Source organism: Streptosporangium brasiliense (genome assembly GCF_030811595.1).
GTDB classification, from domain to species: domain Bacteria; phylum Actinomycetota; class Actinomycetes; order Streptosporangiales; family Streptosporangiaceae; genus Streptosporangium; species Streptosporangium brasiliense.
In genome coordinates this window covers 1,654,243-1,711,913 of the sequence record NZ_JAUSRB010000001.1, presented here as the reverse complement: position 1 = coordinate 1,711,913, position 57,671 = coordinate 1,654,243, and the positions used below count along the sequence as shown (strand labels likewise).

Below are 57,671 nucleotides of genomic sequence, written 5' to 3'. Positions count from 1 at the left end.
ACCCGGAGGCGTACGCCGCCTACCTCGCGAAGCATCCCATCGATGTGATCAAGATGGTGCCCAGCCATCTGGAGCTGCTGGCCGCCCACGGCGACCTGGCCCGGATGCTGCCGCGCCGGCTGCTGATCCTCGCCGGTGAGGCGACGTCGTGGGAGCTGGCCGAGCGTGTCCGGGCGGCCGACCCCGACCTGGAGGTGCAGATCCACTGCGGGCCGACGGAGACGACGGTCTCGGTGCTCGGCGGCCGGGTGCCCGATCCGCCGTCGGGGTCGGGGTCGGTCCCGCTGGGCCGCCCGCTGGCCGGCGTCGACTGCTACGTCGTCGACCCCGCGGGCCGTCCGCTGCCCGCCGGGGTGCCGGGCGAGCTGTGGGTGGCCGGCCCCAGCCTGGCCCGCGGCTACCTGAACCGCCCCGACCTGACCGCCGAGCGGTTCGTCCCCGACCCGGTGACCGGGGCCGACCGCTGCTACCGCACCGGCGACCGGGTCCGGCTCAACTCCGCCGGGCTGGTGGAGTTCCTCGGCCGGGTCGACGACCAGGTCAAGATCAGGGGCTTCCGGGTGGAGCTGGGCGAGGTGAAGGCCGCGCTGCAGGAGCAGCCCGGGGTCCGGGAGGCCGCGGTGCTGCCGGTCGGCGAGGGCCGCTCCCGGCGGCTGGCCGCCTGGGTCGCGCCCGCCTCGGTGGACCTCGCGGTGATCCGGGCGGGGCTGCGTGAGCGGCTGCCCGACTACATGGTCCCGCCCGCGATCGTCGTCCTCGACGAGCTGCCGCTCACCCCGCTGGGCAAGGTCGACCGGGCCCGCCTGCCGATCCCCGAGGCGGCGCCCGCCGCGGAGCGGGTCGCGCCGAGCACGCCGACCGAGGTGCGCATCGCCGCGGTGTGGGCGGACATCCTGGACGTCGAGGTCGGCGTCGACGACGACTTCTTCGCACTGGGCGGCGACTCCTTCCGCGCGGTCCGGGCGGTCCGGGAGATCGACCCGTCGCTGCGGGTGATCGACCTGTTCACCCGGCCCACGGTCCGCGAGCTGGCCGCCCACCTCGACGGCGGCGCCGAGGCCCCGGCCGGGCTGCTGCACCGGCTGGCCGGTCCGCGCACGGCGAGCCGTACCGTCGTCTGCCTGCCCTACGGCGGCGGCTCGGCCGCCGCCTACCAGCCGCTCGCCGCCGCGCTGACCCGTATCTCCCCCACCACGGCGGTGCTGGCCGTCGAGCTGCCCGGACACGACCCGGCCCGGCCGGACGAGGCCATGCTGCCGATGCCGGAGCTCGTCGGCCGGATCGTGGCCGAGCTGGCCGAGCTGCCCGGGGGACCCGGCCCGATCGCGCTGTACGGACACTGCGTCGGCTCGGCCGCCGCGACCGAGCTGGCGCTGCGGCTGGAGGCGTCCGGGACCCCGGTCGCCGGCGTCTTCGTCGGCGGCAGCTTCCCCGACGCCCGGCTGCCCGGACGGCTGTCGGCCTGGTGGAACCGGAGGTTCCCCGCCCATCGCTGGGCCTCCGACCGCACCCAGCGCGACTTCCTGCGCACGCTGGGCGCCCTGGACGAGGACTTCGGCGACACCGAGACCATGCTGCGCGGCCTGCGGCACGACGTCGAGGAGGCGCAGGCGTGGTTCAGCCGCCACCTCGACACCCCCGCCGGCGAGGAGCGCAGGCTCGCGGCGCCGCTGCTGTGCGTGATCGGCGAGCGGGACCGCGCGACCGAGCTCTACCAGGAGCGCTACCGGGAGTGGGGGGCGTTCGCCGACCGGGTGGGGCTGGCCACGATCCCCCGGGCCGGTCACTACTTCATCAAGCACCAGGCCGAGCCCCTGGCCCGGCACATCTCCGAGCACCTGGACCGCTGGGCCGGCGGCGACCTGCCCGAGCCGGTCGGGGAGGTCGAGGTCGCGGGCCGGAGCGCCCGCCGGGACCTGCGCCGCTTCTACACCGTCGCGGCCGGGCAGACCGTGTCGCTGCTCGGTGCCGCGCTGACCTCCTTCGCGCTGGGCGTGTGGGCCTACCAGGAGAGCGGCCGGGTGCTGGACTACGCCCTGGTCAGCATGCTCGCGCTGCTGCCGTCGCTGCTGGCGGCGCCGCTGGGCGGCGCGGTCGCCGACCGGGTGGACCGCAGGCGGGTCATGCTGGTGTGCGACGGCGTCTCCGCCGCGGCCACCGCGGCCCTGGTGATCCTGCTGTGGCTGGGGCGGCTGGAGGTCTGGCAGGTCGGGATCATCGCCGGGTTGCTGTCGCTGGTGACGGCCTTCCACCGGCCCGCCTACCTGGCGGCGGTGGCGCAGCTGGTGCCCAAGCCGTACCTCATGCAGGCCAACGCGGTGGCGAACCTCGGCACCGGTCTGGGCATGCTCATCGGCCCGCTGGGCGGCGCCGCGCTCATCGCGCTGGTCGGCCTGCACGGCGTGGTGGCCGTGGACGTGGTCACCTTCCTCGCCGGGCTCGGCACGCTGCTGCTGGTCCGCTTCCCCGACCGGCTGTTCTACCGCCTGGAGGAGACCTTCGGGCAGGCCATCGTCGGCGGCTGGCGCTTCCTCGTACGGCGCCGCCCCCTGATGATCATGATCGGGTTCTTCGTCGTGATGAACTACCTGAACATGCTCGCCCTGGCCGTGACCGTGCCCGCGGTGCTGTCGTTCGGCAACGTCGCGGGCGTGGGCGCGGTGACCGCGATGCAGGGCGTGGGCGCGGTGCTCGGCTCGCTGGTCATGGTGTTCTGGGGTGGCACCGAGCGTCGCGCGATCGGCATGGTCGGCTTCGTGATCGGTTTCGGGGCCGGGGTGCTGCTGGTCGGGCTGCGGCCCTCGCTGGCGCTGGCGGCCTTCGGCGGGCTGATGTCGTGGGTGTTCCTCACCGTGCTGAACGCGCACTGGCTGGCGCTCATCCAGCTCAAGGTCGGCCTGGAGCTGCAGGGCCGGGTGCTGGCCACCAACCAGATGCTGGCGGTGTCGATGACGCCGCTGGCGTTCCTCACCGCGCCGTCGCTGGCCGACGACGTCTTCGGCCCGCTGCTCGTCCCGGGCGGCGCCCTGGCGGACACACTCGTCGGTGACGTCATCGGGGTGGGGCCGGGGCGCGGCGTCGGGCTGCTGCTGACCGTCTGCGGTGCGCTGCTGATGCTCTGGGGCGCGCTGGGGCTGTGGTACCGGCCGCTGCGCCGGATGGAGGACGCGCTGCCCGACGCGGTGGCGGGCGCCGAGATCGCCGATGATCTGGACGCGGTCCAGGTCGAGGCGGACGCCGTCCTGCTGGAGGGCGCCGGCCGGAGCGGGTGAGGGCCCTCCGCCCCCGCCCGCCGCTCACCACTGCCCGCCGGCCCGTCCAGGCCATGACGGAGCCGGCGGTCAGGAGGCGACCAGCTTCGCCAGGCCGGGGTAGTCGGTGACGATCCCGTCGCCGTCGAAGGCGAGGTCGGCGCTGAAGCCCTCGCTCTCGTAGCGCACGGACCCCGGGCCGAGGTGGGTGTAGCGCTGGGGGTGGCGGACCACGTGCAGGTGCGGGACCCGGACCCAGGCCATGACGAAGTCGATCCGCCCCTCGCACTCGTTGAGGCCGTGCCGGAGCACCGGCATGGTGTTGGTCAGCGGGGAGAGCCCCAGGTCGCAGTCGAGCGAGTCGTTCAGGACGTTCATGTCCCCGCCGGGCGGCGGCCCGTCGAGGCGGCCCTCCCCCTTCGTCTCGCACGACCAGGTGCCGTGGGCCGAGCGGCGCAGGTCGAGCGCCCGGTACCAGCCCGTGCCGTGGGCCCGTACCGACAGCAGCTCGGTGACGTATCCGGGGAGGGTCCGCAGGGTGTATTCCAGCCGGTAGGGCATGGGGTCGGTGCCGATAGCCACGCCGACCGCCGTCAGCTCCGCCCCCAGGCCGACCTCCGCGTATTCGGCGCCCTCGTCCTTCATCCACACGAGCCCGCGCATCCTCGTCCCCCTTCACCCGCCCCGCCCCACCTCCACGTGAGGCGGCCGGTGGCACCGGCGTACCCCGGGAGAGTGACGCGAACCGCCTCCCGGGGGAACCGCCGGGAGGCACACGCGAGGCGCGGGAGGGGCCGCCGCCACGGCCCCTCTCCCCACGCCGGTCCGGGGCCGCTACCCTCTGGCTATGCCGACCCACGAGCGGGAGATCACCGCCCCCGTCGACCTGTGCCTGCCGGACGGGCGCCTCAACCCGGAGGCGGTCGGCTGGACGCGGCGCCCGCTGCACCGCGCGAACCTGCGCGGCTGGGGACGGGCCAAACGCTGGGAATACTGGGGGATCGTCACCCCCTCCCACGTGATCGGCGTCGTGGCGTCGTCGCTGGACTACGCGGGCGTGCACGGCCTCTACGTCCTGGACCGCGCCACCGGCGCGGAGATCTCCAAGGACGCCGTGGTGCCGCTGGCGCGCGGGGCCGCGATGCCCCCGCGCAGCGGTGCGGGGACGGCGTCGGTAAGGGGCGGCGGCGTGACGGTCGACATCGGCCAGCACCCCGGCGGCACGTCGCTGCGCGCCGTCGCGCCCGGTGTCGAGCTGGACCTCGACATACCGCTGCCGGCCGGGCACGAGTCGCTCGGCGTGGTGGTCCCGTGGGGCCCCCGCCGGTTCCAGTACACCCTCAAGGACGTCGGGCGTCCGGTGCGGGGGCGGCTGCGCCTGGAGTCCGGCGAGCACGCGGTGAGCGAGGCGGACTCCTTCGCGGTGCTCGACCACGGCCGCGGCAAGTGGCCCTACTCGGTCACCTGGAACTGGGCCGCGGGCAGCGGCCCCGGCCGGGCGATCCAGCTCGGCGGCAAGTGGACCGACGGCACCGGCATGACGGAGAACGCGCTGTTCGTGGACGGCCGGCTGCACAAGATCGGCGAGGAGCTGGCCTGGAGTTACGACCGGGCCGACTGGCTGCGTCCGTGGCGGATCACCGGTCCCCGGGTCGAGGTGGAGTTCACCCCCTTCCACGAGAAGGTGGCGCGCACCGAACTCGGCGTGGTGGGCAGCGAGACGCACCAGTGCTTCGGCCACTTCGCCGGGCGGGCACGGACCGACGACGGCGCGTGGGTCGACCTCGACGGCCTGGTCGGCTGGGCGGAGGAGGCGCGTAACCGCTGGTAGCCGGCCTCACTCCGGCCGCAGCCGGGCGTTGACCGAGCGCACCAGCTCCGCGGGCAGCTTGAGCACCTCGCGGTCGTAGGTGAGCAGCCCGTTCAGCTCGTCCTCGACGTCGGAGAGCTGGGTGTAGACGGTCGCGCTCAGGCCACGGCGGATGGCCGGGACGACCTGCTCGGCGTGCAGGCGGCCGAACGCCTCGCCGAGCTGCCCGGCCGAACCGTAGCGCCGGTAGCCGAAGTCCCTGTCGTTGAAGGCGTGGCCGTCCACCCGCAGGTTGTAGCCGCCGTACTCCGACAGCACGAGGACCCGCCGGTCGCCGCGGCGCCGGCGCGGCACGCGGAAGCGGCGGAAGTAGACGTGCAGGCTCTTCAGGTCGCCCCCGCCCTGGTCGTGCCAGCCGCTGGCGTGGTCGACCGTGCGGGTGGGGTCGAGCTCGGCGACCTCGGCGGCGATCCGCGCCGCGTCGAACTGCCCCCAGCCCTCGTTGAACGGCACCCAGACGGCCAGGCTCACCACGTTGCGCAGGTGCTCCACGGTGTCGCGGAGCTCGGCGCGGAACCGGGCCCGGCCCTCCGCGTCGGCCCGCCCGAACCACCGGTGGCGGCGGTCGCCGAGCCGCAGCGGGGTGAGCACGGGCGCGGTGATGACCAGCGGGTGGTAACGGCCGCCGCCGTTGACCATGTCCTGCCAGACGAGCATGCCCAGCCGGTCGCAGTGGTAGTACCAGCGCAGCGGCTCGATCTTGATGTGCTTGCGCAGCATGGTGAAGCCGAGCTGCTTCATCGTGGCGATGTCGTGGACCATCGCCTCGTCCGACGGCGCGGTGTACATGCCGTCGGACCAGTACCCCTGGTCCAGGATCCCGGCGTGGAAGTAGGGACGACCGTTGAGCAGCAGCCGGGGCACGCCGTTCTCGTCCGGCCCCACGGAGAACGAGCGCATCCCGACGTAGCTGCGCACGCGGTCGGCGCCGAGCTCCACCGTGACGTCGTACAGGAAGGGGTCCTCCGGGCTCCACGGCCGCACGTCCGGGATCGGGACGCGCACCGGCCGTCCCGCCGGCACGACGGCCCGCGCGACGGCGGTCCCGGCGGCGAGGATCTCGACCCGGGCGTCCCCGGCCGCCGTGGCGTGCACGGTCACCTCGACGCACCCCTCGTCGAGGTGCGGGGTGAGGGTCAGCCGCTCCACGTGGACGGCGGGCACGCACTCGGCCCACACGCTCTGCCAGATGCCCGACTGGGCGGTGTACCAGATGCCGCCGCGCTTCAGCTTCTGCTTGCCGCGCGCGTGGTGTCCGGTGTCGGAGGCGTCGCGCACCGCGACCACCAGCGTGTTCTCGCCGTCGCGCAGGGCGTCGGTGATGTCGCAGGTGAAAGGCAGGTAGCCGCCGGTGTGGCCGCCGACCTCGACGCCGTTGAGCAGCACCCGGCACGTCTGGTCCACCGCGCCGAAGTGCAGCAGCACCCGGACCGGCGCGCCGTCGGCGGGCAGGAACCCGCCGGGCGGGGTCAGCGCGCGCCGGTACCACAGCGTCTGGTCCGGCAGCAGCTGCCGGCCGACGCCCGACAGCGTCGACTCCGGCGAGAACGGCACGAGGATGACGCCGTCGTAGGTCTCGGGCTCCTCCTCGGTGCCGGTGATGGCGTACTCCCAGCGGCCGTTGAGGTTGAGATGGCTGTCGCGGGCGAGCTGGGGCCGGGGATACTCGGGCAGGATCGCGTCGGGGTCGAGGTCGGCGCCCCAGCGGGTGAGCAGGCTCATCGGGTCTCCCTCCGGCGCAGCGCCAGCACGGGCACCACGATGAGCAGCAGCACGGCCGCGGCGGCCAGGAAGATGGCCGGCGTGGGGACCTGTCTGAGCACGCCCAGCTCCTCGTAGTACTCGTCGGCCCCCTTGATCACGACGGCGCCGAGGGACGGTCCGACGATCATGGGGATGAGGATCGCGAAGATCATCCGCAGCCCCTGGACCTGCCCGGCCCGGCCCGGCGGCGAGTAGTCGCGGACGATCGCGCCGAGGGGCGCCAGGACGAGCATGAAGCCCGACATCATCACCAGCCCGGCCGCGATCACCGGGCCCATGCCGCGCGCGACGGCCATCAGCAGCAGCCCCGCCCCGTACACCGCGACCGCCGGCAGCAGGAAGCGGATCTTGCCGATCCGGTCGACGTACCGGCCGCAGCCGACGCTGACGGCCGAGGCGCCGGTCAGGACCACGGCCAGGACGACGGCGTACGCCTCGATGTGCAGGTATCGCTGCACGTAGATGATCAGATAGGGCAGGAAGACCTGCGTGGAGATCCCCCAGATCGACCACGCCGCCAGCGCGAGGTAGAGGCCCGGGTCGGCGCGCATCGCGGCCGGGCGCAGGCCGTGGACGACAGAGCCCAGGTAGCCGCCCTCCCGCCGCGCCGGGGCGGGCCGGTCCCGCACGAGGAACCAGGAGGCCACCCCGACCACGACGATCACCGCCCCGGTGAGCAGGAAGAACAGCCGCCAGTTCCCCGCCCGGGTGAGGGAGTCGAAGCCGCCGAAGACGGCCAGCATCGACACCAGCGGCATGATCGCCAGGACCGACTCGACCCTGCCGCGGTTGCCCGGATGCGTCACGTCGGTGACCCACGCCTGGAAGGCCGCGTCGTTGGCCCCGGCCCCGAGGAAGGACATCAGGCAGTCCAGGACGATGACGGCGGCCACCGCGACGAGGACGGCCTCGGCCGCGGGGACCAGGCCCGTGACCGCGTCCACGGTGACGAACCCGAACGCGGCGGTGACCAGCCCCCACAGCACGTAGCCCGCCGAGATGAACGCCCTGCGGCGGCCGGCGCGGTCGGAGAGGGCTCCGATCAGCATCGTCGCCAGCGTCGCCGCCAGCGCGCTGGCGGCGACCATCGCCGCGATGGCTCCGGGGTCGTCGCTGATCGTGTCGTAGACGAACACGTTGAGATACATGTTCTCGACGGTCCAGGCCACCTGGCCGACGGAGCCGAGGACGATCAGGGCGGTCCAGAGCCGCGGGCTCAGCCGGGGGACGACTGCTGCTGTCACGCGCGAGATCTTACAAGTCCCACTCCTGCCACAATAGCTCGATTTGACATCATCTATTTGGCTTTTCTGCAGCTTCTCGCTGGCAATCCTGAGTGTCCGGTCAGTAGGCGGCGGGGGTGCGGCGGCGGGCGCCGGGCGCGGCGCCACGGGACCGGGCGGGCAGGGACAGGACCGGGCGGGCCGGGTTCGGCGGGGCGTCCCTCCCGGCAGGAAATCACCCTGGCCGGCCGTATCGGCCGCACCAATTCGGGCATATCCGGATGGGAATAGTGGACCACATCGATCAGGGGCGGATCAGCCTGCCCGCCCTGGGGCGGGGAGCGGTCCCCCCGTCCGAGGGAGGACGCCATGAACGCCGTCCGGATGAACCTGGAGCGGCTGGAGATCCCGGCCGCGGACGTCGTGCTGGAGGCCGACATCACGGTGCCCCGGCCGGCGCACGGGATGGTGCTGTTCGCGCACGGCAGCGGCAGCAGCCGCCACAGCCCGCGCAACCGCTACGTGGCGGGCGAACTCCAGCGGGCCGGTCTGGCGACGGTCCTGGCCGACCTGCTCACGCCGCAGGAGGAGCGGATCGACCTGCGGACCGGCGAGCTCCGCTTCGACATCGGCAGGCTCGCCGTACGGCTGGCGGCGCTGAGCGACTGGCTGGTGGAGCACGAGCCCACCGCCGGCCTCGACGTCGGGCTCTTCGGCGCCAGCACGGGCGCGGCGGCCGCGCTCGTCGCCGCCGCGGCCCGCCCCGACTCCGTGAAGGCGGTCGTCTCCCGCGGAGGGCGGCCCGACCTCGCCGGCGAGGCGCTCGGATCGGTCCGTCGGCCCACCCTGCTGATCGTCGGGGAGCGCGACCCGGCCGTCCTCCGGCTCAACCAGGAGGCGATGCGGGAGCTGCGCGGCGAGACGCGCCTGGAGACGGTCCCGGACGCCTCCCACCTCTTCGAGGAGCCGGGGGCGCTGGAGCGGGTGGCCGAGCTGGCCCGGGAGTGGTTCCTGCGCCATCTGGCACGGGCGCCGGGCCTGGGGGACGGCGGCCCGGAGTGACCGGGAAGGCCGCTACACAGAGGCGGCCCGGAGGGGCGGGCGGTCCGGGATGATCCGGGCGGCGGCGGCCCGCGGGCTTCCCGGGACCACCGCGACCCGTCAGGATTGGCCGTGTGAACCGCACAGCCGTACGTCTGGGAGTGCTCCTGCTGGCCGGAGCGGCGGTGGCGGCCGTGCTCCTCGCGCTGCTGACGCCCTTCTCCTCCGGGTCCTCCCGCGGGCTGTCCGGCGACGACGACGGGGGCCGGGCACAGCGGTCGCCGGGCGTCGAGGTCGACCGCCTCGGCGAACGCGACCACGTGCTCACGATCGCCTCCGCCGCGCTCGGCCGCGAGGGCATGGTCCGGGTGCTGCTGCCCGAGGGCTGGCGGCCGGGCTCGGGGCCGTGGCCGGTGCTGTACCTGCTGAACGGCTGCTGCCAGCCCGACTACGACGCGTGGGCCACCCGGGGGGAGGCGGCCAGGCTCACCTCGCGCTACCCGGCGATCGTGGTCATGCCCGAGGGCGGCGAGGTCGGCTTCTACTCCGACTGGCGCGAGGGGCCCGGCTGGGAGACCTTCCACCTGGCCGAGGTCCGCCGGGTCCTGGAGCGCGACTACGGCGCCGGGGACCGCCGGGCGGTGGCGGGACTGTCCATGGGCGGGTTCGGCGCGATGTCCTACGCGGCCCGCCACCCGGGCATGTTCCAGGCCGCCGCCTCCTTCTCGGGCGTGCTGCACACCCGGGACGGCAACGGCGGCGTCGACTGGCTGCTCGGCCGCAACGGGGAGGACTCCAGGAAGCTCTGGGGCGACCCCCGGGACCCGGAGTGGGCCGCGCACAACCCGGCCGACCTCACCGGGAGGCTGCGCGGGATGCGGCTGTTCGTCTCCTGCGGGGACGGCTCCCCCGGCCCGCTGGACCCGCCCGGCACCTCCGTGGACACGGGAGAGGCGTCCCTGCTCCGCCAGGCCGCCACCTTCGCCGAGCGGGCCGGGGCGGACGGGGCCGAGGTGGCGGTCGACTTCTACGGGCCGGGCACGCACAGCTGGCCGTACTGGCAGCGCGGCCTGGAGCGCGCACTGCCCATGCTCATGGACTCCATCGGCGCCACAGTCTGACGGCCCACCACCCTCCGTCACCAAGAGGAGTCATTTCGTCACTTAAAGTTAGTTAAGTAGCGATTGATGGCCTCATTTCTGGCTATGAGAGGAAATAACCAATCGGTCCTTAACCACGGGGGAGCACGATGACGAACTTCGACCAGATCAAGGGCAAGGTCAAGGAGACCGCCGGTGAGGCGGTCGACAACGACAGCCTGGCCGCCAAGGGCCGGGCGGACCGGGCCAAGGGTAAGGCGAAGGAGGCGGCGGACAAGGCCAAGGACAGGGCCAAGAGGGCTTCCGAGGAGACACGGGGCCGCTTCGCCGAATAGGGACCGCTCCGTATGACGGGCGCCGCGGACGGCATCAGTGCCGTCCGCGGCGCCTCGCCGTGGGCGCTCCCACCCCGCGCGGAAAGTTAAGGCGGGCGACTCTGGACGTTCAGCTCAGGCACCCCTGTCCGGTCACCCTCGTGACTAGCGTTCCTAACACCCCAGTTCAGGGGCGTTTGCCGTATGTCATGAGGAGCCACCTTGCGAGTCCTGGCCGTTGTCCCCGCCCGTGGAGGTTCGGTGGGCGTCCCGCTGAAGAACCTGGCCGCGGTCGGCGGCACACCCCTGGTCGCCCGCGCGGTGAAGACCTGCGTGCGGAGCGAGCTGATCGACGAGGTCGTGGTCAGCACCGACCACGCGGAGATCGCCGCGGTGGCCCGCGAGGCGGGGGCGACCGTGATCGACCGGCCCGGCGAGCTGAGCGGCGCGGACGCCTCCAGCGAGTCGGCCGTGCTGCACGTGCTCGACCACCTGCCCGAGACCCCCGACGTGGTCGTCCTGGTCCAGTGCACCAGCGCGTTCATCGACCCCGCGGACCTGGACACCGCCATCGTCAAGGTCCTCGACGGCACCGCCGACGTGGTGTTCTCCGGGCTGGAGACGCACGAGTTCCTGTGGAACGCCGGCGGCGCGGGCCTCAACCACGACCCCTCCTTCCGGCCGCGCCGCCAGGACCGCGAGCCGCACTTCCGCGAGACCGGCGCGTTCTACGTGATGCGCGCCGAGGGCCTGCGCGAGCACGGCCACCGCTTCTTCGGGGCCGTCGCCGTGCAGCCGGTGCCCTCACGGCACGCCATCGAGGTGGACACCGCCGAGGACCTGGAGATCGTCCGGGCGCTGGCGCCGTTCGTGGACCAGCCCGAGCCGATCGACGTGGACGCCGTGATCACCGACTTCGACGGGGTGCACACCGACGACCGCGCCTACGTCGACCAGGACGGCCGCGAGATGGTCGCGGTCAGCCGCTCCGACGGCATGGGCATCGCGCTGCTGCGCCGGTCCGGCGTCAAGCTGATGATCATGTCCACCGAGCACAACCCGGTGGTCGCCGCCCGCGCCCGCAAGCTGGGCGTGCCGGTCCTGCAGGGGCTGACCGACAAGCGGACCGTGCTGCGCGACTGGCTGGCCATCGAGGGGCTGGACCCGGCCCGCGTCGCCTACATCGGCAACGACGTCAACGACCTGGGCCCGATGAGCGAGGTCGGCTGGCCCGTCACGGTCCCCGACGCCCACCCCAGGGTCCGCGCCGCCGCCCGGACCGTCCTGACCAGGCCCGGCGGGGCGGGAGCCGTACGGGAGCTGTGCGACCGGGTCCTCGCGGCCCGCCCGGAGACCGAGACCGCCGCCGCCCCCGCGCCCCGCGCCGAGCTGCGGCTCACCCCCGTCGCCAAGCCGGTCCAGATCGGCGACGCGCTGGTCGGCGCCGGGCAGCCGGTCTACGTCATCGGTGAGATCGGCATCAACCACAACGGCGACCTGGACATCGCGCGCAGGCTCATCGACGTGGCGGCCGAGGCCGGCTGCCAGGCGGTCAAGTTCCAGAAGCGCACACCGGAGATCTGCGTGCCGCTGGAGCAGCGCGACCAGATCCGGCAGACGCCGTGGGGCGAGATGACCTACATGGAGTACAAGCTCAGGACCGAGTTCGGCCTGGAGGAGTACACCGAGATCGCCAAGCACTGCCAGGAGCGGGGCCTGCACTGGTTCGCCTCGCCGTGGGACGTGCCGTCGGTGGACTTCCTGGAGTCCATGGACGTGGTCACCCACAAGATCGCCTCGGCCAGCGTGACCGACCTGGAGCTGCTGCGCGCGCTCGCCGCCACCGGCAAGCCGCTCATCCTGTCCACCGGCATGTCCACGCTGGCGGAGATCGACCGGGCGGTGGAGATCCTCGGCACCTCCAAGCTGGTGCTGATGCACGCCACCTCCACCTACCCGCTCCCTCCCGAGGAGGCCAACCTCCGCACGATCGTCACCCTCCAGGAGCGGTACGGCGTGCCGGTCGGCTACTCCGGCCACGAGCGCGGCCTGCAGATCTCCCTCGCGGCGGTGACCCTGGGCGCGGTGACCGTGGAGCGGCACATCACGCTGGACCGCACCATGTGGGGCTCCGACCACGCCGCCTCCCTGGAGCCGGCCGGCCTGGAACACCTGGTCCGCGACATCCGCATCATCGAGACCGCCCTCGGCGACGGCGTCAAGCGGGTCTTCCCCGGCGAGGAGGCCCCCAAGTCCCGCCTGCGCCGCGTGACCGTATAGAGCCGCGTGACCGTGACCGTACAGAGCCGCGTGGCCACCGGCCCTCGCTCCTCAGTCCAGCCACGGCGCACCCTCGCGGGCGCTCCGTTCCGACGGGAAAGGGAAAGTTGATCAAGTTGTCCGTCGTCGTCCCGGTGCGGGACGCCGAGCTCTACATCTCCGACGCGCTCACCTCGCTCATCAGGAACGCGCACCGGGACTTCGAGTTCATCGTGGTCGACGACGGATCGGCGGACGCGACCGGGCAGATCATCGAGGACTTCCGCGACGATCTGCCCGGGCTGGTCGTCCTGCGCAACGAGACGCCGGTCGGGCTGGCCGACGCCCGCAACCTCGGGGTGTCGCTGGCCTCGGGCCGCTACCTGACCTTCATGGACGGCGACGACTGGCTGGCGCCCGGCTATCTCGCCGATCTGGTCGGGGCGATCGAACGGCTCGGCTGCGACTTCGTCCGGGTGGACCACGTCCAGGTGGAGGGCCGCCGGCGGGTGATCCACCGGGCGCCGCTGGCCACCCGCGAGGTGGTGCTGAAGCCCCGCGACCACATCCTGCCCGCCCAGGTCAGGACCATGGTCGACTACCCCTACGCCTGGGCCGGGATCTACCGGCGTGACCTCGGTGACCTGCTGACCTTCCCCGGGCACCTGCACACCGCCGAGGACCGGCCGTGGATCTGGCGGCTGCACCGGCAGGCGAGCTCGTTCGGCGTGGTCTCGCTGGCCGGGCTCTTCTACCGGCGGATGGTCTCCGGCTCGCTGACCCAGATCGGCGACGCCAGGCAGCTGCACTTCTTCGACGCCTTCGACCTGGTCTTCGCGGACCTGGAGGAGGAGTTCGCCCCCAAGGCGGCCCGCACCTTCTGCGCGCTGCTGGCCCACCACCTGGAGCTGGCCGACCGCTTCTCCCCCGAGCTACGCACCCGCTTCGAGCAGCGCGGCGCCGACGCCCTGCGGCGGCTGCCCCCGGGCCTGCTCGCCGAGACCAGCCTGGGACCGGAGCGCGACCAGATCCTGCACAGGCTCCTGGAGGTCCGATGACACAGCTGTTCTACGCATCGACCCTGTTCGGCGCGGTGACGCTGGCGGCGGCGATCGATGACGGCCGCTTCGGGCCGCGCGGGGGCCGCCGGATCCTGCTGGTCTCCAACAACGCGGCCGTCCCGGAGGTCACCCCGTCCCTGGACCAGGCCCCCGGCTTCGCCGCGCTGCGCCCGTACTTCGACGAGGTCCGCTCCTGGAACGACATCGTGGCCCCGCTGCACCCGTCGGACTGGAAGGCGCGCGTCATCGAGGTCCCGATGCTGGGCCGCCTGCTGCTGTCCCGGCTCTCCCTGGACGACGGCCCCGACGAGCTGATCCTGGAGTCCATCGCGGTCCCGCCGTCGCGGACCCTCGCCGCCCTGGTCAGGGACTGCCCCATCACGGTCTACTCCGACGGCCTGATGAGCTACGGCCCCACCCGCGACCCGCTGCCGGCGGAGATCTCCGGCCGGATCACCCGCCTGCTCCACCTCGACCTCGTGCCGGGCCTGTCCCCGCTGCTGCTGTCGGAGTACGGCGTGCCCGCCGAGGCGCTGCCCGACAGGGCCTTCCTCGACGTGATCGAGCGGGACGGCGCGCTCGGGCAGGGGGTGCGGGACCTGCCCGCCGGCCCGCCGATGATCCTCGGCCAGTATCTGTCCGCGCTGGACATCCTCACCCCCGACGAGGAGGCCGCGCTCCACGCCGACATGCTGCGCGGCCTGGCCTCCCGGGGCTTCGACACCGTGCTGTTCAAACCCCACCCGGCGGCCGGACGGCGGCACGCCCAGCGGCTCCGCGAGACGGCCGGGGAGCTGGGCGTGCGCCTGGCGGTGGCGGGCGAGACCGTCCCCGCCGAGGCGTGCTTCGCCGCGCTGCGGCCCGCCCTCGTGACGGGGTGTTTCTCCACCGCCCTGATCACCGCCGGACGGCAGTTCGGCCTGCCGGTGGCGACGATGGGCGGGGAGCTGGTCCTGGAACGGCTCGCGCCGTACGAGAACAGCAACCGCGTCCCGGCCACCATCACCGACGCCCTGCTCCCCCGCCTGTCCGCCGACGGGTCGTTGCGGGAGCCGCCCCCGGTGGACCTTCCGGCCCTGGTCCGCGCGGTCGGCTACTGCATGCAGAGCGAGGCCCACCCCGGCCTGCGCGGGTCGGCCGTCTCCTACCTGGACGCCCACGGGCCGGCCCGCTACTTCAAGCGTCAGCGCCTGGCCGCCCTGGAGCTGGTCCCCACGGCCTCCGCCGAGCAGCCCGGCGCTCTGGACAGGCTCCGCCGCCGCCTGTCCAGAGCGCTGTCCTGACCCGGCTGGGCTGCTCCGACCATCCGCTCCGGCGGGTGGAGCGGGCCCGGCAGGTCGCCCGGGGCAACGGCTGGGCCGGGTACACCGCGCTCCAACTGCGTCATTCGTACGTCCAGCCCCGTCCCGGCGCCTCCGTCCCCGAGCAGGGGCACCGGTCCGGCTGGGTCACCGACGAGGTCGTCGACCCGGAACCAGGTGGTCCTCGCCTGGCTGTCCGGCGGCGACCCGGTGGTGACGCCGATCGCCGGCGTCAGCGGCGCCGAGCAGCTCGACGAGGCCCTGGCCGGGGTGTCGCCGGTGCTGAGCGCCGGATACCGCGACCTCCTCGGCGGCGCCGCCTGACCACCCGGTCCGCCGCCCCGCCCACCGGCGCGTACGGCTAGCCCAGCGCGTTGAGGTAGCGGCGCATCCGGCGCTTGGCCCGGTAGCCGACGCGCAGCACGTTGGGCGGGACCTCCACGCGCAGCCGGGCGCGGCGCCGGGCGGCGGCGTGCTGTGGGCCGTCGAGCAGGGACCGGGCGGGGGCCAGGCGTCCCGCCCGGACCTGGGCGACCAGCGTGACCAGCTGGGACACCCAGTCGCTCTCGCCGCGCGGATGGAAGTAATTGGCCCGGCACCAGCTCTCCTCCGGGGTGCGCAGCCGCCCCTCGGACAGCTCCTCCAGGGTGCCCAGCAGCCCGCTGCCCTCGAAGACCAGGTTGATCATCTCGGCGCTGACCCCGAAGTCCGACAGCACCAGCAGGGGCACCGACTGGGCGATCGCCTCCAGCGCGGCGGTCGAGCTGACCGTGACGAAACCGGCCGCGTGGGCCAGGTGCTCGTGCATGGGCCCCACGGCGAAGCGCACGGCGCCGGGGCGGACCCGGCCGTCGTCGGCCAGCGACTGCCACAGGCGCTGGTAGTGGTGGCGCTCGTTGTGGGTCTGCCGCTCGGTGTCCAGGGCGCGGAGCTTGACCACCACGTCGAGGTCCGGCCGCCGCTCGGCCAGCCCGGCCAGCGCGAGCAGGATCCGCTCGCGCTCCTCCCTGCGCCGGGGCACCTTGGCCTGGGTGGCGAACACCAGCCGGTCACGCGGCCCGGTGACGGGGACCTCCTGGGCGCCGTGCAGGAACGGCAGCCGGGCCAGGCCCACCGCCCCGCCCCCGCCCAGCTCCCGGCCGATCGCCGAGAACTCCTCGACCTCCCGCTCGCTGTGCAGGACGAACAGGTCGCATCCGCTGCGGAACACCCACGCCTTCTCGGTGGCCGGGACGGAGATCCCCGGCAGCCCGGAGACGAACACCGGTCTCGGGGTCAGGCCGGCGAGCACCTCGCTGACCAGCACGTCCACCACCGGCCCGGTGCAGGCGACCAGCACCACGTCGGGTCCGAGCCGCTCGGCGGCCCGGCGCAGCGCCCGGGCCGACAGCACGGGCGGGTCGGCGGCCGCGCCCGGGACGGCCGCATGGATCTGGGCCGGGGAGGGCGTGATGGGCGTGCGGATCACCGTCAGCTCCGCCGTACAGCTCGAAGGCAGGTCCGCGAGCAGGTAGGCGGCCCACTTCAGGTAGGAATCCGAGTCGGCCACGGCCAGGATCTTCACCCGGTGACTCCAGTGTCGTGATGGGCGAACATTGACAGATGGGAACGGAGTGAGGGGGCCGCCTGGGCGGTCCACCACTCGTCGGGGACCTCCACCGTCTCCACGGTCACGCCCCGGGCCGACAGCAGGACCCGCAGGGAGGTGACCGCGGTGGACGGCAGGCTCAGCACCCGCTGTTCGGCGGCCAGCCCCCGCAGGGTCATCTCGGCGGGGATCCCGCCGTCGTAGACGGTGATCCCGGGCTGCTCCCCGACCCGGGCGAGATCGTGGGGGTCCTCCCTGCGGTGCGGGAAGTAGGCCACCGGCCCGGACGAGCCGAGCCCGGCCAGCCAGGTGAAGTAGCGGTCACGGTGGATCAGGCCGTTGCGGACCAGCGAGGTGCCGAGCACGACGGTGCGCTCCTCGGGGCGCGGCCTGCGCAGGGGCTGCGACCGGAGCCAGGCGAAGTCGTGGGTGACCAGCTCGGCCCCCCTGTCCCGTACGGCCCGCGCCAGCTCGGCGGGGACGGGCAGCGCCGTGAAGATCGACAGCCGGCCGGACCGGGCCGCGGCGCGCAGCCGCAGGCCGGCCGCCGTGCCCAGCGCGCTCCTGAGCCCGGCCCTGAGCGGGCCGGCGGTGGCGCGGGCCCGCAGCAGCGGCGTCCAGATCCGCCCGGTGAGCAGCTCCAGGAGCCTGATGGTGGCCAGGCCGTCGTCGACGATCACGATGCGTCCCGGCAGGGCGGTCAGCCAGCCGGCCTGCACCCTGCCGGAGAACGCGTCGCCGACCGCCCACGTGGCGCCCCGGCGGGGCCTGGGCATCCCGGGCCCGGGGGCGGCCAGCTCCAGCCCGTCGGGAGGGCCGAGCCGGGAGAGCTCGCGGCGGGTGAGGACGAGCGGTCGCAGCCCGGCGCGGGGCACCACCCGGGCACGCGCGCCGAGCAGCCCGGCGTGGTGGGCCTCCACGGCGCAGAGCATCTGCAGCGGGGACTCCACCCAGGCAATGGCCGAACCCTGCTCCCGCGCGTGGTCTCGACCGTGCTCCACGCCGGGTGATGACCCGTTCACGACGGCCTCAACCTAACCCGGATGTCTTACATGGCCGGGAACTGCGGGTGAACACCTGAATATGCCCACTTGCGCACTCCGCGGAGAGAGATCTACCGTGGTGTACGGAACCGTTTCGTACACTCAACCGCACCCCGGAGGAGCGAACATGTGGACTCCCGACGACATCCCCGACCTGACCGGCTCCACCGCCGTGGTCACCGGGGCCGGCGGCGGCATCGGGCTGCCGACCGCGGCGCGACTGGCCAGGCACGGCGCCCGGGTCGTCATGACCGTCCGCGACCTCGCCAGAGGTGAGGCCGCGGCGGAGACGGTCCGGTCACAGGCGCCGGGCGCGCGGGTCGAGCTGAGGCGGCTGGACCTGGCCGACCTGGGCTCGGTGCGGGCGTTCGCCGCCGCCTTCGACGGGTCCCTCGACATACTGGTCAACAACGCGGGGGTCGGCATGATCCCCCGGCAGACCACCGCCGACGGCTTCGAGATGCAGTTCGGCACCAATCACCTGGGACACTTCGCCCTGACCGGGCTGCTGCTGCCGCACCTGCTGGCCCGGCCCGGCGCCCGGGTCGTCACGGTATCCAGCGACGCGCACAGCCTGGGCCGGATCGACTTCGACGACCTGGGGCTCGAACGCCACTACGGGCGCTTCACGGCCTACGGCAGGTCGAAGCTGGCCAACCTGATGTTCACGCTGGAGCTGCAGCGCCGGGCGGGGGGACGGCTGCTCAGCGTGGCCGCCCACCCCGGCGCGACGGCCACCGGCATCATGAAGCTGGGCGTGCTCACCAGGCCGGTCAACGCTCTCGTGCGGCTGGCGATCCAGTCTCCGGACAAGGGGGCGGTCCCCTCCCTTTACGCCGCCACCTCTCCCGAGGTGACCGGAGGCCTGTTCGTCGGCCCCGGCCCGCGGCCGCTGACCCCCTCGCCCAAGGCGCTGGACGAGAGCGTGGCCGGGCGGTTGTGGGAGACGTCGGAGGAGCTCACGGGCGTACGATTCAAGGCGATCACACAGCACTCGTGACCCACCGGAGGCACCTTGCGTCTCGACCCCAGGCGAGAGCGGGCGATTCTCGACGCGACCGCGGAACTGCTCTCCGAGGTCGGGTTCGACCGCATGTCCGTCGACCAGATCGCCAGACGGGCCAGCGCGAGCAAGGCCACGATCTACCGCCGCTGGCCGGGCAAGGAGGCCCTGGTGGTGGACCTGGTCTGCAACCATCTGAAGATCGACGTCGCGCCGCCGCCCGACACCGGATCGATGCGCGGTGACCTCGTGGCGGTGGTGGCCGGGTTCTGCCGGATCCTGGAGCAGCAGCACAGCCTGGTCTTCGGGCTGGTGCCCGCCCTGCTCACCACCCCCGCCCTGGCGGCCGCCCTGCGCGAGCACGTGCCGCGGCCCGACATCACCGGCACCACCCCGCTGCTCGACCGCGCCCGCGAGCGGGGCGAGCTGCCGGGACCGGTCGATCCCGGCGAGATAAGGACGGTCACCGAGGCCCTGGTCTGGCACCGGCTGCTCATCACCGGCAAGCCACTGGACGAGAACTTCGTCGAGGAGACGGTCGACCGGGTGCTGATGCCGCTGATCCATGCCTGGACTGGCCCGAAACAATGATCGAAAAGGGTGTTTTCGCAGGTAAAGCGGCCTTCTTTTAAAAGATCTACGATGATGGTGAAGCCCTGGGACGGAGCGGGGGCGGCACGGCGGCCCTCCGGCGGCGCCGCCGCCCGCGAACCCCTGCCACACAGGCGTTTCCGGCTCCGCGCCGGTCGGCGGTCGCGGGCCGGGCGATCTTGAGGGGGACCAAGTCTTCCCCCTCGAATCGGACGTATTCCCAAGTCAAGGCAATGTGCCCCACTTGTAATCGTTTGTCCGGTTCACGTAGCTTCTACTCATTCCTGGTGAACGCCTAGGTCAACCAAGGCCTACACGTTGCCATCACATTGCCCGACCGTGCTCCATCGGAACGGATCACTCCGCCGGTGAGCACGGCCGCCGAATCCGCGAGTCTCGCGGAACCGGGGAACCACGTTCTTGGGGTGAATCGGCGCCTGCGCGCCGTAGGGCACTTCCCAGCCCGAACCCGTCAGCTAACCCGGTAGGCGGCATGAGAAGCGAAGCAAGGAGTCACACCCCCGCATGGCCAAGAACCGCCTCACCCCCAAGACCCGTCACCTGGCCCGCATCGTTCTGGGCGCCTCCATCGCCCTGGGTGGCACCGTCGTAGCAGTCCCCGCCGCTCTGGCGGACACCCCCGGGCAGGCCCCCGTCGCCGCCCCTCCGGTCGAGGTCTCCAAGACCGCCAAGACTTCCAGGACCCCCCTCCAGGTCCAGGCCGAGCGCCTGCCGAAGGTCACCGCCGCGCAGGTCCTGAACATCGCCGCCAAGCAGGTCGGCGTCTCGGAGAACGCCCAGGGCGGCGGGACGAAGTTCCAGTCCTGGTACGTCTCCTCCGTCCGCGCCAAGGAGACCGTCGCCCGTGACGGCGGCAACGTGCGGGCCTACGCCAACGCCCCCTGGTGCGCGATGTTCGTCTCCTGGGTCGGCGAGCAGGCCGGCATCCGGCCCACCATGGGCTGGGACGCCTACACCGTCGCCCACGCCCAGTGGTTCAAGGACAACAAGCACTGGGGCACCGTCGCCAAGCCCGGCGCCGTCGTCTACTTCGACTGGAACGGCGGCAAGCGCATCAGCGGGATCGACCACGTCGGCTTCGTGAAGAAGGACAACGGCGACGGCACGATCAGCACGATCGAGGGCAACACCGGCAACGGCAAGGTCGAGCAGCGCGTCCGGCCCAAGTCCCAGGTCGTCGGCTACGGCTACCCGGTCTACAGCGGCTGATCGACAGACGCGCAGGCCGTTTCACGGCCACGGGTTCACAGCCACGGGAAGGGGCCCGGCTCATTCGAGCCGGGCCCCTTCCGGCGTCCCCACCCCGCCGGCGAGGCGGCCTCCTGTGCGGAATGTCCCAGTATGTCACCGTTTGATGGGAGCGCTCCCAAACAGCTATCTGGGGAGTTTGTGAGCTATGCCCCTGTACATCCGCCCTGAGCAGGCCAGATGTAACGGTTGAGTTTCGGCATATTGACGTCCCGGCCGCCTATCGTCCACTCTTCGTGGGAGCGCTCCCAAAGTACATTGAGGAAACACCCCGTCGCCGGCCGCGTTTGTCGGGGACCGGTCCGCGATGTCACCTCCCACCGATTCGGGCGACCACCTGAGAGGGGTCCGGAATGTTGAACAACAAGCGGCAGGGCAAGCTCGCCGCGGTCGCGGTCATGGCGGCCACCGCCCTGGCGATCACTTCCTGCGGTTCGAGTGAGCCCGCCAAGCCCGCGGCCGGCGGCGGCAGCTCCGCGCCGGCCGCCGAGCCGGTGACCATCACCGTGCACACCTTCGGCGGCGGCGAGAACTTCGGCTACGACAAGGCCGTGGAGACGTGGAACGCCGCGCACCCGAACATCCAGGTCAAGTACCAGAACCTGACGGACCGCTTCGAGGACGTCTACCTGCCCCAGCTGCTCCAGCGCCTGCAGGCCGGCAGCGGCGCGGCCGACATCATCGCCCTGGACGAGGGCGCCATGGGCCTCATGAAGGCCCGCCCGCAGTTCTTCACCGACCTGGCCCAGTACGGGCTGGACAGCCGCAAGGCCGACTTCCCCGCGGCGAAGTGGGACAACGGCATCAACGCCGACAACAAGCTGTTCGCCCTCGGCACCGACATCGGCGGCATGACCATGTGCTACCGCACGGATCTGTTCAAGAAGGCCGGGCTGCCCACCGACCGCGAGGAGGTCGGCAAGCTCTGGCCGGACTGGAACGCCTTCATGGAGGTCGGCAAGAAGTTCCAGGCCGCCAACCCCGGCAAGGGCGACCCCAAGTTCCTCGACGGCCCCAACACCCTCTACAACGTGATCCTGTCGCAGGAGGCGCCAAAGAACGGCAACGTCTCCTACTTCGACAAGAGCAATCAGCTCGTCATCGAGAGCAACCCGGCCATCAAGACCTCCTTCGACACGGTGAAGAGCTTCAGCGAGGCGGGCCTGACCGCCAAGCTCGCCTCCTTCACCCCGCCGTGGAACGCCGCCATCAAGAAGGGCGGGTTCGCCACGATGGGCTGCCCGTCGTGGATGCTCGGCGTGGTCTCCGGCGCGGCCGGTGACGCCGGCAAGGGCAAGTGGGACGTCGCCGCGGTGCCCGGCGGCGCCGGCAACTGGGGCGGCTCCTATCTCGCGGTGCCCAAGCAGAGCAAGCACCCCAAGGAGGCCGCCGAGGTCCTGAACTACCTCACCGGCAAGGAGGGCCACGTGATGGCCTTCCAGGAGGCCGCGGCCTTCCCGAGCTCCATCACCGCCCAGCAGGACCCGGCGGTCAGCGAGCTGAAGAACCCCTTCTTCAACGACGCGCCCACCGGCCAGATCTTCGGCGCCTCCGTCAAGGATCTGCTCCCCACCTTCCTGGGTGAGAAGCACGCCCAGGTGAAGACGTCGGTGGAGAAGGTCCTGGAGGGCATGGACCAGGGCTCGATCCCCTACGGCGAGGCCTGGACGAAGTTCACCGAGGCCGGCGTCAAGGCAGCGGGCTGATCCCCGGCCCGATCCGTACGGGCCCGGCGGCGGCGACCCCGCGGCCGGGCCCGTCGCCTGCCCTTGAGCTGAAAGGCTGATCCATGACCCTGCACGTCGACACCCCGGCCCCGGCCCCGGCCCGGCCCGGGGCCGGCCGGCCGTCCGGCCACCGGGGCCCGGGACGGGGCGGCGGGCTCGCCAGGTTCGACCTCCGGGCGACCCCCTACTTCCTCGTCTCCCCCTACTTCCTCCTCTTCGCCGTCTTCGGCGTCTTCCCCCTGGGCTACACCCTCTGGGTGTCACTGCACGACTGGGAGCTCGCCGGGGACAAGAGCTTCGCCGGACTCGACAACTACATCGACCTGATCACCGACGGGGCCTTCTGGAACGCGGTGGTCAACACGCTCGGGATGTTCGTCATCTCGACGGTCCCGCAGCTCGTCCTCGCCCTGGTCCTCGCCAACGCGCTCAACAAGCGCATCCGGGGCCGGCTCTTCTTCCGTCTCGGCGTGCTGCTGCCGCTGATCACCTCCGTCGTCGCCGTCGCCGTCGTCTTCACCCAGCTCTACGGGCGCGACTACGGCATGATCAACTGGTTCCTCGGCCTCTTCGGGGTCGACGCGATCAACTGGCAGAACGAGAAGTGGTCCTCGTGGATCGCCATCTCCACGATGATCGACTGGCGCTGGACCGGCTACAACGCGATCATCCTGCTCGCCGCCATGCAGACCATCCCCAAGGACCTCTACGAGGCCGCCGCCATCGACGGCGCCACGGCCCGGCGGCAGTTCTGGCAGATCACCATCCCGATGCTGCGCCCGACGATCGTCTTCACGGTGTTCATCTCGACCATCGGCGGCCTGACGCTGTTCACCGAACCGGTCATGTTCGACGGCAACCCGACGATGGCCGGCGGCACCGACGGCCAGTACCAGACCGTGGCGATGTTCATCGTCAAGGAGGCGTTCCGCGACTTCGACTTCGGCTACGCCGCGGCCGCCGCGTGGCTGCTGTTCGCGCTGATCCTCATCGGCACGCTCATCAACTACTCCTTCACCCGCCGTATCGGGGGTTCCAAGTGACGGCGATCCAGACCCGGCCCCCCGCCCGGCCGGAGGCCCGTAACCGCATCTGGGACGCCGGCCCGCTGACGAAGGCCGTCCTGGCCTTCGCCCTCGTGCTGTCGGCCTTCCCGATCTACTACATGTTCATCATGGCCACGCGGACCAACGAGGAGGCGATCGACGTCCCGCCGCCGATGCTGCCCGGCGGGCACCTCGGCGAGAACATCGAGCGGCTGCTGGCCACCGAGGACGCCTACTTCCTCACCGGCCTGGTCAACTCGGCCGTCGTCGCGGTCACCGTGACCCTGTCGGTGGTGCTCATCTCCACGCTGGCCGGCTTCGCCTTCGCCAAGCTGCGCTTCAGGGGCAGCAAGATCCTGCTGGGCCTGATCCTGGTGACGATGATGGTGCCGCTCCAGCAGATGGGCGTGGTGCCGCTGTACGAGCTCATGGTCAACCTCGGCTGGACCGGCCAGCTCAAGGCGGTGATCCTGCCCTTCCTGGTCAACGGGTTCGGGGTCTTCATGATGACCCAGTACGCCACCCAGGCGGTGCCGGACGAGCTGGTCGAGGCGGCCCGCGTCGACGGCGCCTCCACCATGCGGATCTACGCCAACGTCATCCTGCCCGCGCTCCGTCCCGGCATGGCCGTGCTGGCGCTGCTCGTCTTCATGCAGACCTGGAACGAGTTCATGTGGCCGTTGATCGTCCTGAACCCGGACAACCCGGTGGTGCAGACCTCGATCGCCGCGCTCAACCAGGCCCACGGCACCGACTACGTCATGCTGTTCACCGGCACGGCGGCCTCGGTCCTCCCCCTTTTCGTTGTTTTCGTCGCGTTCGGTCGCCAGATCGTCGGCGGCCTCATGGAAGGTGCGGTCAAGGCGTGACCACGCAAGAGACGCAGATTCAGACTCCGGATCTGGTATTTCCGACGGACTTCGTCTGGGGCGCGGCCACCTCCGCCTACCAGATCGAAGGCGCCGTCTCCGAGGACGGCCGCGGCCGGTCCATCTGGGACACCTTCGTCCGGCAGCCCGGCCGGGTGGTCAACGGCGAGAACGCCGACGTCGCCATCGACCACTACCACCGTTACCGTGACGACGTGCGGATGATGGCCGGTCTCGGCCTCGGCGCCTACCGCTTCTCCGTCTCCTGGCCCCGGGTCCAGCCCGACGGCAGCGGCGCGATCAACGCCAAGGGCCTCGACTTCTACAGCCGGCTGGTCGACGAGCTGCTCGCCCAGGGCGTCGACCCGTGGGTGACGCTCTACCACTGGGACCTGCCCCAGGCCCTGGAGGACGCGGGCGGCTGGCCGGCACGGGACACGTCGAAGCGCTTCGCCGACTACGCGGCGGCCGTACACGGCGCGCTCGGCGACCGGGTCCGCAACTGGAGCACGGTCAACGAGCCGTGGTGCGCGGCGTTCCTGGGGTACGCCTCCGGCGAGCACGCCCCCGGCCGGCGCGAGCCGGCACAGGCGGTGCGCGCCGCCCACCACCTCCTCCTCGCGCACGGCCTGGCCGCCTCGGCCATGCGCGCCCAGCGGTCCGGCAACAGGATCGGCGGCTGCGTCAACCTCTACGCGGTCTCCCCGCAGACCGACTCCGAGGCCGACCGGGACGCCGCCCGCCGCATCGACGGCCTGCAGAACCGCTTCTTCCTGGACGCCCTGCTGAAGGGCGAGTACCCGGCCGACGTCCTGGAGGACCTGGCCGAGGTGACCGGATTCGTCCAGGACGGGGACATGGAGCTCATCTCCGCCCCGCTGGACATGCTCCTGATCAACTACTACAGCCGCTTCACCGTCTCCGGCGCCCCGGGCGGCGCGGCGTCGGCGGCGGCGGCTCCCACCGGGAGCGGTTCCCCCTGGGTCGGCAGCGAGCACGTGTCGTTCGTCGAGGGCGGGCGGCCGGTCACCGCCATGGGCTGGGAGATCGACGACACGGGCCTGCGCGAGCTCCTGCTGCGGGTGGCCCGGGAGTACCCGCCGGTCCCGATGGTCATCTCCGAGAACGGCGCGGCCTTCGACGACGTCGTGGCGGCCGACGGAGTGGTGCACGACCGCGACCGCCTGGACTACATCGACGCCCACCTGCGCACCTGCCACGCCGCGATCGAGGCCGGGGTGCCACTGGAGGGCTACTTCGCCTGGTCGCTGATGGACAACTTCGAGTGGGCCTGGGGGTACGGCAAGCGTTTCGGGCTGGTGCGCGTCGACTACGAGACCCAGCGCAGAGTTCCGAAAGAGAGCGCTCTCTGGTATGCCGGGACAATCAGGCGTGGAGGCCTGAGCGGTCCGGCAGAATAAGACACCGACGGATCTTTTATGGGGGCGAAGAACATGAACGGCGACCGTCGTCCGACGCTCGAGGCGGTCGCGGCTCTGGCCGGCGTCGGCCGCGGCACGGTGTCGCGGGTCATCAACGGCTCGCCGAAGGTGAGCGAGAAGGCCCGCGACGCGGTGCAGCAGGCGATCCAGGAGCTGGGCTACGTCCCCAACCGGGCGGCCCGCGCGCTGGTCACCCGGCGCACCGACACGGTCGCGCTGGTGGTCTCGGAGTCGGAGTTGCGCGTCTTCGACGAACCCTATTTCGCCGGGACCATCCGTGGCATCGGCTCGGCCCTGTCCGAGACCGGCCTGCAGCTCATCCTGGCGATGGCCCAGTCGGAGCAGGACCACGAACGGCTGGAGCACTACCTGACCGGGCAGCACGTCGACGGCGTGCTGCTCATCTCGCTGCACGGCGCCGACCCGCTGCCGGGGCGGCTGGAGGCGATGGGCGTGCCGACCGTCATCGGCGGCCGCCCCGTCGGCCTGACCCCCTACAGCTACGTCGACGTGGACAACCGGGCCGGCGCCCGGCAGGCGGTCAAATACCTGCTGGGCAAGGGCCGCCGGCGGATCGCCACCATCGCGGGCCCGCAGGACATGGGGGTGGGCGTGGACCGGCTCGCTGGCTACCGCGACGCGCTGCTGGCGACCGGGATGACCGAGATCGTGGCCTACGGCGACTTCAGCGAGGAGAGCGGCATCACCGCCACGCGCAAGCTCCTGGCCGAGCACCCCGACCTCGACGCGGTGTTCACCGCCTCCGACCCGATGGCGCTGGGCGCGATGCGGGTACTGCGGGAGGAGGGCAGGACGATCCCCGAGGACGTCGCGGTGATCGGCTTCGACGACTCGCCCGCGGGGGCGCACTCCTCCCCCGCGCTCACCACCGTGCACCAGCCGACCGAGGCGATGGGCCGGCAGATGGCCCATCTCCTCATCGCCCGCATCAACGGCGAGCATCTGGAGCAGCCCGTGGTGATACTGGACACCCACCTGGTGGAGCGGGCCTCCGCCTGACGGGGGCGACCCGCCTGTGTACCTTCGAGCTGTTGACCTTGCCCCACCTCCCCGGCGAAAGGACTCCCGTGTCCCGGCAGTTCACCCTCCGCAGCGGCGCCATGCACGCCGAGATCACCGAGCGGGCCGCGGCCCTGCGCGTGCTCCGTCACGGTGAGCGCGACCTGGTGACCAGCTGGCCGGCAGAAGGGCCGATCCCCTACTACAGCGGCACCCTGCTCGCCCCCTGGCCCAACCGGGTCGGCGGCGCCTCCTACACCTTCGGCGGCCAGACCCACCGGCTCGTGGCGAACGAGGAGGACAGGGGCAACGCCCTGCACGGGCTGGTCGCCCAGGCCGGTTGGGAGGCGGTGGAATGGCTCGCGGTGGAGGACGAGCACGGCTTCGTACGGCTGGCGCAGACCATCGCCCCCTCCCCCGGCTACCCGTTCACCCTCGCCCTGCAGGTCCTCTACTCCCTCACCCCCGGCGGGCTGACCACCACGCTGACCGCCGAGAACATCGGCGACGGCCCCGCCCCCTACGGCTGCGGCCCGCACCCCTGGCTGCTGGCGGGCGACTCCGTCGAGGACTACGAGCTGCACCTGCCCGCGACCAGGGTGCTACTGGTGGACGACCGGCTGCTGCCGCGCTCCCTGGAGGACGTCTCGGGCACGCCGTACGACTTCACGGCCGCGCGCGCGGTCGGCGGCACCGCCGTGGACCACGCCTTCACCGGCCTCGTCCCGGACGCCGACGGGCTGGTCCGGGTGCGGGTGAGCGGCCCGGACGGCGGGGTCGAGATCAGCTGGGACGCCGCGGCGCTGCCCTGGGCCCAGGTGTGCACCGGGACCGGGCTCGGCCACCGCGGGCTGGCCGTCGAGCCGATGACCTGCCCGCCGGACGCCTTCAACTCCGGCACCGATCTGGTCGTGCTCCAGCCCGGAGACAAGATCGAGACTTCCTGGACGATCTCCGCCATCTGAGGTGCCGCGATGGACAGCAGAACCAAGCGCCCGCTCACTGCCGCCGAGCTCGACGCGCTGGCGCGGCGGGCCCTGGGCAGCGGGGTCACCGCCTCCGCGGAGCTGACCGACGGCTTCGCCAACGCCGTGTGGCGGCTGACGCTGGAGGACGGCCGCGAGGTGGTGCTCAAGCTGTCGCCCCCGCCGGAGCTGGAGCAGCTCCGCTACGAACGTAACCTCCTGCGCACCGAGGCGATGGTCTACGCCCTGGCCGGACCGGCCGGGGTGCCGGGTCCGGAGCTGCTGTGCGCCGGGTTCGACGATCCGGTGCTGGGCGGCGACTACCTCGTCCTGTCCGCCCTCGGCGGCGTGCCGTGGAACCGGGTCAGCCCGGCGGAGGCCGACCAGCGCGCGCTCCGCCGGGAGCTCGGCGGCCATCTGGCCCGGCTGAACGCGGTCACCGGCGACGTCTACGGCTACCCGCACGCCGGTCTGACCGGCGGCACCTGGCGGGCCGCCTTCCTGACGATGACCGGCGCGATCCTGGCCGACGCGCGCCGTTACGCGACGCCGCTGCCGAGGCCGGCCGCCGAGATCTCGGCGGTGATCGAGGCGAACGCGGGTGTGCTGGAGGAGGTGACGGCGCCGTCCCTGGTCCACTTCGACGTGTGGCCGGGCAACGTCTTCCTGACTCCCGGCGACGCCCCGCGCATCCAGGCCATCATCGACCACGAGCGGGCGTTCTGGGGCGACCCGCTGGCCGACTTCGTCACTCCGACGATCTTCGGTGAGCTGGACGAGGCCGACGAGATCGTGGCGGGATACCGGGAGGCGGGCGGCGTGGTGGAGTTCACCGACTCCGCCCGGGCCCGGCTGGCCCTCTACCGCCTCTACCTCGCGCTGATCATTCTGGTGGAGAACGGCCCCCGCCAGTATCCGGAGGCGGACTACGCCCCGCTCCGCGACCGGAGCACCGCCTCCCTGGTCAGGGCGCTGGAGCAGCTCTCCGGCTAGCCCGTGCGGACGGCGGCGCCGCGCGGACCGGGCCCCGTCCGGCCGGCGGCCGCGGGGGCGGCGCCGCCGCGGCCACGGCTCCGTCCCCGGAGGTCAGAGCTCCCGGGACAGCCGGAACATCTCCGACTCCAGGTCGAAGAAGCGCCGGGTCCGGCCGAGGGCGGTCATGCCGAGCCGGCGGCAGACGGCCATGGACGCCGCGTTGTCCGGCATCGTCAGGGCGTAGACCTCCTCCAGCCCGGAGGCGAAACCGCGCTCGACCGCGCCCCGGGCCGCCTCGGTCGCATAGCCGTTCCCCCAGGAGTCGGGGTGGAAGTGCCAGCCCACCTCGACCTCTCCCTCTCCGCCGGGGATCGGCCGGAACAGCACGGTCCCGGCGGCCACCCCGGTGTCGCGGACCTCGACCGCCCAGGAGCCGAAGCGGCGGTCCCGCTCGTGGAAGGCGCGCCAGCCGTCCACCGCCGGCGCCGCCTCGAAACTGAAGGGCGGCAGCCACCGGGTGACCTCCCGGCGGGAGTAGAGGTCGGTCATCCGGTCGAGGTCGCTCTGGTCGTGGGTCCACAGGCGGACGGTCAGCCGCTCGGTCTCGTAAACGCTCATGGGAGCAACCCTCGCCCAACCGGGTGGCGGCGCGCATCACCCGTCAGGCGGACGGAAGCCAGGAGGCCACCTGGCCCGGCCGGACGGGACCCGGCCACGTCGTCAGCGCGCGTCGGCGGCCGCGCCTCTAGCCGGTGATCACGCCGAAGGCGGCGGCGGACAGCACGGAGCACAGCACCATCGCCAGCGCACCGGCCACGCTCGTGGAGACGGAGACGGCCCTGCCGGGCAGCAGCCATGACGCGAAGATCCTGTTGACGAGCGGCATCAGCAGCCACGTGAGGAGGGCGACGCTCACCACGTTGCCGACGAACAGGGCGAGATCGCCGGGCAGGTGCGCCACCCTGAGCGCGGGGCTCAGCGTCAGGTTCAGGATCATCACGGTGGGGTGGAGCGCCAGCAGCACGGACATGGCCTGCTTCCAGTTGGGCGGGGGGTCCTGCCCGGTCTCGCCACCGAACCCGAACCAGCCGCTGAACGCCGACCTGATTGTTCGCACGTCGTAGGCGAGGAAGTAGTCGTGGCCCTCGTCCAGCAGTTTCCTGCGGGTGCCGGACTCCAGTCATCCGTCGAGGTGCTCACGGGTGTCGAAGCGGAACATGACGACCCGGCGCTCCTGGATCCCGGCCACGGGTTCGAACCCCTCGTATCCCAGGAAGCCGGGAAACCTCTCCTGGACCTTCGCGCCTTGTCCTGCCGACGCCGGTAATCCCCCTTGTGGCCCTCACGGACCTTCGAGGAAATCACCACGGTTGCGCGCCACCTCCGGACCCGCAGGCCACATTAGGCTTCACCTGGTCAAATGCAGTGCAGAGTCAGCAGGGTAAAAAGCACCGCAACAAGGTGATCTCAGCAAGATCAGCTCGGGCATTTGGTGCTTGATGCTGCCAGAACGGTGCCGGCGGACATGAATGGGGATGGATCACGATGCCCCTGAAATAGGCGTGACATCCAGGCCCTGTCCGCGCCCTGCGACCTGCCGTTATCCGAAATGCATTCTGCATTAAGTTCGCCATCCTCGTCGGCGAATATGATATTTACCCAGTATTTAAAGTACTTGGCATCTTCTTCCCTGAAGCCAAAGTAGTCAGAATATGAGCCGCACGCCGATACCCCTCGAGAATGCCAGAACGTACAGGCGCGTCCCGATCGGCGCACGGACCTCGAGGGATCCAACGCGGCATATATAACAATTCGACAACAAGGCCTACCGAGTGCTCGGTCTGATAGCCCATGCTCCTGGTCAGCGGTACCCCTCGCGAGATTCGGAGCCCCCATGAAGCCAAGCCGACGACATGCCGCTTTCCTCGCCGCCGTGGCCGTGGCCACAGCCGCCTTCCCGACCACCTCCGCCGTCGCCTCCGCCCCGCGTTCCGAGCTCGCCAGGCGGCTGACCATCCTGCTCAGCAACGACGACGGTTACCGTGCCCCGGGCATCAAGGCCGTCTTCGACAAGCTCACCGCCGCGGGACACGACGTCACCATCGTCGCCCCGGCCGCCGACCAGAGCGGCGCGAGCGCCAAGCGGACCGTCGAGGACGGCCATCGGATCACCGCCAAGAAGGTGGCCGACAAGGTCTGGGCCGTCAGCGGGACCCCGGCCGACTCGGTTCTGTTCGGCCTCGGACACGTCTTCGCGGGCGACAAGGTCGACCTGGTCGTCTCCGGAACCAACCTCGGGCAGAACATCGGCGGCATCGTCAACAACTCCGGCACCGTCGGCGCGGCGGTCACGGCGATCGACCTCGGCATGCCGGCTATCGCGGTGAGCACCGAGTTCGACTTCGAGAACATGCAGAACACGGTCGCCAACATGCCGGCCACCGCGGACTTCATCGTCAGGCTGGTGGCGCGGCTTCAGCACACGGCGCGCGGCAGACGTCTGCTGCCCAAGCACGCCGGTCTCAACGTCAACTATCCAACGCGCCCCAACCTGGCCTCGCCCACCGGGATCGCGTTCACCCGGCAGACCCGCGAGGAGCTGTTCGGCGTGGCCTACAAGGCGAGCGGCGGCGACACCTACACGATGAAGGTCTCCTTCGAGGAGACCGAGGGCGAGGCGAGGAGCGACCTCGCCGCCCTCACCCAGGGCAAGGTCAGCATCACTCCGATCGACGCCGACTGGACGGCCGACCCGGCGACCTATGCCGCGACCGCCGCCCGCCTCGCCGGTCTGCGCTGATCTCGGTCGTTCGCCGGCGTTTCTTCCGACCGGCCAGTCCCCCGGTACGGCTCCCGCACGAGGCGGGCCGCTGCGCGAAGCACGTCTCCCGTCCTCAGATCACCCCCCTTGGAGCATCATGACAGCCAGGACCCCTCGCCCAGGGACCCGTCAGGCCGGCCTCTTCGGGCTTCTGTTCTTCGCCAACACCGCGATGTTCGCCGTCTACTTCGGGGTGGCCCCGCTCCTGCAGAGCGCCATCGAAGTCGCCGACCCCGTCAACAAGGTGTCCAACGCCGGCCTGGTCGCCGGGGTCAGCGCGATCTTCGCCACCCTGTTCAACCCGATCGGCGGAGCACTCTCCGACCGCACGCACTCCCGGTTCGGCCGCCGCGACCCCTGGTTGCTCGGCGGTGCTCTGGGCGCCTTCGCCGCGCTGTGGTTCCTCGGCACGGCCGGCAGCATCATCGTGATCCTGGTCACCTGGTCCATCGCCCAGGCCATGATGAACCTCTTCCAGGCCGCGCTCACGGCCATCGTCCCCGACCGCGTGCCCAGGGAACTGCGCGGCACCGCCTCGGCCGTCGTCGGCATCGCCACCTCGGTCGCGGCCATCGTCGGCACCCAGATCGCGGCCGCGTACATCGGCTCGATCGCAAGCTACCTGCTGCTGGGCGCGGGCGTGGTCGCGTCGGCGGTACTCCTGGTGCTGTTCAGCAGGGACCCCCGTCCCGGGGAGTACGAGGCGGTGGTCAAGGAGCGCAGGTCGCCGCTCGCCGTGCTGGCGGATTTCCTGTCCGCCCTGAGGCACCGCGACTTCATGTGGGTGTTCACCGGCCGCGCGCTGATGAACCTCAGCTATTTCATGGTGCTGATGTTCGAGCTCTACATACTCCAGGACTACATCGCGCTCCCCTCGGGCGTGACCGCCGTCGAAGGCGTGGCGACCCTGACCGTCGTCAACACGGTCACCTCCGTCCTGGCCACCCTGATCGCCGGGCCGCTGGCCGACAAGCTGCAGCGGTACCGGCTGTTCGTCTTCGTCTCCAGCGCGATCACCGGGCTGGCCACGCTGATCCTGCTGCTGTCGCCCACCTGGACCGGCATGATGATCTTCATGGCTATCAACGGGGTGAGCTTCGGCGCCTACTACGCCGTCGACACCGCCCTGGTCACCCTCGTCCTGCCCAACTCGGAGAACGCCGCCAGGGACCTGGGGGTGCTCAACATCGCCAATGCCGGACCGCAGATGCTCGCGCCGCTCGCCGCGGCGTTCTTCATCGGCGTGGGCGGCTACCCGACGCTTTTCATCGTGTCCGCCGTGGTGGCGATCGTGGGAGCGCTGACCGTGCTCCCCGTCAGGTCGGTCCGCTGAGCCCGGGGGCCGAGTCGCGGGCTTTCAGGAGGGAGAGGAAGGCGCGGAACAGCCCCGACATGTCGATCTCGTCGGGGGCGAGCAGCCACTGGAGCTGGAGTCCGTCCATCACCGCGAACATCAGCGGCGCGGCCTGCTCGGGTGTGAGGCCGGCGGGCAACTCGTCGCCGAGTTCGGCGCGGATCACCTCGGCCATCCAGGCACGGGAGGTTCCGTAGCGCGTCTTGAAGAAGTCCCTGGCCGGGTGGTTCTCGATCACGCTCTCCGCGGAGAGCACGGTGAAGGACTGCACGATGCCGCGGCGCTGCGCGTTGTACTCGACCAGCGCGGCCACGGTGTCCAGCGTGATCGCTCCCCCCTCACCGGGCAGCGCGAGCACGTCGAGGTTGCGCTCGTCGCGCAGCCGCAGAACCTCGGCGAGCAGCCGATCCTTGCTCGGGAAGTAATGCAGCACCCCCTGCTGGCTGAGGCCCACCCGTTCGGCGATCGACGCGATCGACGCCCCCGTGTAGCCGCGTTCGGCGAACACGTCGAGCGCGGCCAGCAGGATCTCCTCCCGCCGGCTCTCACGCGATCCTCGGCGCCGCACCATGCGTCAACTCCTCTCGTCGCGCCGAGCCTAACGCGATCAGCAAGAGTAACGATTACATGTCATAACCTACCGACCACTCGGTAACCGCGGGCATACTCCGGAGGGGAAGCGTGGCCCGCACTCTTCCTCTTCGCCCCGATCGGCATGATCGTGGGCGCGGTTCTGGTCACTCGTATCAAGGGGGTTCGCCGACCGTGTCGGGAATCGAGCACGACGACATCGTGGAACAGGCGCTGAGCAAACTCGACCTGGACACCAAGGCACGCATTCTGGCCGGTCAGGACATGTGGAGCCTGCCCGCGGCGCCCGGCGTCAGCCTCGATTCGATCGTCATGTCGGATGGGCCGATCGGTGTCCGAGGCGCCAGATGGACGACCGACGACCCGTCCATCGCCCTGCCGAGCCCGACCGCCCTCGCAGCGACCTGGGACGTGACGCTGGCCCGCCGCGTCGGCAACCTGCTGGCCCAGGAGGCCCGCCGCACGGGTGTTCACGTGCTGCTGGCGCCGACCGTCAACCTGCACCGCTCCCCCCTCGGCGGTCGGCACTTCGAGTGCTACTCCGAGGACCCGGTGCTGAGCGGCGAGATCGCCGCCGCGTACGTCATCGGAGTCCAGGAGGGCGGGGTCGCCGCCACGGTCAAGCACTTCGTGGCCAACGACTTCGAGACCGAGCGGATGACCGCCAACGTCCTGGTCGGCGAGCGTGCCCTGCGCGAACTCTACCTGGCCCCCTTCGAGCTCGTGGTGAAGAAGGCGGGGCCGTTCTGCGTCATGGCGGCCTACAACAGCGTCAACGGGCACACCATGACAGAACATGACGAGCTGCAGAACAAGGTCCTGCGCGACGAGTGGGGTTTCGACGGCGTCATCGTCTCCGACTGGACGGCCGCCCGGGACACGATCCGCGCCGCGCTCGGCGGGCTCGACATCGCCATGCCCGGCCCCGGCACCGTGTACGGCCCGGCGCTCGCGGCGGCCGTACGCGCCGGAGAGCTGGACGAGGAGGTCGTGGACGAGCACGCACGCCGGGTGCTGACCCTGGCCCGCAGGGTGGGCGCCCTGGAGGGCGCGCCCCGCGCCGAGCCCCTTCCGGCCATCGACGGGGAGGCGCTGGCTCGTGAGATCGCGGCGTCGTCGTTCACGCTGGTGCGCAACGACGGCGTCCTGCCGTTCGGCCCGGACAGGAGCGTGGCCCTCATCGGAGGAGCGGCGAAGGAGGCCCGCGTGATGGGCGGGGGCAGCGCGCAGGTCTTTCCCTCCCATGTCGTGTCACCGTACGAGGGGCTCGCGTCCGCGGGGGTCCGCATGGCGTACGCCCGCGGGGCCGACCCCAGCGGCAGGTTCAACCCGGCGCGGTTCCCACTGCGCGTGGTCTGCCGGGCGGAGGACGGGCGGGTGCTCGGCGATTTCCCGCTGTCCGAGGGGGTGATCCAGTGGCTCGGCGAGATGCCGGAAGGCGTGGCCTTCCAAAAGCTGCACAGCGTCGAGATCACCGGCACGTTCACTCCCACGGTCGGCGGCGTGCACCGGCTCTCGATCGAGGGGGTCGGCCGCTTCCGGCTCGTCGTCGGCGGGCAGACCCGCTTCGACGGGACGATGGCCCCGGAAGGCGATGACCCGATCGCGTTGTTCATGGCGCCGCCGCACACCGTCGTCGACGTGGAGCTGCGCGCCGGGGAGCCGGTCGACGTCCGCCTCGAGCACACGGTGCCCCGGTCCGACCTGCTGTCGTTCCCCTTCGTCGGCGCCACACTCGGTCACCGCAAGCCGACGCTCGGTCCGGACAAGCTGATCGAGGAGGCCGTACAGGTCGCCTCGGCGGCGGACGTCGCCGTGGTCGTCGTGGCCACGACCAAGGAGGTGGAGAGCGAGGGCTTCGACCGCACGTCGCTGAAGCTGCCCGGCCGTCAGGACGAGCTGGTGTCCCGGGTGGCCGCCGCCAACCCGCGGACGGTCGTCGTGGTCAACGCCGGCTCCCCCGTGGAGATGCCATGGCGGGAAGAGGTCGCGGCCATCCTGCTCACCTGGTTCCCCGGCCAGGAGGGCGGCCACGCGCTGGCCGATGTGCTGCTCGGCCGCACGGAGCCGGGCGGCCGCCTGCCGACCACCTGGCCCGGCGCGCTCGAGGACTGCCCGGTCGTCGACGTCACCCCCGTCGACGGTGTGCTGCGATACGAGGAGGGCGTCTTCGTCGGCTACCGCGCCTGGGAGCGGTCGGGTACGGCTCCCGCCTACGGGTTCGGAGCCGGTCTCGGATACACGACCTGGCACTACGATTCCGCCGAGTACGCCGACGAGACGCTCACCGTCCGGGTGCGCAACACCGGCGACCGTCCCGGCCGCGAGGTGGTGCAGGTCTACCTGGCGCCCGTGGTGCCCGACTCCCGGCCCGCCCGCTGGCTGGTCGGGTTCGCCGTCGCCGAGGCCGGCCCCGGCGAGACCGCCGAGGTGTCCGTCGAGATCCCGCGCCGCGCGGCCGAGGTTTGGAGCGAGGACGGATGGCGCCTGGTCTCCGGGGACTACGCGCTCCAGACCGGCCACTCACTCGACGACATCCGCATCACCACCACCCTGGCCCTGTAGGAGAGCACGGCGAGGTTCTCCCGCGGCTCCTGAGGGCCGGTGCGCCCGGCCCTCAGGACCTACTCACGCCGCGGAGGCGATGCCGAGGTCGGCCAGGAGTTCGTTCGCGGCCTGAAGGCCCGAATCCGCTCCCCCTTCCATGAATCCCGCGGCGACCGCGGAGGTGTGTTCGCCCGCGAAGTGGACGTTGCCCTGCCGGACCACCTCGTAGCCACCGTAATACTGGTAATAGGCGGTGGGCAGCCCCGCGTAGGCGCCGCGGGCGTAGGGGTTGAGGTGCCAGGCGGCCAGCGTGGCCTTGCCGTTCCACTGGCTGTCCAGGCCGGGGAAGACCGTGTTCAGCTGAGAGAGGACGGCGCGGGCGTACCCCGCCGTTCTGTAGGAGCTCGCGGTCGAGAAAGCGGAGGCCGGGTTGAAGTCGGCGGCGTGATCGCCGCCGGCGTAGGCGAGGAGGATGCCCTGGGTGCCCGCCTGGGCACGGGTGGACTCCCAGGAGGTCTGGTAGCCGCTCTCCGACATGGTGCTGCCGCTACCGCGGCCCCACGGGCCCGCGTCGTTCCACAGGCGTCGGTCGAACTGGAGCGCCAACTTGGTGTTGCGCCCCATCGGCAGGGCCGCGATGGCCGCTCTCTTACGCGCGTCGAACCTGGCGGCGGAGAAGTTCACGCGCTGCAGTACGCCTTGGGGCAGGGCCAAGATCGTGTGGTCGGCGGTCACCGTTCGGGTCAGGCCGTCGACGGAAAAGACCAGGGTCTGCCGTCCCGCGCCGTCGACCGCCAGGGCCTCCAACTTCCAGCCGTGCCGTACGGTCCCTGCGGGCAGGGCGTCCTTGATGGCCCGCGGGAGAAGGTCGTTGCCGCCTCTGATGTGGAAGCGGGTGTCGCTCTGCCCGAAGAGGGAGAACCTGCCCTCGGGCTGGGCGGCGAGCACGACGAGGATGCCCATCGCCGTGCTGCTGTCGGTGTCCATGCCGAGTTCGGTGGTGAAGGCGACGTCGAGCAGCTTGCCGATCCGGGAGGAGTGGCCGCCGGGCACCCTGGTCTCGATCCACTCGTACGTCGTCATGTTCGACAGCGCGGCGACCTGGGGAGAGGTTGGGGTGTCCCAGCTCGGCCAGGCGAACCCGTCGAGGTCCGCCAGGATCGCCTGGTAGACGGGAGCGAAGTCGGCGCTGGCGGTCGCGTACGGGTAGTACCCGCCGTCGATCCAGTAGGTCTCCGTGCTGCCGGCCGGCTCGGCGGCACGCAGGTCGTCCAGCGGCAGCCCGAACCGCGCGGCCAGTCCATGGATGATCTCGTGACCGGTGTCGATCAGCTCAGCGCCCCACTCGGAGACCTGTCCAGCTCTCCAGTAGGCGCCGGAGGGATTGGAGTAGATGCGGCCGCCGACCCGGGTGTCTGCCTCGTAGACGGTCGCGCCGATCCCCTTGTCGGCCAGCCGCAGCGCCGCGGCGAGGCCGGCGATGCCCGCACCGACGATCGCCACACGCGGCTGGTCGGCGGCGCGGGCGGGGCGGACGGGGAAGCCGAGGACGCCGGTCGCGGCCCCCACGCCCAGAGCGGCCGCACCACCGAGGAGGGCCCGGCGGGACACCGCACGCACCCCTGCCACGCCTCGGACCTCGTCGACGGGCACGCGCAGCCGTGCGGCGGCCCGATGCTCCTGAAAGATCTTCTGCACCAGACGGGCCAGTTCTGTTCTTGCCATGGCGGATCTCCTTGTCATGTGCGGAGGTCATCCGAGGAAGCGTGCGGGGCGGCGGAGCGGCCAGCGGTCCAGCTCCTCCAGGGCGGCAGCCAGCCGGATGAGCACAGCCTCGTCCCAGGGCCCGCCGATCAGCTGGCTGCCGATGGGAAGCCCGTCGGGCGAGGTGTAGGTCGGCAGTGTGATGGCGGGCAGGCCGGTGATGTTGCAGACGGCGGTGAACGAGATCATCTGGGTCTCGGTGACCCTGACCCCCGCAGGATCGGCGTTGGCCTCCGCCAGGACCGTGTCGACCAGCGGGGGCGGGCAGGCCATGGTCGGGGTGAGCAAGACGTCGAAGTCCCTGCCCCACTGGGCGCGGACGACGACGGACTCCTCCTGCAGGAGGGCGACGGCCCGGGTGTAGGTCCCCGAGTGGCAGCTCGCGGCGCGCTCCATCCGGTACCGCAGGTGCGGCTCGGCCAGCTCCGGCTGGTCGTACGGCGACGCCCACAACGCCGCGTCGAGAACGGTCTGGGTGTAGCCGACGATGGCCTCCCCGCTGAAGAAGCGCGGCGACACCGGGAACACGGCGTGGCCGAGCGACTCCAGCAACCGCGCGGTGTGCATGGCAGCCGCCGCGCACACCGGATCGACCGGCAACCCGGTCGGCGCGTCCAGCAGCAGGCCGATCCGCAGCGACCCGCAGTCGCGGCCCACCTCGTCGGAGAACGGCCGCTCCGGGGCGGGCGCGCGGTACATGACCAGGTTGTCGGGCACGCTCATGACATCGAGCAACGCGGCCGCGTCACGCACCGTGCGGGTGATCGCGCCTTCGACGGTCGCGTGCTCCCAGGACGCCACATACTGCGGCACCCTGCCCCGGCTCGGTTTGAGACCGACCATCCCGCAACACGACGACGGCATGCGGATCGAGCCGCCACCGTCGTTGGCGTGGGCGACGGGCGCGAGACCGGCGGCGACGGCGGCCGCCGCGCCACCGCTGGAGCCGCCTGAGGAGTAGGCCAGGTTCCAGGGGTTGCGGGTACTGCCGTAGCGGGAGTTGTCGGTGGTGGAAAGCAGTCCCATGTCCGGGCTGTTGGTCCGGCCCATCAGCAGGAATCCCGCGTTGAGCAGCCTTGTCACGACCGGCTCCGTGACCGTTCGCGGGGTGTCGTGCACCCCGAACGTCCCGTAGGTGGCGGGCTGCTCCACCACCTGGGTCAGGTCCTTGATGGGAACCGGCACACCGTGGAAGGCGGGCAGTTCGCGGCCGCCCTCCATGACGGCCTGCTCAGCCCGCCGGGCGGCCGATCGCACCTGCTCGTCGTTCCGCCAGACGAAGGCTCCGACCTCGGGGTCGTAGCGGTTGATGCGCTCCAGACAGGTGTCGACGATCTCAACCGGACTCAGTTCGCGCTTGCGTACCGCCTCGGCGAGATCCGACGCGGAGTCGAAGGGGTCCATGATGGCTCCAGACAATGAGAAGAAAAAGGGGTCAGCCGACGGCGAGCAGGCGGTCGAGTTCCTCGCGGGTCTGCGGTGTGCTCGGGCCGTCGAACACGACCCGGCCGGCCTCCATGACGACCGCGCGGTGGCTTCGGTCCAGGAGAAGCCCCGCGTGCTGGTCGACCGCCACCACGGCGACACCGGTCGCGGCGATGCCGGTAAGCGCCTCCAGCACGTCGCGCACGACCGACGGCTGCAGGCCCTGAGTGAGCTCGTCCACCACGATCAGCGACTGCCCGGAGACGATCGCCCTGGCGATGCCGAGTTGCTGCTTCTGCCCGCCGGACAGCGTTCCCGCGGCCTGCTGATGCCGCTCGGTGAGCAGCGGGAAGATCTCGCGCGGATCGACCGCGGGGACGAAGCCCTTGCGCGTGGCCAGCCGGAGGTTCTCCGCGACGGTGAGGCTGGGGAACACCCCTCGGTCCTCCGGCATCAGCGCGGCGCCCCAGCGGGCGAGCAGCTCCGGACGACCGGGCGGCACGGTACGGCCCGCCAGACTCAGCGTGCCGCCCTGCCGGTCGGCGAGCCCGAAGATCGTACGCAGCAGAGTGGTCTTGCCGGTGCCGTTGCGGCCGAGCAGGGCGACCGTCTCACCCGCCGCGATCCGGAAATCCACGTCGCGGACCACGGCGGCCTGGCCGTACCCTCCGCAGAGTTCGTGCAGTTCGAGCATCAGTGCACCCCCAGGTATGCCTCGCGCACCGCCGGGTCGGCAGTGATCTCGTCCATCGCGCCGTGCGCGATCACGCCTCCGTCGTGCAGGACCACGACGTCGTCGGCCAGTTCGCGGACGATCGTCATGTCGTGCTCGACGACGAGCATCGCGCAGCCCGTCCGGTGGGAGACCTCCTTCAGTTCCCTGACCAGCGCGCGGGCGTCGTCCGGTCCGAGCCCAGCCGCGGGTTCGTCGAGCAGCATCAGCCGGGGTGCCCCGGCCAGCACCATGGCGAGTTCCAGCCGTCTCCGGTCGGCGAGCGGCAGGGCACGGGCCTCGCTCGTCCCGTCGCGGACCAGGTCGTCGTACTCGGCGGGCAACTCGACGTGCTCGGGTGCGTCCATGCGGGCCAGCCTGATGTTGTCGGCAAGCGACAGGTCCGTCAGGACGCTCGGGATCTGGAACATCCGGCCCACTCCCAGGCGTACCCGGTCATGGATCGGCACCGCGGAGGCGGCCGCACCGAAGATCCGTACCTCACCCCCGTCGGGGGCGAGCTGGCCCGCGACGATCGCGAGCAGGGTGCTCTTGCCTGCGCCGTTGGGACCGATCAGGCACACGCAACGCCCGTCCTCGACGGTCAGGTCCACGCCGCGGAGCACGTTCACCGGGCCGAAGGACTTGTGAATCCCCTTGAGGACGAGCGCCGCCGCTCCCCTGGCCTGGCCGCCGCTCCCCTTCCGGGGCCGGCGCACCGAGGCGGCGGGGGGCAGCCTCACCGCGGGTCCACGTGTCCAGTGGCGGGCGATCCCCGCCAGGCCCGTGGGAGCGAACTGAACGACGAGGACGAACAGAGCGGCGAGCCCCAGGACGTACCAGCCCTGCCAGGTGCTGCCGAGCATCTGCTCCCCCACCGTGACCGGCACCGCGCCGAGGAACGGGCCCACGGTCGACCCCCGCCCTCCCAGGGCGAGCCAGACGAGCACGCTGGTCGACAGGCCGAGACCGAAGATCTGCGGGGACACCAGCCCTGCCGCGAGCGCGTACAGCGCGCCCGCGACCGTCGACACCGCCGCGCTGACCACGAAGGCTGTGGAGCGGACATGGAGCCCGTCGATGCCGGTCTGGGCGGCGCGCTCCGGATTGCGGGACGCCGCGGTCAGCCGCGCGCCAAACCTGCTCCTGACAACCGTCACGGTGGTCACGGCCACCACGACGGCCACCACCACGAGGGTCAGATAGTACGTCGTGACCACACCGGGGCTGCGGATCGACAGCCCGTTGGTGCCGCCGGTCAGGCCGGTGAGGCTGGTGGCGGCGTGCTGGAGCAGCAGGCTCACGCCGATCGTCAGCAGGATGAGCGGGGCGTCGGGGATGCCGGAGGCCAGTCCGATCCGGACCATCGGCAGCGCGATGGCGACCGAGAGCGCCGGCGCCGCCACCAGCAGAACGGCGATCGTCAGGTCGTGCGCCTGACTGAGCGCGACGGCGTAGGCACCCAGGCCGAAGAAGGCCGCGTGGCCCACGCTGAGCAGTCCCGCCCGTCCCCAGGACAGGTCGAGCCCGTAGGCGAACAACCCGTAGCAGAGCCCCAGGGTCAGGGTGGCCACCGCGAAGGTGCCGAGCCCGAAGGGAGCCGCCACCAGGACGGCGGCGAGCAGGCCGAGCCGTACCGTCATCCTCATGCGCAACCCGTCTTCGGGGTGGTGTCGGGAATCGGGCCGAGCTTCTTGCTCACCTCGTACGCGCCGCCGGGCTTGATCGTCACTTCCAGCATGTCGGCCTGGAGCCTGTGGTTGGTGCTCTCGAAACGGGTGCCCTTGCCGAGCGGCGAGTCGAAGGTGAGCCGTCCGATCTCCGTGTTGATCGCCGGCCCTTCGAAGGCGGCTGCCTTACGCGCGGCGTCCAGGAGAAACTGGACGCCGAAGTAGGCGTTGCCCGCCACCTCGGGGATCGGGTCCTTGAAGTCGTGCGCCGCGCGGTAGTCGGCCACGAACTTCCGGCTCTCGGCGTCGTCCAGGCCGTCGGTCCAGCGCACGGTGTGGGTACGGCCGTTCACCAGGGCGCTGAGCGCCGGGTAGTAGTCGGTGTCCAGTGGCGCACCCTCGAAGCCCAGCTCGGGGGTGAGCAGGCCGAACTGCTTGGCCTGCTGGCTGAACGTCACCGCGTCGGCGCCGACGACCATCGACAGCACCACGTCCGGCTCGGCGTCCTTCATCCGCGTGATGACCGGCTGCCAGTCAGCCTGCCCGAGCGGGCTGTACTCCTCGGCGAGGATCGAGCCGCCCGCCTGCTTCACGAGCTCCTTGGCGACCCCGGCGTAGAAGTGCGGGTAGTTGTAGTCCGAGCCGACGATCGCCACCTTCGTCCCGTACTTCCTGAGTAGCTCGGGAACGGCCGGCGTGAGCATCTGGCGAGTGGTCTCGCCGAAGCCCCACTGGTAGGTGTAGCACCTCTCGGTGTCACCGAGGATGGCCGTACCGAACGGGACCTTCGCGTCGTCGGCGACCCGGGCCACGGCTTCGGCGGTGTCCCCGGTGATCGTGCCGAAGATCATCGACACCTGGTCCTGCTGGATGAGCTTCCTGGCGAGCTGGGTAGAGGTCGCCGGGTTGCCCGCGTCGTCGACGACGACGTACTCCACCTTCTTGCCGTTGACGCCGCCGTTGTCGTTGACCTTCTTCACGCCGAGCTCGAACCCGCGCCGGAGGGCCGTTCCTGTCGCGGAGACGGGTCCGGTGAGCGGAACGATCACACCGATCTTCAACGACCCGCTCTGGCCGTCCTGCCCGCCCGAGATCGCTGAGCCGCCGCATCCGGTCAGCGCCAGCAGGGTGGCTACGGTCAGGATGCCCGTGCGGGGAGGAGAAGGCGGCTGAGCCATGAGGAGAACCTCCAAATCCAGGGGCGCGAGCGCAGCGCCGCAACCCCGATGACGATCAGATAGAAGAGGACTTCGGCCAGGACGTCGCTCATCCAGGCGCGCAGCAGCACCGACAGGGCGGCGATCAGCAGAGCGGCGCCCGCCGCCGTCGCGAGCGCGCCGGGACGGCTGAACAGCAGGCCGAAGAAGACAGGGACCAGCAGGCTGAACCCCATGGTCGGATTCACCGCCAGCACCGGGCTGTACAGCGCACCCGCCAGTACGGCCAGCAGCCCGCCCAGGACGAAGGCGAGGGTGCGCACCCTGCGCGGGTCGGTGCCGAGCAGCGCCGCCATGGTCGCGTTGTCCGCGATCGCGCGCAGGGTGAGGCCCCAGCCCGTCCGGTAGGCCACGAGCAGCACCAGCCCGATGACCGCCACCGCGATCAGCCCGCAGGCCAGGCGGTAGGCCGGATAGGGCGTGGTCAGCACCGTCACGGCCCCGGCCATCGGCGGTTCGACCGTGCGGGAGGTGGAGGTGAAGAGCAGTTCGGCCGCCTGGCGCAGCGCCATGCCGACCCCCCAGGTGACGAGCATGGTCGCCAGCCCGTCCGCGAGGGGGCGCCGTAACAGGAGCCGCTCGATCAGCAGGAGCAGCGGGGCGCTCACCACCAGGGCCAGCACCACCCGCCAGCCGAACGCGGGTCCGGCGGCGACCGCCGCCGTGTAGGCCCCGACCATCATGAGGTCGCCCTGGGCCAGGTTCACCACCCGTGTCGCCGCGAAGATCACGGCAATGCCGAGGGTGACGAGCCCATAGAGGCCGAACAGGCTGAGGATTGCCAGAAGTACATCCACCTGTAACCGTCTTTTCACTTCCAGGAACCGGGAGACGAGTGCGAGCATCTGCCAATCTCGGCGCTCGCGTTGGCATCGGAGCGCAGGCTTCTGGCGTCGCAGTGCGGAAGGAGGGGCCGTGCATCTGGAAACCCAGCACGATGGCACGCTCGTCTTCGGATACCTGGACACCGACTCGCCCGACCGTTTCCGGGCGTCCGACACCGTCCTGGTCAAGGCGGCGGCCCCCTATGCCGCCGAGATGCGCCCTGAGCGGTTCGGCGCGCTCAACACGTGCGACATCAGCGGTGAGCACGGAGTGCAGGTCAGCCCGCACGCGCCGGCCGCGGCCCGCGACGGCGCCCATCTGCTCGGACTGCTGCTGTCCGGCGACGGCACGTTCGAACAGGACGGCCGCCGATGCCCGCTCTCTCCCGGCGACTTCGTTCTCTACTCAGCGGAACGCCCGTTCCGCCTCGACCTCGGCGGTAACTACCGCTGGTTCGTCATGCACCTGGATTCCGGGACCGCCAAGCTCATGAGGCTGGCGCGGAACACGACGGCGAACCAGGAGCTTCCCCGTTCACCCAGCGGCCGTGTCCTCGCCGCGATGCTCACCGAACTCGCGCACCGGGCGCGCGACCTCGGGCCGGTGGCCAGGAGCGAGATGGGCGAACACGTCAGCGGCGTCATCCGGACCCTCGTCCGCGAGGCGGGCAGGCAGAGCCTGCCCGCCGACCAGGCGCACGTCCTCGACCGGATCATCGATCACATCGACCGGCATCTGGCCGACGGTCTTCCGCCCGTGGAGATCGCCACCGCCCACCACATCTCGGTCCGGTCCCTGCACGCGCTCTTCCAACGGCAGGGGGAGACGGTCGGTGCCCACATCCGGCGCCGACGCCTGGACCGCATCCGCCGGGACCTCGCCGACCCCGCGCTGGCCCACCTGCCCGCGTACACGGTGGCGGCCCGCTGGGGCATCCGGGGCCCCAGCCATTTCAGCAAGCTCTTCAAGGCCGAGTTCGGCGTCTCACCCCGCGAGTTCCGGGACCGGTTCCGCCTGAGCGCCGCCCAGGAGTGAGCGGGGGCATCGCCGGCCGTCGGGTCCGCCGCGCGGGCCCTGGCCGGGGAAGGCCGAAGACCCGCGGATCTGGAAGTCGGCCAAGAACAGGCGGCCGGGGTCACGCCGTCCAGCGGCATGTCCAGCCAGCAGTCCTCCGGGCCGGAGGTGGGCAGCAGGACGACGCCGTAGCCATGGGACAGGGCGGCCTGGGTCGTGGCGGTGAGGAGCTGGGAGAAGTACGCCAGGATCGTTCCACCAATCCCTTGTGCAGGAACGTTCCTTCACAAATACTCACAGCCACCCCAAGCCGCATACCGGATCATTGCGACTCGTCCAGAAAGAGGTGGTCTGATGCGCATCTCCCGTTTCGCTGCCGCAGCGGCGCTGCTCGCACTGGCACTCGCCGCCCGCGGTGGCGCGTACGCCTTCGACCACCCGCCCAACACCGTGCTCGCCAACGTGTGCGAGCAGGTCATGCGGATCACCCCGATCTGAAGCTGGAGCCGGGCCTGGCCAGCGCCGTGGTCGGGGTGCCCGACGCGACGTGGTGGACGACCTGCCCAGAACGGGGTCAGGGAAGATCCAGAAATCCGAACTGCGGTGCTGCGGCCTGCCGTAGCAGAGAGGTGGATCGCTCTCCGCGGCCGCTCAGGCCGATGATGAACGCCGCGACGGGCGGCGCGGTCGGCCGTATCGCAAAGGTCTAGATCCAGCCCTCGAGACCGGCCAGGAAGTCGTCGAACAGGTGGCGATGGATCGTGTGCTCGGCGCCCTTCACCACACGCACCTCGAAGTTCTTGGAGATGAGGGCCTCGGCCACCTCAGGGGAGATCAGCTCGCTCGGGTCGGCCAGCTGGACCAGTGACGGCACCACCGGTTCGGGCGTGAAGTCCGAGCCGAGGAACGAGTTCAGTGCCCTCGCGGTGGCCGGGTCCCACTTGGCCAGCATCTCGATCTCAAGGACGCATTCCTCGGCGGACCAGCCGGGATGGACCTGCCGTACCATCTCCATGTTCTGTCCCTTGGCCGAGGCCATCATCGCGCCGAAATCCACTCCGTCGATCTTGGGGATGCGGAACGCCGGGTCGGAGTAGACCGCCCTGCCCGGCTTGAGCCGTCCGACCGCGAGCGACAGGGTGAGGCCGCCGAGTGAGTGACCGATGGCCAGTTCGGGCGTGGCCGGGACCGACTCCAGCACGCTTGAGGCGTACAGCTCGGGGGTGTACTCCTCGGCGCGGGGGCTGTCGCCATGGCCGGGCAGGTCCACCGCGATGACCCGGTAACCACGCTCGGCCAGCGCCGGGCCGACCCGCCACCAGCAGCGGGAGTCGGCCATGATGCCGTGAATCAGCACAGCGACCCGGTCACCGCGGCCCCATTCGCGAGTGTGCAGCATCGGATTCCTCCCAGATGTGATCAACAGGACGGCGGCCGCGCCGACGAGAGGCAGGCCCCCGTAGCTCACCCCGACTACCCGCCGAGCCGCTTATACGTATAAGCACTTGATAGCATCGGTTTCGCGAGGCGACAAGGGCACGGCTCCGGTCTTAACGAACTCGCGATGATCCAGAATGGATTCGATGTCCGCCAAGCCACCCACAAGTCTCGACGTCGCCCGCGATGCAGGGGTCTCTCAGGCGACGGTGTCGTACGTCCTCAACAACCGCGAGGGCGCACGTATCAGCGACGAGACGCGTGCGCGCGTCCAAGAGGCCGCCGACAGGCTCGGGTACGTGCCGCACGCCGGAGCCCGGACGCTGCGGACCGGACACAGTGGGCTGGTGCTGGTTCCGCTGGCCGACATCCCGTACGGCCCGCTCGCCGTCGGCCTGATGGAGGAGTTGGACCGCGAACTCAGCCGGCTCGGATACTCCATGATCCAGTACGGCGCACGCCGCCTGAAAGGCGTGGCCGCCGCCCGCGCCTGGGCCGAGCTACGCCCGGTCGCGGTCCTCGCCCCGGCCGAACGGCTGACCCGGCAGGCCGTGAACGTACTGCACTCGGCGGGGATCAGAGCGGTGATCGGCATCGGCGCCGTGGGCTGGTCCTCCGAGATCGTCTCCACCGTGACCATGGACCACGAGGAAATCGGGGCCACGGCCGCCGAACACCTCCTCGCACGCGGCAGTCGCACCCTCACCGCGATCATCCCGACCGAGGACGGCCTGCGCGACATGGGTCTGCTCCGGGCGGTCGGCGTGCAGCGGGTGGCCGCCGCCCACGGCGTGCCGTACACCCAGGTGGATCTGGCCTTCTCCGAGACCGCGACCGCCGCGCGGCTGGATGCGTGGCGGGCCGCGGGCATCAGCGGAGAAGGCCGGACCAAGCACGGCGTGTTCGCCTACAACGACGACTACGCCATGCTGCTGATGGCGGTGCTCGCCGACAACGGGTTCGCTGTTCCCGGCAACGTGGCGGTCGTGGGCTGCGACGATCTGCCGTTGGCGAAGCTGCTGCGGCCCCGGCTGACCACCGTCCGCCTCAACGTCACCGACGCTCCGGCCCTGCTCGCCCAGACCCTGGACGAGGTCGTCAAGGAGGGGGTGACCAGGCAGCCCCGCCTCGCCCTGTGGACCCATGCCCTGGTCGAGCGCGACTCCACCTGAGATCTGGCGATCAGGGACGGCTCGGCACCGGGTGACTACGGCGGCAACCTCCAGGCCCTGCCCGCGCCCTGCAGCCTGCCGGCATGAGTGTCCGATACGGACGGCGTGCCTCGCCGTACGGGCCGGCACCGCGTCACCCACCGGACGGACGGCGTCCCTGCCGTACGGGCGACGCCTCCGCTCCGGCGCACCCGCTCCCCCTCCAGGCGGGTGGTGACCACCTCGGAGACCTGGTCGTAGGCGACCTCCCGGACATCCGGGAGACCAGCAGGTCGTAGACCCGGTCGAAGGCCCGCTCGTGCCCCAGCGCCACCTGGGCGAGGAGGTCCTCCAGGCCGGGTCCCCGCCGGGGGCCGGTGCTCCCGAGGGCTCACGTTCTGTCCTCACACCCGCCTATTCGACACGGGGCAGGGAACGGATTGCCGGAAAACCTGTTCTCTTCGAGAACTCTGTGCCAGTATTTCATTGGGTGATGAATTATGGATGAGAACACATGCGTGATCGCCGGGGGCGGCCCGGCGGGAGCCGTGCTCGCCCTGCTGCTGGCACGGTCCGGCGTCCAGGTGACGCTGCTGGAGAAACACGGCGACTTCCTGCGCGACTTCAGGGGGGACACCATCCACCCCTCGACCCTGCAGGTCCTCGACGAGCTGGGCCTGGCCGGGGAGTTCGGCCGGCTGCCCCACCGCAAGGCGCACACCATGTCCCTGCAGACCGACGAGGCCACGGTGCCGATCGCCGACCTGTCCAGGCTCCCGGGCAGATACAACTACATCGCGTTCGTGCCGCAGTGGGACTTCCTCAACCTGGTGACCGGCGCCGCCAAGCGGTATCCCACCTTCCGCCTCGTCATGAACGCCGAGGTGGTCGGCGTGATCCGCGAGGGAAACGCGGTGCGCGGGGTCCGCTACCGCGACGCCGGCGGTGAGCACGAGCTGCGCGCGGCGCTCACCGTGGCCGCCGACGGCCGCCACTCCGACGTGCGCCGGGCCGCCGGGCTCGTCCCGGTGGAGCACGGCGCGCCGATGGACGTGCTGTGGTTCCGGCTGCCGCGCGAGCCGGCCGATCCCGCCCAGCCGTTCCTGCGGGTCTCCGCCGGTCACATGATGGTGGCGATCAACCGCGAGACCTACTGGCAGCTCGCCTACCTGATCCCCAAGGGCGGCTTCGACGCCCTGCGGGCCCGGGACATCGACGCGCTGCGCGCGCCGGTCGCCGAGCTGCTGCCCTTCCTCAAGGAGCGGGTCGGGCTGCTGTCGGGCTTCGACGACGTGAGCATGCTGTCGGTCGCGCTCAACCGGCTGCGCCGCTGGCACCGTCCGGGCCTGCTGGTCATCGGTGACGCGGCGCACGCGATGTCGCCGGTCTTCGGCGTCGGCATCAACCTGGCCGTGCAGGACGCGGTGGCCGCGGCCAACCTGCTGGCCGGGCCGCTCTCGGCCGGGGCCGAGATCCCCGAGTCCCTGCTCGCCGCGGTCCAGCGCCGCCGCACCCCGCCCACCGTGGTCACCCAGTTCGCCCAGCGCGTGGTGCAGGCCCGGCTGATCCGTCCCGCCCTGTCCGGGGACGCCGGTCCGGCGCGGGTGCCGCGCGACCTCTCCCGCGTCCCGGTGATCGGGGCCATGGCCCGCCGTTTCATCGGTTTCGGCGTGCTTCCCGAGCATGTCAGGACTCCAGAAGTGTCTCAGCATGCATAAAGTCCTTCTCAGTCCGTGGACAATCGGGTCGGTCCGCACAGCCGGTTGCAATAGCCTGGTATGTCGTGAGCATCAACCTCGATTCCTGGCGGCAGCTGCCTGCGGCGCAGCAGCCCGAGTGGCCCGACCGCGGCGAGCTGGACAAGGTCGTCGCCGAACTGCAGGGGCTTCCTCCCCTGGTCTTCGCAGGGGAGTGTGACAACCTCAAGGCCGACCTGGCGGCCGTGGCGCGGGGCGAGGCCTTCGTCCTGCAGGGCGGCGACTGCGCCGAGACGTTCGCCGGGGCCACCGCCGACGACGTGCGCAACAAGCTGAAGACGCTGCTGCAGATGGCGATCGTGCTCACCTACGCGGCGAAGGTGCCGGTCGTGAAGATCGGCCGGATGGCCGGGCAGTTCGCCAAGCCGCGCTCCAAGGGCACCGAGACCCGCGACGGCGTGGAGCTGCCCGCCTACCGGGGCGACATGGTCAACGGCTTCGACTTCACCCCCGAGTCCCGCGTCCCCGACCCGTGGCGGCTGCTGCGCGCCTACCACTCCTCCGCGGTGACGCTGAACCTGGCCCGCGCCTTCACCAAGGGCGGCTACGCCGACCTGCGCCAGGTGCACGCCTGGAACCAGGACTTCGTGATCGAGTCCCCGGCCGGCAAGCGTTACGAGCAGCTCGCCCGGGAGATCGACCAGGCGCTGGCGTTCATGCGCGCCTGCGGCGCCGAGCCGGAGGAGTTCCACAGCGTGGAGTTCTACTCCTCCCACGAGGCGCTGATCCTGGACTACGACCGGGCGCTCACCAGGATCGACTCCCGGACCGGCGAGCCGTACGACGTGTCGGCGCACATGGTCTGGATCGGCGAGCGCACCCGCCAGCTCGACAGCGCGCACGTGGAGTTCTTCTCCCGGATCCGCAACCCGATCGGCGTGAAGCTCGGCCCGACGACCACGCCGGAGGACGCCCTCGCGCTGATCGAGAAGCTGAACCCGGACAACGAGGCCGGGCGGCTGACGTTCATCACCCGGATGGGCGCGTCGAAGATCCGCCAGCACCTCCCCGAGCTGGTGGAGAAGGTCACCGCCAGCGGCGCCCAGGTGGCGTGGATCTGCGACCCCATGCACGGCAACACCTTCGAGGCGCCCAGCGGGCACAAGACCCGCCGCCTGGACGACGTCCTGAACGAGGTGGCGGGCTTCTTCGACGTCCACCGCGAGCTCGGCACCCACCCCGGCGGCATCCACATCGAGTTCACCGGCGACGACGTCACCGAGTGCGTGGGCGGCGGCGCGGAGATCGTCGAAGACGACCTGGCGCTGCGCTACGAGACGGCGTGCGATCCGCGCCTGAACCGGAGCCAGTCGCTGGACCTGGCCTTCCGGGTGGCCGAACTCTACCGCTCGGTCTGAGCCTCCTGCCGGACCTCTCCGAGGGCTCACATGCGAAAGCCCCGCGCCGTCACCGGTTGCGGGGCTTTTCTGGCTCGGGTGTCAGTTCTTCTGCACGCCCATCTCGTTCGCGAGCTCGGTCCGGATCGCGTCCATGTCGAGCGCGCGGACCTGGCCGATCAGGTCCTCGAGGGCGGCCTCGGGCAGCGCGCCGGGCTGGGCGAAGACGACGATGCCGTCGCGGATGGCCATGATCGTCGGAATCGAGGTGATCTCGAAACCCTGGGCCAGCGCCTGCTCCGCCTCAGTGTCGATCTTGCCGAACTTGATGTCGCCGTGCTTCTCCGACGACTTCTCGAAAATCGGCCCGAACGTGCGGCACGGCCCGCACCAGGCCGCCCAGAAGTCCAGCAGGACGATCCCCTCGTCGGCGATCTCGTTGAAGTTCTTCTCGGTTACCTCGATGGTCGCCACCGTTGGCTCCTCTTGTCTCGTCCGCCGCTTGTCTACGGCTTTCCTGTCGCGTCCGTACGGCTCGCATAACCACTTACCCCCGCCCGGCATTCCATCCACCCCCACGGCCCCCCAGACCTCTCCGGCGACGCGGACAGGGAACGCACTTTTTGTGTGTTCATTCAAACGTGATAGATGTTAAGAATCTGATCGATCGCCACCGGGGCCGGGGCGGGACGGTCTCGCTGCCGCACCGACTGGGGAGTGCTCGTGAAATGGGTTGTTTTCGGCTACGCCGGGGTCATCAACTTCCCGCCGCCCGAGCACGCCGGCGCTCTGCTGCCGCAGACCGTCGACGTCGCGCCGGAGCGGTTCTGGCCCGCCTACTGGGAGGACCGGCGGGCCTACGACCTCGGCGCGGTGGACGCCCGCCACTTCTGGGCCGGGGTGTGCGCGCGGCTGGGCAGGACCGCCGACCCGGATCTCCTCGAGGTGCTGTCCGCCCTCGACCTCAAGGCATGGACCCATCTCAACCCGGACACCCTGGCGCTCGTGAAGGAGCTGGCCCGCCGGAACGTCCCGCTCGCGCTGCTGTCGAACACCCCGGTGGAGCTGGCCCGCCTGATCGACGGCCGGCCCTGGGCCCGCCTGTTCCGGCACCGGTTCTTCAGCGCCGACCTGCGGCGGGTCAAACCCGACCCGCAGGCGTTCCGGCAGATGTGCGAACGGCTCGGCGCGCGGCCGGGCGACCTGCTGCTCGTCGACGGCAGGCGGGAGAACGTCGCCGCGGCCGAGGCCGTCGGGATCGAGTCCGTGCTGTTCACCGACGCCCTCCGGCTCCGTTCCGACCTCGCCCGGACGCCGGCCGCGGGGGCCGCCCGGTGAACCACCGGAGGCGGCCGCCCGGGCCGGCCGGGGCTCAGCCGGCCTCGACGCGCAGCACGGTGATGGCGTACTGGGCCGCGATCTTCTCGAAGGGCATGATCACCAGGGTGCCGTTCCGGTAGCGGACGCGGGCCTGGCTGCTCTCCCCACCGGCTTTCTGCCACAGGTCGGCGACCGGCGTGGCCTTCCCTGTCGCGGGGTCGAGCCTGGTGAGCCGGGGGACGGGCTCGTTCCTTCCGCCCGCCTCCATGACCAGCGCCCCCTTGTCGTCGGCGTCGACGAAGGTGAGCATGTTGGCGCCGGTGCCCGAGGACTTCCACAGCTGCCTGCCGCTCGCCAGGTCGAAGGCCAGCACCTCGTCACGGCTGATCCCACCCCCCTCCGTGTTCTCCGGGAAGGTGGCCATGTAGAGCACGCCGCCGCGCACCAGGGCGCGGAACTCCTTGTAGCCGCCGTCGATGTAGATCGTGTCGTTCAGCCGCAGCAGATCGGCCTTCGTCCCGGTGTCGAACTCGCGGAGCTTCTTGCCCTTCTCGTCCAGCACGAGGATGTCGGACTTGTCACCGCCTGCCCACGCCGCCACCACCGGGTCGGCCGAGAGCAGGTGCTCCGGCCCCCCGTCGTCGTCGGTGATCCGGTGCTCCCCCTTGAGGGCGCCGGTCTTCCCGTCGAGCACGACGACGCTGTCACCACCCTGGTAGCAGTTCAGGTTGGCCACCACCTGCTTGGGCGAGGCGACGACGTCGATGACCGTGCAGACCTCCGAGGCCTTCGACGTCCACTCCTTCTTCCCGTCGGAGAGCCGGTAGGCCGACACCTCCTTGTCGGTCCGCACGACCGCCAGGTCACCGGCGAGCGTGAGGCCGGGAGCGCGGAGGTTCCGGGTCCGGTCGTCCTGCGACGCCGGCCCCGGGATCCTGACCTTCCAGAGCACTTTGCCGGTCTTGGCGTCGACGCCCGCAAGGCGGTCGCAGACCTTCGTGGTGCCGTAGGCGAAGGCGCCCTTGCCGCCCGTGATCTCGGGGGTCGCCGCGCACAGCTGCTCACCCGGCGACGGCGTGCCCCAGACCCGCTTGCCGGTCTTGAGGTCGTAGGCGAGCACGCCGTCCTTCTGCACCCGGATCGCGGCGGTCTCGCTCACCCAGGCGCCGAAGGCGATCGAGTTGTCGGTGCCGATGACCTCGGTGTCGGCGGTGGTGAACGGCACCTGCCAGTCGCCGTCGCCCCCGCCGGACCCGCCGAACCCCCCGGAGACGACCCAGGCGGTACCGCCGCCGAGGCCGGCCAGCAGGACGAGGCCCAGCGCCACGAAGAGCACCGTCCTGCCGGTCCTCCGCTCCGCGGGCGGTTGCTCGGGCCGCCCGCCGTGCTGCCCGGGCGGCTGCGACGGCGGGTAGGGCTGCGCCCCTGGCGGATGGGGCTGCTGCTGCCCCGGCGGGTGGGGCTGCGTCCCGGGCACCCCCTGCGGATACGGCTGTCCCGCCTGCGGGTAGGGCTGCTGCCCGGGCGCCCCCTGCGGATAGGTCTGGGGTCCCTGCGGGTACTGCCCTCCCGGCGGGTACGGCTGTCCCGCCTGCGGGTAGGGCTGCTGCCCGGGCACCGTCTGCGGGTGGGGCTGCGGTCCCTGCGGGTACTGCCCTCCCGGCGGGTGGGGCGGGGCCGCCTGCGGATAGGGCTGCGGCCCTGCTGTCCCCGGCGGTTGGTGCTGCCCTCCCTGGTAGGGCTGCGGCCCCGGCGGGTAGGGCTGGGGTCCCTGCGGGTACGGCTGCGGCCCCGGCGCCCCCTGCGGATGGGGCTGGGCCCCCTGCGTGTACGGCTGCCCCGCCTGCGGATGGGGCTGCGGCCCCGGCGGCGCCTGGTGGGGCTGGGGATATCCCTGGGGAGGGAGGTTGTGCGGGTCTGTCATCTCGTCTCTTCCCCGATCAGCCGAGCTGGGCCCGGACGTAGCCCGCCCACTGCCTCTGGAACTGGGCCTCGCCGACGCCCAGGACCTTCTGCAGGGCAGCCGCGCTCTCGTCGCCCCGGTAGTGCGCGGCGACGAAATCGACCAGCTTCCGCTCGCCGTACCTCTCCTCGATCAGCCGCATCGCCAGGTGCCCCATCAGGTAGTTGACGCCGGTCATGCCCTGTACGTCCCAGGAAATGTTGTCCGGGATCCTGCCCCTGAACGGCTCGGGGAGCTGCCCGGCCAGGTAGGCGCGGCCCTCGTCGTAGCGGATGTTGGCGCTGATGGCGCTGCCGCGGTTGGCGACGTACTCGGCGAACCCCTCGACGACCCAGTTGTCGAGTCCCAGCAGGTCGAACTTGCCGCTGTCGAGGCTGGCCATCGCCGAGTGCGCGAACTCGTGCCGGAAGATCTCCGCGATGCCCTCGGAGGTGTCGAAGAACGGTGAGGTGACGTCCATCACGACCCGGCTCGCGCCGATCTTCACCCCGGTCGGGGACCCGCTCCAGGTGGGCATCGGGATGGAGACCCCGGCCTCGGTGGCCTTCGTCTGGCGGAACAGGTTGCCGAGCTGCCCCTTGCCCTTGGCCAGCGCGACCACGAAGCCCTTGGGCACCGCCTCGCCCCGCTGGCCGTTCTCCGCCACGAAGTTCAGGTCGTTCACCGCCGCCCGCTCGGCGATCGGGGCGATCCTCTCCGCCTGGGCGGCCATGGACGGGTGGGCCAGCACGATGGCGCGCTCGGTCTTGACGACCGCGACGCTCGGCCAGATGTCCCACGGTCCCGGGTAGTAGACGGTCTTGGACTCGCCCAGCGGCGCCGGTGCCCCGCCGACCTTGGTGACCCTGAGCGGGGCGTCGACCCCGCTCTTGGTGATGGTCCAGCGGTACCACTCCGAGACCGGGCGCAGGTCGACCCCCTCGAACTGGTGGACGAAGGCGACGTCGAGGGTGAAGGTCACCCCGCGGCCGAAGCTGTCCTGCGTACGCCCCTGCTGCTGCAGGGTCTGGTAGGACATCTGGGTGAGCGGCAGCTTGCGCAGATTGTTGAAGACCCTGGTCTGCTGCTGGATCAGCCCCGCGGTCTTGCTCTCGAAGATCGCCGTGTACGCCTTGAGGTCCCCGGCGTTCAGCGCTTCGGTGTGCCCCCGCAGGAGCGCCTGCAGGTCTTTCTTGGTCACCACCACCGAGTTCGGGTCGGCGGCGACCGCCTCCTCCTCGAACGGATCACGGCGTTTGTCCGAGTTCAGCACCAGCCCCACCACGGCCCCGGCCCCCACGGTCAGCACCACGGCGAGGACTCCGAGGGTGACCCAGAGCCCGGTCCTGCGGCGCCGGGGCGGAGGTGGCGGCGGGGGTGGCGGAGGTGGCGGAGGTGGCGGTTGCTGCTGCCACTGCGGCTGGTATGGCGGTGGCTGCTGCCACTGAGATTGCTGCGGTGGCTGCTGCCACTGAGATTGTGGCGGATACTGCCCACCGGCCGGCCCCGAAGTCACCCGTGCCCCACAAGTACCAGGAGTTACAGAACGCCCAAACCATACCGTCCAACCCGGAACCCGGAAGAAAGCCGGGCCGACGGCCCTGAGGCCGCCGGCCCGCGCCGGATGAGTCCCCAGGTCAGCCCCTGCCCCCCGGCAGGGTCAGCCCGATGACCACGGGGTCGTGGTCGGAGGAGCGGAACGCGTCGGGCCGGTAGAGACCCGGCGGGTTGTACTCGGTGTTGTAGTCGAGGATCCGGCTCTCGTCGGAGTTGATGTGCCAGATCGTCGCGCTGGTCACCCGCTTGATCAGGCCCGCGCCGGCCATGGCGTGGTCCAGCTCGCCGCTCTGACCGTCGAAGAGGTAGCTGTAGCGCAGCGGCGCGGGGACGAACTTCTTGGTCACGCTGGTCAGGCCGCCGGCCTCCAGGGTGTCGATCGGGTCCTCCTCGCCGTAGGCGTTGAGGTCGCCCAGCACCAGCGGGTTGGGCAGCTCAAGGCTGTCGATCAGGCTCAGCGTCGCCTCCGCCTGGCGGACCCGCTCACCGTTGTAGCAGCTCTGGCCGTCGCCCTGGTCGGCGTCGGGGCCGGTGGCGTCGGCGTCGCAGCCCTTCGACTTGTAGTGGTTGACGATCATCGTGAACGGCTGGCCGCCCTGGACCCGGCGGAAGGTCTGGATCAGCGGGGGCCGTCGGAAGACCGGGTCGGTGGACGACTGGGCGGCCCCGACGAGCTGGAGTCTGCCGGGCTTGTAGATCATCGCCACGTGGATCAGGTCCGTGCCGGGATAGGGGTGGGCGAGCGCCGCGTAGGTGCCCGCGCCCACTTCGGCGTTGAGCGCGTCGACCAGGGCCTGGACCGCGGTCTGGCCGTTGTTCTGGACCTCCATCAGGCCGACGACGTCGGCGTTCATGCCCTTGAGCGCGGCGACCAGCTTGGCGAGCTGGCGCTGCTGCTCGGCGGGGTTGCTCGCGCCGCGCGAGCCCAGGGTGGTGAACCAGTTGAGGGTGTTGAAGCTGGCCACCTTGACGTTGCCGAGGACCGGGAACGGGGCGGGCAGGCGGGGGTTGGTCCGCAGGAAGTCGACCGGACCGGTCGGCTGGAGCCGATACTTGCCGAAGCCGTATCCCAGCACGCCGGTGACGCCGAAGGCGGTGTCGCCCAGCCGGACGGTGCGCGGGTCGGTGTGGGGGATGACAGCGGGGTTCTCCCTGGTGGAGCCGTCGTCCACGAGCAGGCTGCGGCGCGCGTTCCGGGCGGCGTCCACGCCGGAGCGGTCGGTGGGCTGGAAGATGCGCCCCTCGGAGGAGAGGGTGAGCTCCCCGAAGCGGCCCAGGTTGTAGTGGTCGCTGACGGTGAGCGGCTCGGGGAAGGTGACGAGCATGCTCTCGACCGGCTCGAAGGTCGCGCCCTCGGCGCGGGGCAGGCTCTGCCGCGCCGGGGGGACGGTGCCGGTGCCGCAGACGTCCACAGCGGTGACCGGCGACAGCTCCGTCCAGCCGTTGAACTCGACGACCTTGCCGGTGACCAGTACCCGGTCACCGGCCTTGACGTCCTTGAACGAGCTGCGGGCGAAGGCGAACAGGCCCTCGGAGGTGGCCGGGTCGGCGTCCGGGGTCGGGTCCTGGAAGAAGAACCCGCTGAGCTGGTCCGTCCCCTGGAAGTCACCGGTCACGACGCCCTCGACGCGGACGGTCTGGCCGGCCAGCGGGCTGACGTCACCGCCGCCCTGCACCTGGGCGATCTGGTGGGTGGCCGGGGTCTCGCACGGGTCCCCCGGCGGTGTGGGGGTCGGCGTGGGCGTCGGGGTGGGGGTGGGGGTCGGTGTGGGGGTGGGCTCGACGTCGCCGCAGGGCGCCGGGGCGGTGGCCCGGTTGCGCGGCGCGGGGGCCGCGGCCTCCACGTCCGCGCCGTTGACGTCGGTGTCGGCGCAGCCGTGGTCCTTGCGCAGCCCGGCCGTGGTGCCGGAGAGGGCCGGGGCGGCGGTGCCCTCGGAGTAGTTCGCGGTGCCGTATCCGACGAGGTCGGCGATCAGCGCCGTCTGCTCCGCCGTACAGGGGGTGGAGCCGCCGTTGCAGGCCAGGCCCTCGGCCGAGCGGGCCAGGACGACCTTGCCCGCGGTGCCGCTCATGTTGATGGCGCCGGTGCTGTCCGGCGCGGGCAGCGGGGCTCCGTTGGCGCCGCCGACCAGCTGCACCAGGTGGTACTGGCCGGGTGCCAGCGTGCCGGACAGGGGCACGACCGGGTTTGCGCCGAAGTTGCCGGTCCCGGTGGCGCTGCCGTACTGGAGCGACCACCCGTCCAGCGCGACGGGGACGGAGGCGCGGTTGAACAGCTCGACGAAGTCGTTGACGAGCGGCGCGCCGCTGCTGCCGCCACCGCCGTAGACCTGGCTGATGACGACGGTGCCCGGCCCGGCCAGGGCGGGGGCTGAGGTGAGGGCCGTAACCCCGGCGGCGGCGACGCCGACGGCCACGAGGGCGGCGGACGCCCTGGATAAAGCACGCATGACCGGGAGCGTAGAGCTCCATGGAACGGCGGACACTTACCTATAAGTGGATAGAGGA

The 57,671-nt window shown here is 71.3% G+C and carries 47 protein-coding genes and 1 riboswitch (1 of these 48 running past the window's edge); of the genes, 28 read left to right on the top strand and 19 right to left on the bottom strand.

Annotated features, from left to right (window positions below; all coding sequences use genetic code 11):
• Nucleotides 1–3,272, top strand: partial view of a non-ribosomal peptide synthetase/MFS transporter gene (locus J2S55_RS07610; RefSeq protein WP_306858292.1) — the 3' portion only. The gene continues 2,068 nt to the left of window position 1, outside the view; the window shows 3,272 of its 5,340 coding nt (coding positions 2,069–5,340); its start codon lies beyond the left edge, outside the window; its stop codon occupies nucleotides 3,270–3,272.
• 69 nt (nucleotides 3,273–3,341) lie between these two features.
• On the opposite strand, the gene J2S55_RS07605 is transcribed toward J2S55_RS07610, so the two are convergent.
• Nucleotides 3,342–3,914 (bottom strand): putative glycolipid-binding domain-containing protein, encoded by a 573-nt coding sequence (locus J2S55_RS07605; protein WP_306858290.1) that lies wholly within the window; start codon nucleotides 3,912–3,914, stop codon nucleotides 3,342–3,344.
• Nucleotides 3,915–4,098: 184 nt separating this feature from the next.
• On the opposite strand from J2S55_RS07605, the gene J2S55_RS07600 reads away from it, so the two are divergent.
• Complete coding sequence (locus J2S55_RS07600; protein ID WP_306858289.1) at nucleotides 4,099–5,082, top strand: DUF2804 domain-containing protein; 984 nt, start codon at nucleotides 4,099–4,101, stop codon at nucleotides 5,080–5,082.
• 6 nt (nucleotides 5,083–5,088) lie between these two features.
• On the opposite strand, the gene J2S55_RS07595 is transcribed toward J2S55_RS07600, so the two are convergent.
• Nucleotides 5,089–6,843 carry a glycoside hydrolase family 2 protein gene (locus tag J2S55_RS07595; protein ID WP_306858287.1) on the bottom strand — a complete coding sequence of 585 codons (1,755 nt, stop codon included), beginning with the start codon at nucleotides 6,841–6,843 and terminating at the stop codon, nucleotides 5,089–5,091.
• Complete coding sequence (locus J2S55_RS07590) at nucleotides 6,840–8,129, bottom strand: MFS transporter (protein WP_306858285.1); 1,290 nt, start codon at nucleotides 8,127–8,129, stop codon at nucleotides 6,840–6,842. The genes J2S55_RS07595 and J2S55_RS07590 overlap by 4 nt, the downstream gene beginning before the upstream one ends.
• Nucleotides 8,130–8,477: 348 nt before the next feature.
• Between J2S55_RS07590 and J2S55_RS07585 the strand changes: the two genes are divergently transcribed.
• The 7 genes from J2S55_RS07585 (at nucleotide 8,478) to J2S55_RS07555 (ending at nucleotide 15,508) form a co-directional block, all read left to right on the top strand.
• Nucleotides 8,478–9,170: a dienelactone hydrolase family protein gene (locus J2S55_RS07585; protein ID WP_306858283.1), complete on the top strand. Its 693-nt coding sequence runs from the start codon at nucleotides 8,478–8,480 to the stop codon at nucleotides 9,168–9,170.
• Between the two features lie 113 nt (nucleotides 9,171–9,283).
• The gene (locus J2S55_RS07580; RefSeq protein WP_306858282.1) at nucleotides 9,284–10,270 is read left to right on the top strand and encodes an alpha/beta hydrolase; all 987 of its coding nucleotides are present in this window, start codon (nucleotides 9,284–9,286) and stop codon (nucleotides 10,268–10,270) included.
• 128 nt (nucleotides 10,271–10,398) lie between these two features.
• Nucleotides 10,399–10,584, top strand: coding sequence for a CsbD family protein (locus tag J2S55_RS07575; RefSeq protein ID WP_306858280.1), 186 nt, complete (start codon nucleotides 10,399–10,401; stop codon nucleotides 10,582–10,584).
• Between the two features lie 201 nt (nucleotides 10,585–10,785).
• Nucleotides 10,786–12,843 (top strand): N-acetylneuraminate synthase family protein, encoded by a 2,058-nt coding sequence (locus tag J2S55_RS07570; protein ID WP_306858279.1) that lies wholly within the window; start codon nucleotides 10,786–10,788, stop codon nucleotides 12,841–12,843.
• 107 nt (nucleotides 12,844–12,950) lie between these two features.
• Nucleotides 12,951–13,880, top strand: coding sequence for a glycosyltransferase family 2 protein (locus J2S55_RS07565; protein WP_306858277.1), 930 nt, complete (start codon nucleotides 12,951–12,953; stop codon nucleotides 13,878–13,880).
• Nucleotides 13,877–15,166 (top strand): polysialyltransferase family glycosyltransferase, encoded by a 1,290-nt coding sequence (locus J2S55_RS07560; RefSeq protein ID WP_306858276.1) that lies wholly within the window; start codon nucleotides 13,877–13,879, stop codon nucleotides 15,164–15,166. Before J2S55_RS07565 ends, J2S55_RS07560 begins: the two co-directional genes overlap by 4 nt.
• A gap of 195 nt (nucleotides 15,167–15,361) precedes the next feature.
• Nucleotides 15,362–15,508, top strand: coding sequence for a hypothetical protein (locus J2S55_RS07555; RefSeq protein ID WP_306858274.1), 147 nt, complete (start codon nucleotides 15,362–15,364; stop codon nucleotides 15,506–15,508).
• A gap of 37 nt (nucleotides 15,509–15,545) precedes the next feature.
• On the opposite strand, the gene J2S55_RS07550 is transcribed toward J2S55_RS07555, so the two are convergent.
• Together J2S55_RS07550 and J2S55_RS07545 are read right to left on the bottom strand one after the other, a co-directional pair.
• Nucleotides 15,546–16,748 carry a DUF6716 putative glycosyltransferase gene (locus J2S55_RS07550; RefSeq protein WP_306858272.1) on the bottom strand — a complete coding sequence of 401 codons (1,203 nt, stop codon included), beginning with the start codon at nucleotides 16,746–16,748 and terminating at the stop codon, nucleotides 15,546–15,548.
• Nucleotides 16,745–17,773: a hypothetical protein gene (locus J2S55_RS07545; RefSeq protein ID WP_306858271.1), complete on the bottom strand. Its 1,029-nt coding sequence runs from the start codon at nucleotides 17,771–17,773 to the stop codon at nucleotides 16,745–16,747. Before J2S55_RS07545 ends, J2S55_RS07550 begins: the two co-directional genes overlap by 4 nt.
• 169 nt (nucleotides 17,774–17,942) lie before the next feature.
• On the opposite strand from J2S55_RS07545, the gene J2S55_RS07540 reads away from it, so the two are divergent.
• The 10 genes from J2S55_RS07540 (at nucleotide 17,943) to J2S55_RS07495 (ending at nucleotide 28,740) form a co-directional block, all read left to right on the top strand.
• Nucleotides 17,943–18,815 (top strand): oxidoreductase, encoded by an 873-nt coding sequence (locus tag J2S55_RS07540; protein ID WP_306858270.1) that lies wholly within the window; start codon nucleotides 17,943–17,945, stop codon nucleotides 18,813–18,815.
• Between the two features lie 15 nt (nucleotides 18,816–18,830).
• Nucleotides 18,831–19,409: a TetR/AcrR family transcriptional regulator gene (locus J2S55_RS07535; RefSeq protein WP_306858269.1), complete on the top strand. Its 579-nt coding sequence runs from the start codon at nucleotides 18,831–18,833 to the stop codon at nucleotides 19,407–19,409.
• 369 nt (nucleotides 19,410–19,778) lie between these two features.
• A riboswitch (cyclic di-AMP (ydaO/yuaA leader) is annotated at nucleotides 19,779–19,914 on the top strand.
• A 20-nt stretch (nucleotides 19,915–19,934) separates the two neighbouring features.
• The gene (locus tag J2S55_RS07530; RefSeq protein ID WP_306858267.1) at nucleotides 19,935–20,639 is read left to right on the top strand and encodes a CHAP domain-containing protein; all 705 of its coding nucleotides are present in this window, start codon (nucleotides 19,935–19,937) and stop codon (nucleotides 20,637–20,639) included.
• A 392-nt stretch (nucleotides 20,640–21,031) separates the two neighbouring features.
• The gene (locus J2S55_RS07525; protein ID WP_306858266.1) at nucleotides 21,032–22,384 is read left to right on the top strand and encodes an ABC transporter substrate-binding protein; all 1,353 of its coding nucleotides are present in this window, start codon (nucleotides 21,032–21,034) and stop codon (nucleotides 22,382–22,384) included.
• 83 nt (nucleotides 22,385–22,467) lie between these two features.
• Nucleotides 22,468–23,448 (top strand): carbohydrate ABC transporter permease, encoded by a 981-nt coding sequence (locus J2S55_RS07520; RefSeq protein WP_306858265.1) that lies wholly within the window; start codon nucleotides 22,468–22,470, stop codon nucleotides 23,446–23,448.
• Nucleotides 23,445–24,320 carry a carbohydrate ABC transporter permease gene (locus tag J2S55_RS07515; protein WP_306858264.1) on the top strand — a complete coding sequence of 292 codons (876 nt, stop codon included), beginning with the start codon at nucleotides 23,445–23,447 and terminating at the stop codon, nucleotides 24,318–24,320. The genes J2S55_RS07520 and J2S55_RS07515 overlap by 4 nt, the downstream gene beginning before the upstream one ends.
• Entirely contained in the window at nucleotides 24,317–25,741 is a 1,425-nt protein-coding gene (locus tag J2S55_RS07510; protein WP_306858263.1) for a GH1 family beta-glucosidase, read from the top strand. The genes J2S55_RS07515 and J2S55_RS07510 overlap by 4 nt, the downstream gene beginning before the upstream one ends.
• 33 nt (nucleotides 25,742–25,774) lie before the next feature.
• Nucleotides 25,775–26,782 carry a LacI family DNA-binding transcriptional regulator gene (locus J2S55_RS07505; protein ID WP_306858581.1) on the top strand — a complete coding sequence of 336 codons (1,008 nt, stop codon included), beginning with the start codon at nucleotides 25,775–25,777 and terminating at the stop codon, nucleotides 26,780–26,782.
• 68 nt (nucleotides 26,783–26,850) lie between these two features.
• The gene (locus J2S55_RS07500) at nucleotides 26,851–27,747 is read left to right on the top strand and encodes an aldose 1-epimerase family protein (RefSeq protein WP_306858262.1); all 897 of its coding nucleotides are present in this window, start codon (nucleotides 26,851–26,853) and stop codon (nucleotides 27,745–27,747) included.
• Between the two features lie 9 nt (nucleotides 27,748–27,756).
• Nucleotides 27,757–28,740, top strand: a complete 984-nt coding sequence (locus tag J2S55_RS07495) for a phosphotransferase family protein (protein WP_306858260.1) — start codon at nucleotides 27,757–27,759, stop codon at nucleotides 28,738–28,740.
• Between the two features lie 93 nt (nucleotides 28,741–28,833).
• Here the strand turns inward: J2S55_RS07495 and J2S55_RS07490 are convergent, their stop codons facing one another.
• Together J2S55_RS07490 and J2S55_RS07485 are read right to left on the bottom strand one after the other, a co-directional pair.
• Nucleotides 28,834–29,340, bottom strand: coding sequence for a GNAT family N-acetyltransferase (locus tag J2S55_RS07490; protein ID WP_306858259.1), 507 nt, complete (start codon nucleotides 29,338–29,340; stop codon nucleotides 28,834–28,836).
• A 127-nt stretch (nucleotides 29,341–29,467) separates the two neighbouring features.
• Nucleotides 29,468–29,839, bottom strand: a complete 372-nt coding sequence (locus tag J2S55_RS07485; RefSeq protein WP_306858258.1) for a putative antibiotic biosynthesis monooxygenase — start codon at nucleotides 29,837–29,839, stop codon at nucleotides 29,468–29,470.
• Nucleotides 29,840–30,655: 816 nt separating this feature from the next.
• Between J2S55_RS07485 and surE the strand changes: the two genes are divergently transcribed.
• Together surE and J2S55_RS07475 are read left to right on the top strand one after the other, a co-directional pair.
• On the top strand, nucleotides 30,656–31,522 hold the full coding sequence (surE, locus tag J2S55_RS07480; protein WP_306858257.1) for a 5'/3'-nucleotidase SurE: 867 nt from the start codon (nucleotides 30,656–30,658) through the stop codon (nucleotides 31,520–31,522).
• A 118-nt stretch (nucleotides 31,523–31,640) separates the two neighbouring features.
• Complete coding sequence (locus tag J2S55_RS07475) at nucleotides 31,641–32,876, top strand: MFS transporter (protein WP_306858255.1); 1,236 nt, start codon at nucleotides 31,641–31,643, stop codon at nucleotides 32,874–32,876.
• Here the strand turns inward: J2S55_RS07475 and J2S55_RS07470 are convergent.
• A complete protein-coding gene (locus tag J2S55_RS07470) occupies nucleotides 32,860–33,468 on the bottom strand; it encodes a TetR/AcrR family transcriptional regulator (protein WP_306858254.1) in 609 nt (202 codons plus the stop codon). The genes J2S55_RS07475 and J2S55_RS07470 overlap by 17 nt on opposite strands.
• Before the next feature lie 194 nt (nucleotides 33,469–33,662).
• On the opposite strand from J2S55_RS07470, the gene J2S55_RS07465 reads away from it, so the two are divergent.
• The gene (locus J2S55_RS07465; RefSeq protein WP_306858253.1) at nucleotides 33,663–36,053 is read left to right on the top strand and encodes a beta-glucosidase family protein; all 2,391 of its coding nucleotides are present in this window, start codon (nucleotides 33,663–33,665) and stop codon (nucleotides 36,051–36,053) included.
• A 63-nt stretch (nucleotides 36,054–36,116) separates the two neighbouring features.
• Here the strand turns inward: J2S55_RS07465 and J2S55_RS07460 are convergent, their stop codons facing one another.
• Genes J2S55_RS07460 through J2S55_RS07435 form a run of 6 tightly spaced genes read right to left on the bottom strand, consistent with a single transcriptional unit; the run spans nucleotide 36,117 to nucleotide 43,620 of the window.
• Nucleotides 36,117–37,760, bottom strand: coding sequence for a flavin monoamine oxidase family protein (locus J2S55_RS07460; protein WP_306858251.1), 1,644 nt, complete (start codon nucleotides 37,758–37,760; stop codon nucleotides 36,117–36,119).
• Between the two features lie 27 nt (nucleotides 37,761–37,787).
• Entirely contained in the window at nucleotides 37,788–39,203 is a 1,416-nt protein-coding gene (locus tag J2S55_RS07455) for an amidase (protein WP_306858249.1), read from the bottom strand.
• Nucleotides 39,204–39,234: 31 nt separating this feature from the next.
• The gene (locus J2S55_RS07450; RefSeq protein WP_306858248.1) at nucleotides 39,235–39,918 is read right to left on the bottom strand and encodes an ATP-binding cassette domain-containing protein; all 684 of its coding nucleotides are present in this window, start codon (nucleotides 39,916–39,918) and stop codon (nucleotides 39,235–39,237) included.
• Nucleotides 39,918–41,585 carry a branched-chain amino acid ABC transporter ATP-binding protein/permease gene (locus J2S55_RS07445; protein ID WP_306858247.1) on the bottom strand — a complete coding sequence of 556 codons (1,668 nt, stop codon included), beginning with the start codon at nucleotides 41,583–41,585 and terminating at the stop codon, nucleotides 39,918–39,920. The genes J2S55_RS07450 and J2S55_RS07445 overlap by 1 nt, the downstream gene beginning before the upstream one ends.
• Nucleotides 41,582–42,784: an ABC transporter substrate-binding protein gene (locus J2S55_RS07440; RefSeq protein ID WP_306858246.1), complete on the bottom strand. Its 1,203-nt coding sequence runs from the start codon at nucleotides 42,782–42,784 to the stop codon at nucleotides 41,582–41,584. Before J2S55_RS07440 ends, J2S55_RS07445 begins: the two co-directional genes overlap by 4 nt.
• Nucleotides 42,745–43,620, bottom strand: coding sequence for a branched-chain amino acid ABC transporter permease (locus tag J2S55_RS07435; protein WP_306858245.1), 876 nt, complete (start codon nucleotides 43,618–43,620; stop codon nucleotides 42,745–42,747). Before J2S55_RS07435 ends, J2S55_RS07440 begins: the two co-directional genes overlap by 40 nt.
• A gap of 118 nt (nucleotides 43,621–43,738) precedes the next feature.
• On the opposite strand from J2S55_RS07435, the gene J2S55_RS07430 reads away from it, so the two are divergent.
• Nucleotides 43,739–44,683: a helix-turn-helix domain-containing protein gene (locus tag J2S55_RS07430; protein ID WP_306858244.1), complete on the top strand. Its 945-nt coding sequence runs from the start codon at nucleotides 43,739–43,741 to the stop codon at nucleotides 44,681–44,683.
• Between the two features lie 333 nt (nucleotides 44,684–45,016).
• Entirely contained in the window at nucleotides 45,017–45,160 is a 144-nt protein-coding gene (locus J2S55_RS07425; RefSeq protein ID WP_306858243.1) for a hypothetical protein, read from the top strand.
• A 208-nt stretch (nucleotides 45,161–45,368) separates the two neighbouring features.
• Here the strand turns inward: J2S55_RS07425 and J2S55_RS07420 are convergent, their stop codons facing one another.
• Nucleotides 45,369–46,061, bottom strand: coding sequence for an alpha/beta fold hydrolase (locus tag J2S55_RS07420; RefSeq protein ID WP_306858242.1), 693 nt, complete (start codon nucleotides 46,059–46,061; stop codon nucleotides 45,369–45,371).
• Between the two features lie 184 nt (nucleotides 46,062–46,245).
• Here J2S55_RS07420 and J2S55_RS07415 point away from each other — a divergent pair, with 184 nt between their 5' ends.
• From J2S55_RS07415 to J2S55_RS07405, 3 genes are all read left to right on the top strand, one after another.
• Entirely contained in the window at nucleotides 46,246–47,271 is a 1,026-nt protein-coding gene (locus J2S55_RS07415; RefSeq protein WP_306858241.1) for a LacI family DNA-binding transcriptional regulator, read from the top strand.
• Nucleotides 47,272–47,750: 479 nt separating this feature from the next.
• Entirely contained in the window at nucleotides 47,751–48,968 is a 1,218-nt protein-coding gene (locus tag J2S55_RS07410) for an FAD-dependent oxidoreductase (protein WP_306858240.1), read from the top strand.
• Between the two features lie 65 nt (nucleotides 48,969–49,033).
• Nucleotides 49,034–50,365, top strand: coding sequence for a class II 3-deoxy-7-phosphoheptulonate synthase (locus tag J2S55_RS07405; RefSeq protein ID WP_306858239.1), 1,332 nt, complete (start codon nucleotides 49,034–49,036; stop codon nucleotides 50,363–50,365).
• 81 nt (nucleotides 50,366–50,446) lie between these two features.
• Here J2S55_RS07405 and trxA read toward each other — a convergent pair whose 3' ends face one another.
• Nucleotides 50,447–50,818 (bottom strand): thioredoxin, encoded by a 372-nt coding sequence (gene trxA, locus J2S55_RS07400; RefSeq protein ID WP_306858238.1) that lies wholly within the window; start codon nucleotides 50,816–50,818, stop codon nucleotides 50,447–50,449.
• A gap of 249 nt (nucleotides 50,819–51,067) precedes the next feature.
• On the opposite strand from trxA, the gene J2S55_RS07395 reads away from it, so the two are divergent.
• Nucleotides 51,068–51,682, top strand: a complete 615-nt coding sequence (locus tag J2S55_RS07395) for an HAD family hydrolase (protein ID WP_306858237.1) — start codon at nucleotides 51,068–51,070, stop codon at nucleotides 51,680–51,682.
• Nucleotides 51,683–51,716: 34 nt separating this feature from the next.
• Here the strand turns inward: J2S55_RS07395 and J2S55_RS07390 are convergent, their stop codons facing one another.
• From J2S55_RS07390 to J2S55_RS07380, 3 genes are all read right to left on the bottom strand, one after another.
• Complete coding sequence (locus J2S55_RS07390; protein ID WP_306858235.1) at nucleotides 51,717–53,588, bottom strand: PQQ-binding-like beta-propeller repeat protein; 1,872 nt, start codon at nucleotides 53,586–53,588, stop codon at nucleotides 51,717–51,719.
• Between the two features lie 16 nt (nucleotides 53,589–53,604).
• The gene (locus J2S55_RS07385; protein WP_306858234.1) at nucleotides 53,605–54,918 is read right to left on the bottom strand and encodes a hypothetical protein; all 1,314 of its coding nucleotides are present in this window, start codon (nucleotides 54,916–54,918) and stop codon (nucleotides 53,605–53,607) included.
• 325 nt (nucleotides 54,919–55,243) lie between these two features.
• Nucleotides 55,244–57,613, bottom strand: coding sequence for an ExeM/NucH family extracellular endonuclease (locus J2S55_RS07380; RefSeq protein ID WP_306858232.1), 2,370 nt, complete (start codon nucleotides 57,611–57,613; stop codon nucleotides 55,244–55,246).
• Nucleotides 57,614–57,671: the final 58 nt, after the last annotated feature.

Coding starts and splice junctions, on each gene's coding strand:
- J2S55_RS07605 (WP_306858290.1), bottom strand. CDS start 3,914: ATGCGCGGGCTCGTGTGGATGAAGGACGAGGGCGCCGAATACGCGGAG.
- J2S55_RS07600 (WP_306858289.1), top strand. CDS start 4,099: ATGCCGACCCACGAGCGGGAGATCACCGCCCCCGTCGACCTGTGCCTG.
- J2S55_RS07595 (WP_306858287.1), bottom strand. CDS start 6,843: ATGAGCCTGCTCACCCGCTGGGGCGCCGACCTCGACCCCGACGCGATC.
- J2S55_RS07585 (WP_306858283.1), top strand. CDS start 8,478: ATGAACGCCGTCCGGATGAACCTGGAGCGGCTGGAGATCCCGGCCGCG.
- J2S55_RS07575 (WP_306858280.1), top strand. CDS start 10,399: ATGACGAACTTCGACCAGATCAAGGGCAAGGTCAAGGAGACCGCCGGT.
- J2S55_RS07560 (WP_306858276.1), top strand. CDS start 13,877: ATGACACAGCTGTTCTACGCATCGACCCTGTTCGGCGCGGTGACGCTG.
- J2S55_RS07540 (WP_306858270.1), top strand. CDS start 17,943: ATGTGGACTCCCGACGACATCCCCGACCTGACCGGCTCCACCGCCGTG.
- J2S55_RS07530 (WP_306858267.1), top strand. CDS start 19,935: ATGGCCAAGAACCGCCTCACCCCCAAGACCCGTCACCTGGCCCGCATC.
- J2S55_RS07525 (WP_306858266.1), top strand. CDS start 21,032: ATGTTGAACAACAAGCGGCAGGGCAAGCTCGCCGCGGTCGCGGTCATG.
- J2S55_RS07520 (WP_306858265.1), top strand. CDS start 22,468: ATGACCCTGCACGTCGACACCCCGGCCCCGGCCCCGGCCCGGCCCGGG.
- J2S55_RS07505 (WP_306858581.1), top strand. CDS start 25,775: ATGAACGGCGACCGTCGTCCGACGCTCGAGGCGGTCGCGGCTCTGGCC.
- J2S55_RS07495 (WP_306858260.1), top strand. CDS start 27,757: ATGGACAGCAGAACCAAGCGCCCGCTCACTGCCGCCGAGCTCGACGCG.
- J2S55_RS07490 (WP_306858259.1), bottom strand. CDS start 29,340: ATGAGCGTTTACGAGACCGAGCGGCTGACCGTCCGCCTGTGGACCCAC.
- J2S55_RS07475 (WP_306858255.1), top strand. CDS start 31,641: ATGACAGCCAGGACCCCTCGCCCAGGGACCCGTCAGGCCGGCCTCTTC.
- J2S55_RS07470 (WP_306858254.1), bottom strand. CDS start 33,468: ATGGTGCGGCGCCGAGGATCGCGTGAGAGCCGGCGGGAGGAGATCCTG.
- J2S55_RS07460 (WP_306858251.1), bottom strand. CDS start 37,760: ATGGCAAGAACAGAACTGGCCCGTCTGGTGCAGAAGATCTTTCAGGAG.
- J2S55_RS07455 (WP_306858249.1), bottom strand. CDS start 39,203: ATGGACCCCTTCGACTCCGCGTCGGATCTCGCCGAGGCGGTACGCAAG.
- J2S55_RS07450 (WP_306858248.1), bottom strand. CDS start 39,918: ATGCTCGAACTGCACGAACTCTGCGGAGGGTACGGCCAGGCCGCCGTG.
- J2S55_RS07445 (WP_306858247.1), bottom strand. CDS start 41,585: ATGAGGATGACGGTACGGCTCGGCCTGCTCGCCGCCGTCCTGGTGGCG.
- J2S55_RS07440 (WP_306858246.1), bottom strand. CDS start 42,784: ATGGCTCAGCCGCCTTCTCCTCCCCGCACGGGCATCCTGACCGTAGCC.
- J2S55_RS07425 (WP_306858243.1), top strand. CDS start 45,017: ATGCGCATCTCCCGTTTCGCTGCCGCAGCGGCGCTGCTCGCACTGGCA.
- J2S55_RS07420 (WP_306858242.1), bottom strand. CDS start 46,061: ATGCTGCACACTCGCGAATGGGGCCGCGGTGACCGGGTCGCTGTGCTG.
- J2S55_RS07415 (WP_306858241.1), top strand. CDS start 46,246: ATGTCCGCCAAGCCACCCACAAGTCTCGACGTCGCCCGCGATGCAGGG.
- J2S55_RS07410 (WP_306858240.1), top strand. CDS start 47,751: ATGGATGAGAACACATGCGTGATCGCCGGGGGCGGCCCGGCGGGAGCC.
- J2S55_RS07390 (WP_306858235.1), bottom strand. CDS start 53,588: ATGACAGACCCGCACAACCTCCCTCCCCAGGGATATCCCCAGCCCCAC.
- J2S55_RS07380 (WP_306858232.1), bottom strand. CDS start 57,613: ATGCGTGCTTTATCCAGGGCGTCCGCCGCCCTCGTGGCCGTCGGCGTC.